The sequence below is a fragment of the Haloferax litoreum genome (assembly GCF_009674605.1).
Lineage (GTDB): Archaea > Halobacteriota > Halobacteria > Halobacteriales > Haloferacaceae > Haloferax > Haloferax litoreum.
Genome location: NZ_WKJO01000001.1, coordinates 668125 through 722281 on the forward strand (window position 1 = coordinate 668125; position 54157 = coordinate 722281).

Annotated in this window: 57 protein-coding genes and 3 tRNA genes (2 of these 60 running past the window's edge); 18 read left to right on the forward strand and 42 right to left on the reverse strand. The window is 63.1% G+C overall.

Annotation, left to right across the window (positions count from 1 at the left end; all coding sequences use genetic code 11):
- A protein-coding gene (locus GJR96_RS03475; RefSeq protein WP_151161656.1) for a COG1361 S-layer family protein crosses the window boundary here: on the forward strand, positions 1–1313 show its 3' portion. Its footprint begins 640 nt before the window's first position; only the last 1313 of its 1953 coding nucleotides appear in the window; its start codon lies beyond the left edge, outside the window; the stop codon is at positions 1311–1313.
- Between the two features lie 100 nt (positions 1314–1413).
- On the opposite strand, the gene uvrA is transcribed toward GJR96_RS03475, so the two are convergent.
- Complete coding sequence (gene uvrA / locus GJR96_RS03480) at positions 1414–4362, reverse strand: excinuclease ABC subunit UvrA (RefSeq protein WP_151161657.1); 2949 nt, start codon at positions 4360–4362, stop codon at positions 1414–1416.
- Between the two features lie 96 nt (positions 4363–4458).
- Positions 4459–4815 (reverse strand): cell division protein SepF, encoded by a 357-nt coding sequence (locus GJR96_RS03485; protein ID WP_151161658.1) that lies wholly within the window; start codon positions 4813–4815, stop codon positions 4459–4461.
- Between the two features lie 156 nt (positions 4816–4971).
- Here GJR96_RS03485 and GJR96_RS03490 point away from each other — a divergent pair, with 156 nt between their 5' ends.
- On the forward strand, positions 4972–5649 hold the full coding sequence (locus GJR96_RS03490) for a DUF1028 domain-containing protein (RefSeq protein WP_151161659.1): 678 nt from the start codon (positions 4972–4974) through the stop codon (positions 5647–5649).
- 28 nt (positions 5650–5677) lie between these two features.
- On the opposite strand, the gene GJR96_RS03495 is transcribed toward GJR96_RS03490, so the two are convergent.
- Positions 5678–6157: an RNA-binding protein gene (locus tag GJR96_RS03495; RefSeq protein ID WP_151161660.1), complete on the reverse strand. Its 480-nt coding sequence runs from the start codon at positions 6155–6157 to the stop codon at positions 5678–5680.
- Positions 6158–6357: 200 nt separating this feature from the next.
- Between GJR96_RS03495 and GJR96_RS03500 the strand changes: the two genes are divergently transcribed.
- The 3 genes from GJR96_RS03500 (at position 6358) to GJR96_RS03510 (ending at position 8358) form a co-directional block, all read left to right on the forward strand.
- Positions 6358–6660, forward strand: a complete 303-nt coding sequence (locus GJR96_RS03500; protein ID WP_151161661.1) for a DUF7562 family protein — start codon at positions 6358–6360, stop codon at positions 6658–6660.
- A gap of 105 nt (positions 6661–6765) precedes the next feature.
- Positions 6766–8085, forward strand: a complete 1320-nt coding sequence (locus GJR96_RS03505; RefSeq protein WP_151161662.1) for an RNB domain-containing ribonuclease — start codon at positions 6766–6768, stop codon at positions 8083–8085.
- Positions 8086–8139: 54 nt separating this feature from the next.
- Entirely contained in the window at positions 8140–8358 is a 219-nt protein-coding gene (locus GJR96_RS03510; protein ID WP_151161663.1) for a hypothetical protein, read from the forward strand.
- 77 nt (positions 8359–8435) lie between these two features.
- Here the strand turns inward: GJR96_RS03510 and GJR96_RS03515 are convergent, their stop codons facing one another.
- The 4 genes from GJR96_RS03515 to GJR96_RS03530 all read right to left on the reverse strand — a co-directional run bounded on the left by GJR96_RS03515 (position 8436) and on the right by GJR96_RS03530 (position 11065).
- Positions 8436–8669 carry a DUF7385 family protein gene (locus GJR96_RS03515; protein ID WP_058571306.1) on the reverse strand — a complete coding sequence of 78 codons (234 nt, stop codon included), beginning with the start codon at positions 8667–8669 and terminating at the stop codon, positions 8436–8438.
- A gap of 34 nt (positions 8670–8703) precedes the next feature.
- Positions 8704–9081: a hypothetical protein gene (locus tag GJR96_RS03520; protein WP_151161664.1), complete on the reverse strand. Its 378-nt coding sequence runs from the start codon at positions 9079–9081 to the stop codon at positions 8704–8706.
- Between the two features lie 85 nt (positions 9082–9166).
- Entirely contained in the window at positions 9167–9376 is a 210-nt protein-coding gene (locus tag GJR96_RS03525) for a hypothetical protein (protein ID WP_151161665.1), read from the reverse strand.
- An 84-nt stretch (positions 9377–9460) separates the two neighbouring features.
- Positions 9461–11065: a PAS domain-containing protein gene (locus GJR96_RS03530; protein ID WP_151161666.1), complete on the reverse strand. Its 1605-nt coding sequence runs from the start codon at positions 11063–11065 to the stop codon at positions 9461–9463.
- A 329-nt stretch (positions 11066–11394) separates the two neighbouring features.
- Between GJR96_RS03530 and GJR96_RS03535 the strand changes: the two genes are divergently transcribed.
- Positions 11395–11652, forward strand: coding sequence for a hypothetical protein (locus tag GJR96_RS03535; protein WP_151161667.1), 258 nt, complete (start codon positions 11395–11397; stop codon positions 11650–11652).
- Positions 11653–11809: 157 nt separating this feature from the next.
- Here GJR96_RS03535 and GJR96_RS03540 read toward each other — a convergent pair.
- The 6 genes from GJR96_RS03540 to GJR96_RS03565 form a co-directional block, all read right to left on the reverse strand.
- A tRNA-Ala gene (locus tag GJR96_RS03540) sits at positions 11810–11881 on the reverse strand.
- A 251-nt stretch (positions 11882–12132) separates the two neighbouring features.
- Positions 12133–12441 carry a 30S ribosomal protein S10 gene (gene rpsJ / locus GJR96_RS03545; protein ID WP_151161668.1) on the reverse strand — a complete coding sequence of 103 codons (309 nt, stop codon included), beginning with the start codon at positions 12439–12441 and terminating at the stop codon, positions 12133–12135.
- Positions 12442–12443: 2 nt separating this feature from the next.
- Positions 12444–13709 (reverse strand): translation elongation factor EF-1 subunit alpha, encoded by a 1266-nt coding sequence (gene tuf / locus GJR96_RS03550; protein WP_151161669.1) that lies wholly within the window; start codon positions 13707–13709, stop codon positions 12444–12446.
- 191 nt (positions 13710–13900) lie between these two features.
- The gene (locus tag GJR96_RS03555; protein WP_151161670.1) at positions 13901–14854 is read right to left on the reverse strand and encodes a homoserine dehydrogenase; all 954 of its coding nucleotides are present in this window, start codon (positions 14852–14854) and stop codon (positions 13901–13903) included.
- Positions 14851–15426, reverse strand: coding sequence for a hypothetical protein (locus GJR96_RS03560; protein ID WP_058571318.1), 576 nt, complete (start codon positions 15424–15426; stop codon positions 14851–14853). Before GJR96_RS03560 ends, GJR96_RS03555 begins: the two co-directional genes overlap by 4 nt.
- A 313-nt stretch (positions 15427–15739) precedes the next feature.
- Positions 15740–17923: an elongation factor EF-2 gene (locus GJR96_RS03565; protein ID WP_151161671.1), complete on the reverse strand. Its 2184-nt coding sequence runs from the start codon at positions 17921–17923 to the stop codon at positions 15740–15742.
- Positions 17924–18112: 189 nt separating this feature from the next.
- Between GJR96_RS03565 and GJR96_RS03570 the strand changes: the two genes are divergently transcribed.
- Positions 18113–18868: a DUF5781 family protein gene (locus GJR96_RS03570; protein WP_151161672.1), complete on the forward strand. Its 756-nt coding sequence runs from the start codon at positions 18113–18115 to the stop codon at positions 18866–18868.
- A gap of 58 nt (positions 18869–18926) precedes the next feature.
- Here GJR96_RS03570 and GJR96_RS03575 read toward each other — a convergent pair whose 3' ends face one another.
- From GJR96_RS03575 to GJR96_RS03615, 9 genes are all read right to left on the reverse strand, one after another.
- A complete protein-coding gene (locus GJR96_RS03575) occupies positions 18927–19541 on the reverse strand; it encodes a 30S ribosomal protein S7 (RefSeq protein WP_151161673.1) in 615 nt (204 codons plus the stop codon).
- Positions 19542–19543: 2 nt separating this feature from the next.
- Complete coding sequence (locus GJR96_RS03580) at positions 19544–19972, reverse strand: 30S ribosomal protein S12 (RefSeq protein WP_004058161.1); 429 nt, start codon at positions 19970–19972, stop codon at positions 19544–19546.
- A 187-nt stretch (positions 19973–20159) separates the two neighbouring features.
- Positions 20160–21071, reverse strand: a complete 912-nt coding sequence (locus GJR96_RS03585; protein ID WP_151161674.1) for a mechanosensitive ion channel family protein — start codon at positions 21069–21071, stop codon at positions 20160–20162.
- Between the two features lie 71 nt (positions 21072–21142).
- The gene (locus tag GJR96_RS03590) at positions 21143–21562 is read right to left on the reverse strand and encodes a NusA-like transcription termination signal-binding factor (RefSeq protein ID WP_151161675.1); all 420 of its coding nucleotides are present in this window, start codon (positions 21560–21562) and stop codon (positions 21143–21145) included.
- 2 nt (positions 21563–21564) lie between these two features.
- Positions 21565–22824, reverse strand: coding sequence for a DNA-directed RNA polymerase subunit A'' (gene rpoA2 / locus GJR96_RS03595; RefSeq protein WP_151161676.1), 1260 nt, complete (start codon positions 22822–22824; stop codon positions 21565–21567).
- Positions 22817–25741 carry a DNA-directed RNA polymerase subunit A' gene (locus GJR96_RS03600; RefSeq protein ID WP_151163892.1) on the reverse strand — a complete coding sequence of 975 codons (2925 nt, stop codon included), beginning with the start codon at positions 25739–25741 and terminating at the stop codon, positions 22817–22819. The genes rpoA2 and GJR96_RS03600 overlap by 8 nt, the downstream gene beginning before the upstream one ends.
- Positions 25742–25753: 12 nt before the next feature.
- Positions 25754–27583, reverse strand: a complete 1830-nt coding sequence (gene rpoB / locus GJR96_RS03605; protein ID WP_058571321.1) for a DNA-directed RNA polymerase subunit B — start codon at positions 27581–27583, stop codon at positions 25754–25756.
- Between the two features lies 1 nt (position 27584).
- Positions 27585–29150: a DNA-directed RNA polymerase subunit B'' gene (locus GJR96_RS03610; protein WP_151161677.1), complete on the reverse strand. Its 1566-nt coding sequence runs from the start codon at positions 29148–29150 to the stop codon at positions 27585–27587.
- Positions 29147–29374: a DNA-directed RNA polymerase subunit H gene (locus GJR96_RS03615; RefSeq protein WP_151161678.1), complete on the reverse strand. Its 228-nt coding sequence runs from the start codon at positions 29372–29374 to the stop codon at positions 29147–29149. The genes GJR96_RS03610 and GJR96_RS03615 overlap by 4 nt, the downstream gene beginning before the upstream one ends.
- A 267-nt stretch (positions 29375–29641) precedes the next feature.
- Between GJR96_RS03615 and GJR96_RS03620 the strand changes: the two genes are divergently transcribed.
- The 3 genes from GJR96_RS03620 (at position 29642) to GJR96_RS03630 (ending at position 30351) form a co-directional block, all read left to right on the forward strand.
- A tRNA-Asp gene (locus GJR96_RS03620) sits at positions 29642–29714 on the forward strand.
- A 30-nt stretch (positions 29715–29744) separates the two neighbouring features.
- Positions 29745–29817 (forward strand) — tRNA-Asp (locus GJR96_RS03625).
- Between the two features lie 177 nt (positions 29818–29994).
- Positions 29995–30351 (forward strand): DUF952 domain-containing protein, encoded by a 357-nt coding sequence (locus GJR96_RS03630; protein WP_151161679.1) that lies wholly within the window; start codon positions 29995–29997, stop codon positions 30349–30351.
- A 13-nt stretch (positions 30352–30364) separates the two neighbouring features.
- Here the strand turns inward: GJR96_RS03630 and GJR96_RS03635 are convergent, their stop codons facing one another.
- Genes GJR96_RS03635 through GJR96_RS03645 form a run of 3 tightly spaced genes read right to left on the reverse strand, consistent with a single transcriptional unit; the run spans position 30365 to position 32136 of the window.
- Positions 30365–30721: a fluoride efflux transporter FluC gene (locus tag GJR96_RS03635; RefSeq protein ID WP_151161680.1), complete on the reverse strand. Its 357-nt coding sequence runs from the start codon at positions 30719–30721 to the stop codon at positions 30365–30367.
- A complete protein-coding gene (locus tag GJR96_RS03640) occupies positions 30718–31056 on the reverse strand; it encodes a fluoride efflux transporter FluC (protein WP_151161681.1) in 339 nt (112 codons plus the stop codon). The genes GJR96_RS03635 and GJR96_RS03640 overlap by 4 nt, the downstream gene beginning before the upstream one ends.
- Positions 31057–31077: 21 nt before the next feature.
- On the reverse strand, positions 31078–32136 hold the full coding sequence (locus GJR96_RS03645; RefSeq protein WP_151161682.1) for an ATP-binding protein: 1059 nt from the start codon (positions 32134–32136) through the stop codon (positions 31078–31080).
- A gap of 75 nt (positions 32137–32211) precedes the next feature.
- Here GJR96_RS03645 and GJR96_RS03650 point away from each other — a divergent pair, with 75 nt between their 5' ends.
- Positions 32212–32661: a DUF7382 domain-containing protein gene (locus GJR96_RS03650; RefSeq protein WP_151161683.1), complete on the forward strand. Its 450-nt coding sequence runs from the start codon at positions 32212–32214 to the stop codon at positions 32659–32661.
- A gap of 42 nt (positions 32662–32703) precedes the next feature.
- Here the strand turns inward: GJR96_RS03650 and GJR96_RS03655 are convergent, their stop codons facing one another.
- A complete protein-coding gene (locus GJR96_RS03655; RefSeq protein WP_151161684.1) occupies positions 32704–33972 on the reverse strand; it encodes a tRNA(Ile)(2)-agmatinylcytidine synthase in 1269 nt (422 codons plus the stop codon).
- A 143-nt stretch (positions 33973–34115) separates the two neighbouring features.
- On the opposite strand from GJR96_RS03655, the gene GJR96_RS03660 reads away from it, so the two are divergent.
- Entirely contained in the window at positions 34116–35090 is a 975-nt protein-coding gene (locus GJR96_RS03660; protein ID WP_151161685.1) for a transcriptional regulator, read from the forward strand.
- 85 nt (positions 35091–35175) lie between these two features.
- Positions 35176–35526: an MmcQ/YjbR family DNA-binding protein gene (locus GJR96_RS03665; protein WP_151161686.1), complete on the forward strand. Its 351-nt coding sequence runs from the start codon at positions 35176–35178 to the stop codon at positions 35524–35526.
- Positions 35527–35615: 89 nt separating this feature from the next.
- Here the strand turns inward: GJR96_RS03665 and GJR96_RS03670 are convergent, their stop codons facing one another.
- From GJR96_RS03670 to GJR96_RS03700, 7 genes are all read right to left on the reverse strand, one after another.
- Positions 35616–35870, reverse strand: a complete 255-nt coding sequence (locus GJR96_RS03670) for a glutathione S-transferase N-terminal domain-containing protein (RefSeq protein ID WP_151161687.1) — start codon at positions 35868–35870, stop codon at positions 35616–35618.
- 112 nt (positions 35871–35982) lie between these two features.
- Positions 35983–37389, reverse strand: coding sequence for an NCS2 family permease (locus GJR96_RS03675; RefSeq protein ID WP_151161688.1), 1407 nt, complete (start codon positions 37387–37389; stop codon positions 35983–35985).
- Positions 37390–37559: 170 nt separating this feature from the next.
- Positions 37560–39047, reverse strand: a complete 1488-nt coding sequence (locus GJR96_RS03680; protein WP_151163894.1) for an NCS2 family permease — start codon at positions 39045–39047, stop codon at positions 37560–37562.
- 85 nt (positions 39048–39132) lie between these two features.
- A complete protein-coding gene (locus GJR96_RS03685; RefSeq protein WP_151161689.1) occupies positions 39133–39846 on the reverse strand; it encodes a phosphoribosyltransferase family protein in 714 nt (237 codons plus the stop codon).
- 90 nt (positions 39847–39936) lie between these two features.
- Positions 39937–40467, reverse strand: a complete 531-nt coding sequence (gene pyrE, locus GJR96_RS03690; RefSeq protein WP_151161690.1) for an orotate phosphoribosyltransferase — start codon at positions 40465–40467, stop codon at positions 39937–39939.
- A gap of 69 nt (positions 40468–40536) precedes the next feature.
- Complete coding sequence (locus GJR96_RS03695; protein ID WP_151161691.1) at positions 40537–40785, reverse strand: hypothetical protein; 249 nt, start codon at positions 40783–40785, stop codon at positions 40537–40539.
- 198 nt (positions 40786–40983) lie between these two features.
- The gene (locus GJR96_RS03700) at positions 40984–41535 is read right to left on the reverse strand and encodes a CDP-2,3-bis-(O-geranylgeranyl)-sn-glycerol synthase (protein ID WP_151161692.1); all 552 of its coding nucleotides are present in this window, start codon (positions 41533–41535) and stop codon (positions 40984–40986) included.
- Positions 41536–41661: 126 nt separating this feature from the next.
- On the opposite strand from GJR96_RS03700, the gene GJR96_RS03705 reads away from it, so the two are divergent.
- Together GJR96_RS03705 and GJR96_RS03710 are read left to right on the forward strand one after the other, a co-directional pair.
- Positions 41662–42501, forward strand: coding sequence for a proline dehydrogenase family protein (locus tag GJR96_RS03705; protein ID WP_151161693.1), 840 nt, complete (start codon positions 41662–41664; stop codon positions 42499–42501).
- Positions 42502–42614: 113 nt separating this feature from the next.
- Positions 42615–43256 carry a DUF502 domain-containing protein gene (locus tag GJR96_RS03710; protein ID WP_151161694.1) on the forward strand — a complete coding sequence of 214 codons (642 nt, stop codon included), beginning with the start codon at positions 42615–42617 and terminating at the stop codon, positions 43254–43256.
- Positions 43257–43307: 51 nt separating this feature from the next.
- On the opposite strand, the gene GJR96_RS03715 is transcribed toward GJR96_RS03710, so the two are convergent.
- Positions 43308–44246, reverse strand: coding sequence for a branched-chain amino acid transaminase (locus GJR96_RS03715; RefSeq protein ID WP_151161695.1), 939 nt, complete (start codon positions 44244–44246; stop codon positions 43308–43310).
- Positions 44247–44339: 93 nt separating this feature from the next.
- On the opposite strand from GJR96_RS03715, the gene GJR96_RS03720 reads away from it, so the two are divergent.
- A complete protein-coding gene (locus GJR96_RS03720) occupies positions 44340–45230 on the forward strand; it encodes an NAD-dependent epimerase/dehydratase family protein (RefSeq protein WP_151161696.1) in 891 nt (296 codons plus the stop codon).
- Positions 45231–45260: 30 nt separating this feature from the next.
- Here GJR96_RS03720 and ribB read toward each other — a convergent pair whose 3' ends face one another.
- From ribB to GJR96_RS18590, 3 genes are all read right to left on the reverse strand, one after another.
- A complete protein-coding gene (ribB, locus tag GJR96_RS03725; protein ID WP_151161697.1) occupies positions 45261–45944 on the reverse strand; it encodes a 3,4-dihydroxy-2-butanone-4-phosphate synthase in 684 nt (227 codons plus the stop codon).
- Positions 45941–46654, reverse strand: a complete 714-nt coding sequence (locus GJR96_RS03730) for a DUF120 domain-containing protein (RefSeq protein ID WP_151161698.1) — start codon at positions 46652–46654, stop codon at positions 45941–45943. Before GJR96_RS03730 ends, ribB begins: the two co-directional genes overlap by 4 nt.
- Before the next feature lie 308 nt (positions 46655–46962).
- Positions 46963–47115 carry a DUF7563 family protein gene (locus GJR96_RS18590; protein WP_449271776.1) on the reverse strand — a complete coding sequence of 51 codons (153 nt, stop codon included), beginning with the start codon at positions 47113–47115 and terminating at the stop codon, positions 46963–46965.
- Positions 47116–47331: 216 nt separating this feature from the next.
- On the opposite strand from GJR96_RS18590, the gene argS reads away from it, so the two are divergent.
- A complete protein-coding gene (gene argS, locus GJR96_RS03735) occupies positions 47332–49095 on the forward strand; it encodes an arginine--tRNA ligase (protein WP_151161699.1) in 1764 nt (587 codons plus the stop codon).
- A 27-nt stretch (positions 49096–49122) separates the two neighbouring features.
- Here argS and GJR96_RS18020 read toward each other — a convergent pair whose 3' ends face one another.
- Both GJR96_RS18020 and minD read right to left on the reverse strand, forming a co-directional pair.
- The gene (locus tag GJR96_RS18020; RefSeq protein ID WP_191965805.1) at positions 49123–49260 is read right to left on the reverse strand and encodes a hypothetical protein; all 138 of its coding nucleotides are present in this window, start codon (positions 49258–49260) and stop codon (positions 49123–49125) included.
- A 39-nt stretch (positions 49261–49299) separates the two neighbouring features.
- Positions 49300–51180: a cell division ATPase MinD gene (gene minD / locus GJR96_RS03740; RefSeq protein ID WP_151161700.1), complete on the reverse strand. Its 1881-nt coding sequence runs from the start codon at positions 51178–51180 to the stop codon at positions 49300–49302.
- A 152-nt stretch (positions 51181–51332) separates the two neighbouring features.
- Here minD and prf1 point away from each other — a divergent pair, with 152 nt between their 5' ends.
- On the forward strand, positions 51333–52577 hold the full coding sequence (gene prf1 / locus GJR96_RS03745; RefSeq protein WP_151161701.1) for a peptide chain release factor aRF-1: 1245 nt from the start codon (positions 51333–51335) through the stop codon (positions 52575–52577).
- Between the two features lie 51 nt (positions 52578–52628).
- Here prf1 and GJR96_RS03750 read toward each other — a convergent pair whose 3' ends face one another.
- The 3 genes from GJR96_RS03750 to GJR96_RS03760 all read right to left on the reverse strand — a co-directional run.
- Entirely contained in the window at positions 52629–53012 is a 384-nt protein-coding gene (locus GJR96_RS03750; protein ID WP_151161702.1) for a DUF6276 family protein, read from the reverse strand.
- A 72-nt stretch (positions 53013–53084) separates the two neighbouring features.
- On the reverse strand, positions 53085–53762 hold the full coding sequence (locus tag GJR96_RS03755; protein WP_151161703.1) for a V-type ATP synthase subunit D: 678 nt from the start codon (positions 53760–53762) through the stop codon (positions 53085–53087).
- Between the two features lie 143 nt (positions 53763–53905).
- Positions 53906–54157, reverse strand: partial view of a bacterio-opsin activator domain-containing protein gene (locus GJR96_RS03760; protein WP_151161704.1) — the final stretch only. It continues 1719 nt past the right edge of the window; 252 of the gene's 1971 nt are visible here — the last part of the coding sequence; its start codon lies off the right edge, out of view — the gene reads right to left on this strand; its stop codon occupies positions 53906–53908.

A 54157-nucleotide genomic window follows, 5' to 3' on the forward strand; every position in this document is an offset into this window, starting at 1 on the left:
CAGACCCCGAGGTTACCTTCGGTGACGGCGTGCCGTCCGCACAGAGTTTCGTCGGCGACTGGGACGCGGGTGCGACCGAACGCGTCGAGTTCCGAACGCGCGTCGCCGAGGACGCCATCGTCCGTAACTACTCGGTCGAGTTGACGGTGACCTACCGAGACCAAGACGGGCAGCAACGGACCTCGCGAACAATCGTCGCCGGTGTCCGTCCGACTCGCGGTGCCGCCTTCGAACTCGTCGACGTCGATTCGGCAGTCGCCGTCGGAGACACTGGGACGTTGACACTCGAACTCCAGAACGTCGGCGACGCGACGGCCTCCGGGACCACCGTCGCCCTCGAATCGACCGACTCCGAGATTACCTTCGGTGCGGGTGCACCTGCCGCGGAGGCGTACGTCGGCGCGTGGGAACCCGGTGAGACCAAACGGGTGAGTTTCCGAACGCGCGTCGCCGACGACGCCCTCGACCGACCGTACTCGCTCGACGTGGGCGTCACGTTCCGCAATCCCGGCGGTGGCCGAAAGACCGAGACACTCGTCGCTGGCCTCGACCCCGGTGCCGGCCCGGCGTTCAGCGTCTCCATCGAAGAGAGTACCCTTCGTGTCGGCGGGGTGGGCCGCGTGACCGGTACCGTCGAGAACGTCGGCGAGAGCGAGGCCCGCGACGTGGTGCTTCGCCTCGACGCCAACGGCACGGCGATGACGCCGACCGACCTCGAAGTTACAGTTGGGACGCTCGGACCCGGTGAATCCGCCGAGTTCGAGTACGCTATCGGCCTCGCCGAAGGGGCGACACCGGGTCCACGCCGACTGCCGTTCGTCGTCGAGTACCGGCCACCGGGCGACGAGATGCGAGCGTTCGACCGGACCGACGTCCTCGCGGAGGCGAGTGCACGCAACCCCACCATCACCGTCGAACCGCGGAACGCGACGTTCGAAGTCGACTCCACCGGGCGACTCGTCCTCGCGGTGACGAACACCGAGGACACGCCGCAGACCGACGTGACGGTTCGACTCGTCGCCGAAGAACCACTCTCCAGTGAGGACGCTGTGGCGTTCATCCCGCGACTGGAGGGAGGTGAGACGAGACTGGTCGTCTTCGACCTCGAAGTGAGCGACGACGCAGTTCCGAAGACGCAGGCCGTCGGGGTGGGTGTGAATTACACTGACGACGCCGGGCGACAACTGACGACTGGAACGCAGCAAGTAGCCGTCGAAGTGGTCGAACCGGCCACGTCGTTCCCCATCCTCCCGGCCGCCGTCGCCGTCCTCGCTCTCGCTGGCGTGGGATACTGGTGGTACCGGCGGCGGTGAAGAGGCACTGCCGTCGCTGCGGGAGTTCCGTCGGCGATAAAAGGAAATCCGAACCGAGACGACGGGCGATTCGAACGGTGTTCGAACGGCGCGTCCGGTCTCAGTCGTCGTTCGGGACTTTCGCCGGTTTGCGACGGTCCGAACGCGGCCCTTCTTTGTCCACGTCCGGCAGGTAGTCACGGAGGTACCGCCCGGTGTGCGAATCCGGGTTCGTCGCAACCTCCTCGGGCGTCCCGCTGGCGACGATGGTGCCGCCGTTCTCGCCACCTTCGGGACCGAGGTCGATGATGTGGTCGGCGTTCTTCACGAGGTCCAGTTCGTGTTCGACCACGAGGACCGTGTTCCCGTTGTCGACGAGGCGTTGGAGCACGTCGATGAGTTTCCGCTCGTCTTCTTTGTGGAGACCCGTCGTCGGTTCGTCCAGCAGGTAGAGCGTGTCGCCGGTCTGTTTCTTCCCGAGTTCTTCGGCGAGTTTGACGCGTTGGGCTTCACCGCCGGAGAGCGTCGTCGATGGCTGACCGAGTTGCATGTAGCCGAGGCCAACGTCGTGGAGCAGTTGGAGGCGGCGGCGAATCTGCGAGTTCGCCTCGAAGAACTCCAGTGCTTCGTCGACTTCCATCTGGAGCACGTCCGAGATGGTCTTGCCCTTGTAGCGAACGTCGAGCGTCTCGGCGTTGTAGCGCGCGCCGTTACACTCCTCACACGGGACGTACACGTCCGAGAGGAAGTTCATCTCGATTTTGACGTTTCCCTGTCCCTTACAGGCCGCACAGCGGCCGCCCTTGACGTTGAACGAGAAGCGACCCTTCTCGTAGCCGCGCTGTTTGGAGAGTTTCGTCGACGCGAACAGTTCGCGGACGTAGTCGAAGACGCCGGTGTACGTCGCGGGGTTCGACCGCGGGGTGCGCCCGATGGGTGACTGGTCGATGAGACGGACCGTCTCGATTTCGTCGTAGCCGTCGATGCCGTCGTGTTCGCCGGGGTCGACCGACGTGTTGTCGTTCATCCGGCGGGCGAGTCCCTTGTAGAGAATCTCGTGCATCAGCGTTGACTTGCCCGACCCGGAGACGCCGGTGATGGCCGTGAACGTCCCGAGCGGGATGGGCACGTCGAGGTCCTTGAGGTTGTGCTGGCGCGCGCCGCGGACGACGAGTTCGCCGTCGCCGTCGCGTCGTACCTCGGGCACGTCGATGTCCTTTCGCCCGGAGAGGTAGTCGGCGGTGATGGAGTTGTCCGCCGCGACGATATCGTCGAACGTACCCTGTGCGACGACTTCGCCGCCGCGTTTGCCCGGACCGGGGCCCATGTCGATAATCTCGTCTGCCCGGCGCATCGTCTCCTCGTCGTGTTCGACGACGATGAGCGTGTTCCCGAGGTCACGCAGGCCTTCGAGGGTGTTGAGGAGTTTGTCGTTGTCGCGCTGGTGGAGGCCGATGGAGGGTTCGTCGAGGACGTAGAGGACGCCCACGAGACCCGACCCGACCTGCGTGGCGAGGCGAATACGCTGTGACTCCCCGCCCGAGAGTGTCGCCGCCTCACGGTCCAAGGTGAGGTATTCGAGGCCGACTTCGGTCATGAACCCGAGACGGGCGCGAATCTCCTTGAGAATCTCCTGTGCGATAGTTCGCTCGCGGTCCGTGAGTTCGGTTTCGAGTCCCTCGAAGTGAGAGAGGGCGTCGGCGATACTGAGACGGTTGACCTCGGGGAGCGTCGTGCCGCCGACACGGACGTGGCGAGACTGCTCTTTGAGGCGTGACCCGTGGCAGTCGGGACACGTCGTGACAGCCATGTACTCCTCGATGTGGTCGCGCGTCCGGTCGGAGTCCGTCTCGACGTGCCGGCGTTCGAGGTTCTCCACGACGCCCTCGAAGGGGTGTTCCTTGTGGCGCGTGCCGTTCTTGGTCGTCCACTCGAACACCACGTCCTCGGTGGTGCCGAAGAGGAACGCGTGCTGAATTTCCTCGTCTAAGTCCTCGAAGGGCGTGTTCACGCTGACGCCGAAGTGGTCGGCGACGCAGTCGATTTGTCGGCGGTAGTAGGTCCGGTTGTAACTCCACGGTTCGAAGACGTGCTTCAGCGGTTTCGCGGGGTCGGTGACGACGAGGTCCGGGTCGACCTCTTTCGCCTTGCCGAGACCCTCACACTCCGGACAGGCCCCGTGGGGACTGTTGAACGAGAACGACCGCGTCTCGATTTCGGAGAAGCGGAACGAGGAGTTCGGGTTGCCGAGTTCCTCGGAGAACTCGACGACGAGTCGGTCGTCGCCGTCGCCCGCGAGCGACCCGGTGGAGCGCGTGTTGGACGCGAAGGGAAGGTCTTCCGGCGGGTCCGGGACGATGAGTTTGAGGACGCCCCCTGCCTCTTCGAGGGCCGTCTCGACGGAGTCGGCGATGCGGGACCGCGCGTCCGGTGAGACTTTCACCCGGTCGACGACCACGTCGATGGTGTGGTCGTAGTTCTTGTCGAGTTCCGGCGTCTCGAACGACAGGTCGTACTCCTCACCGTCGACTTCGACGCGGGCGTACCCGTCGGAGACGAGGTCCGAAAAGAGGTCTTTGAACTCGCCTTTCTGGTCGCGGACGACGGGGGCGACGACTTTCGCTTTCGTCCCCTCGGGGAGTTCGAGAATCTGTTCGACCATGTCCTGTGCGGACTGCTCGCCGACTTCCTCGCCCGTGATGGGGTCGTACTGCGTGCCGACCCGCGCGTACAGGAGACGGAGGTAGTCGTGGAGTTCGGTGACCGTTCCGACGGTCGAACGGGGGTTGTTCGCGCCGTTCTTCTGGTCGATGGAGATGGCCGGCGAGAGACCCTCGACGGCCTCGACTTTCGGCTTGTCCATCTGGCCGAGGAAGTTCCGGGCGTACGCCGACAGCGACTCGATGTAGCGGCGTTGGCCCTCCGCGTAGATGGTGTCGAACGCGAGGGAGGACTTGCCCGACCCCGACAGGCCGGTGACGACAGTGAACGTCTCGCGAGGGATGCGGACGTCGAGGTCCTTGAGGTTGTGCTCTTCGGCACCGCGAACCTCGATGTGGTCCTTGCTCATTCGGACGACTCTAGGCACGAGGGGACCGAATAGGCATCGGTTCGGGTCATCCGAACCGCATGTTGCGGGCCTCCCACCCGCGATAAAAGGGTCAGTTCAGGAGTTGAGTTTGCGACGCGCGACGGAGACGTTCGTCGGGGTGATGATAATCTGGTCGTCACCCTTCTGGACGATGTCGCCGTCGACTTCGCGCGCGACCTGTCGAAGGTCGTCGATGATGTGTTCCATCGTGCTGTCCTGCGTCGTGTGACGCGTGATGTCCGCGATGACCATGTCGCCATCGTAGACGGCGTCTTTGATGGCGATGACGTCCTGTTGGCCGCCGATATCCGCGATGTGGACCGAGATGCCGGCCTCCCCGCGGGCGGTATCGAAGTCGTCGAGGTCGAGTTCGACGTAGTCCTCGGTAGTTCTCGAGCCACCACCACCGAGAATCTTGCTCATGATGCCCATAGGACGTAGAGAGGCCACGACAGGGTTAGTTCTTACGTCAGACGACTATCAGGCATCAGATACGTTCTCGGTGATGAGACGGAGCACGCCCCCGGACAACCGGCGTCGTCGGCCGATTCCATCGGGTGTTTTACCCCAGTTATCCTCTGAAATACCATGACCTTCAGCATCTGCGTCCGCGAGGCGTACGTCGACGACGACGGAATCGACCAGCACCGCTTCGGCGTCGCGGTGACGACCCGACTACCCGGCGTGGGAGCGCTCTGCCCGTTCGCGAGCGAACACGGCGCGATTGCGACGCAGGCGTTGACGAACGTCGAACTCGGCCAAAAGGGGTTGTCGTACCTCGCGGATGGCCTCGCCGTCGACGACGCGCTTCAGGCGCTCTTGAACGCCGACGACGGGCGCGCACAGCGCCAACTCCACGGCGTCGATGCCGACGGGACGTTCGCGTTCACCGGCGACGAGTGCCACGAGTGGGCCGGGCACCGCGTGGGCGACGAGTACACCGTCGCGGGCAACTTACTCACGGGAGAGTCAGTCGTCGATGCCGTCGCCGAGTCGTACGAGAAGGGAGGCCGCGACGCCCCCTTGGCGAAACGCCTCATCGACGCACTGGGCGCTGGCCACGCCGCGGGCGGCGACAAGCGCGAAGACCTGCCGATTCAGAGTGCCGCAGTCGTCGTCAAGACGACCGAAGACCGGGAGATGGACCCGTACTACGACGACCTGCGCGTGGACGCGACGGAGACGCCGCTTCGGGACCTCCGCGAGACGTTCGCACTGGCGCGCGAGGGCTACGAAGCGGCCCTCGAAAAGTACGCCGAGGAGTGAGGGAGCGTGGCAGACGCCGACGCGTGAGTTAGACCGAGAAGTCGAACAGGTCGTCGCCGACGTGGTGGATGGACTCGACCACCTTTCCGGAGTCGCCGACGAGGTCCGACCCGTCTTCGAGTGCGCGCCCGATTGCGAGGATTTTGCCGTGGGTCTCTTCCGCGATAGCGACGAGGTCGCCCGCGTCGATGCTCTCGTCGGCCTCGGTGATACCGGGGCGCATCACGTCGGCACCGCTGGAGACGAACGAGACGGCACCCGCATCGACCGTGACGACGTTCTTCGTCGGTGGGAACTGGTTCGCACCCTTGACGGTCAGGAAGGGTTCGTCGTCGACGTACATGACGGCCGGTTCGCCGTCGACGAGGACGACTTCGTAGTCCGCGTCCGCGAACTCGACTGCCTCGAACGCGTCGCCGTCGATTTCGACGCCGAGGAGCGACTCGACGGACGATTTGACCGCTTGGATTTCGTCGTTGCGGAGATGGTGGCGAGACTTGACCTTCATATCGGGTCGTGGACGCTCACGGCCGATAAATCGACCGCTCCGCGACGAGCAACTGCGTCACGTCGTCGGGAAGACGCGCAGTCGGCCGCGGTGAGTGTGGCACCACGGCGAGCGACGGCAGATACAACAGCAGTAGTCGTGCGACGTCCGTCGGACGAACCGGAACAACAGATAAGTACGGTTGGGCCCACCTCACCCGTATGTGGCGCTCCCGGACCAACCGGGACCGGAAGACGGTCGTGTGCATCGCATGTGGCGATTCGGTACTCCGGTCGGCGGCGCGTGAGTACGACAAAGAGGGGAACCGCTGGGAACGGCACGGCAAGCGGTTCGAACACCTCTGTAAGGAGTGTTATCGAGAACTCTGTCACCAACCGCGCGAGGAACTCGAAGACCTCTTGGTCGACATCGAGGAACACGGCATCTCGTCAGACGAGTTCCTCACACGGTACTTCGCCGCCGTCACGGAACGGTACGAGTCGCCGGATGAACGCGGACAGTAAGGAAGACCCACGTCCCGTCGCGTCCGGGCGGCGAGTGACTTCGTTTTTCGATACCACCGCCTCGGCCCCGACACGCATTTCTCCCTGCCCCGTTTAGACGGGGCCATGTCAGACGACGCGCAGGCGTACGCCGGAACCGCCGAAGGGCAAGGCCCGGTCGAAATCGACGCCGAACTCGCGCGACACCTCCAGAACAAGCGCGAGGAACTGTTCGAGGAGTTCGAGATTCGCGACAAATTCCCGCCGGAAGTCCTCTCGGAGGCGCGCGCCCGCACCGAAGGCGTCCACGAGGAGATAGAAGACGAACTGGAACATCGTCAGGACCTCCGTGACCTAACGACGTGGACGACCGACCCCGTGGACGCGCAGGACTTCGACGACGCCATCAGCATCCGCGAGAACGAGGAGACGTACACGCTGTGGGTCCACATCGCCGACGTGACCCACTACGTCCACCCCGGGTCGGAGATGTGGGCCGAGGCCGTCAAGCGCGGGAACACCGTCTACCTTCCCGCCTACACGATTCACATGCTCCCACCGGTCCTCGCCGAGACGGTCTGTTCGCTCGTTCCGAACGAGGACCGCTTGGCGCACACCGTCGAGATGGAGATAAAGAAGGACACGCTCTCGTTCGAATCTATCGACATCTACAAGTCCGTCATCCACTCCGACGAACGCCTCACCTACACGCAGTGTGAGAACCGCCTCGACGACCCGGAACTCCCACTCCACGACGAGAACGCCCTCGTCTACGAACTCGCCGACCAACTCCACGAACAGCGCAAAGAAGACGGGTCGCTCGTCCTCAACCCGAGTCGTGACCGCGCGCACACCATCATCGAAGAGTGCATGCTGAAGGCCAACAAGGCCGTCACGCACGAACTCATGTGGAGTCGCGGCGTCGAGGCCATGTACCGCGTCCACCCGCAACCCACGCCCGACCAGTGGGACAAGGCGCTCCGCGAGATTACCGAACTCGACGGCGTGAGCATCAAGTCCACGTCGTGGGACGAACCTCGCAAGGCCGTCAACGACGCGCTCGAAAGTGCGAACTCCCGCACGCTCAACAAGATTCAGCGCGCCGTGCTGAAGGTCATGCCCCGCGCGAAGTACATGAACGACCCCTTCGGCGGCCACTACGCGCTCAACTTCGACATCTACGGGCACTTCACCTCGCCCATCCGCCGCCTGTCGGACCTCATCAACCACTGGATCGTCCACGAGAACGACGTTCCCGAGGACCTCGTCGAACTCTGTGACCGCGCGTCTGACCGCCAGAAAGACGCCGAGACGGCCGAACGACTCTACAAGCAGTTCCTCCAAGAAGTCGGCCTCGACCCCTACGCCGTGAACAATCGCGGCATCGTCACCGTCGACGACGAAGGCGAGGTCATCGACGAAAACGGCCTCCCGCCGCGCGAGTAACCGCTGACACCCACTCTCGATTACACTTTTTATCTCACGCTGCGTCGTGAACGTATGAACAGAACACAAACGACCGTCGTAGACGGCTTCTTCGCGTTCGTCGTCGGGTTCCTCGTCGGCACAGTCACCGGTGGATGGCGAGATGGCCTCCGCGCGGGTGTGACTGCCGCCGTCGTCTCGGCAGTCGTGACGTGGGTCGTCTACGGTGTCCTCGAAGTGGAGATGCTCGTCGAAGAGACGACTATCGACGCCGAACGCGTCGCCGCGGAGTAAGTGGCTCACCTCCCCGCGAGTGGTGTCGCCGTTGCTGTGAGTCGTGTCGCGACTGCCACGAGGCGTGTCGTGTCTGCTTACTGCTTGTGCGTGAACAGCAGCACGTCGTCGTCGTGCGTGGTCACACACAGGTCGAGCATCATGCTCAGTTCGAGACTGTTGTAGTCGTCTTCGCAGACGACCAGGTCGTCGAAGGGTTCCTGACAGGCAGGGCAGGCGATGGCGACCGTGTTCTGGTAGGTGGTGACGCCGCCACTGGATTCGTACGGCGTGAGCGACGACCGAAGTTCGTCGAGTTCCTCGTCGTTCATGAGAGTGTGGTGTGCAGGGCTGGCGTATAATTCTTCACGGTTGGACACCCCGCTCGTCCAGTCCGCACGCCCAGCGGAAGTGCGGGTGGACCCACGCGAGCACCGCCACGTTCGCTTCGACCCACGACGCCGGGTCGCTCAACTGCCGTGAGAGGACTTCGGCGTCGTCTTCGTGCGTCCCGTCGCGGTCGAACGGGACCGATTCGAGCGTCCGCGATGCGGGATTGAAGAAGACTGCTCGCTCGGTGTCCTCGTCGAGCGCGACCAAGCGCGAGCCGCGGGCGTCCTTCTGGAGGAGGGCTTGCGCCATTCGGTGCTGGTAGACCCCACGACGCGTCTCGCGGAGGGTGGAGACGACGTCTCGGAAGAGGGCGGTTGGGTCCGACGGCGGGGTTCCCTGTCCTGTTTCCATATCCCACCGGTCGGAGTACGGTGTAAAGAGGGTCCGCCAAGGGCGGAGTGAAAGTGGTTGGTTTAGCGGAAGTAGAACCGCCGGACTAGTCGGTCCCCGGAGCATATCGGCTGAAGAGTGGGACGAACGCCTCGACGAGGAGGAGTGCGACGGCGACGAAGACGTAGAGCGTCCACTTACCGGGCATCCCGAGTGCGCGAAGCGCGAGTGTGATGCCGAGCGTGAGGAGGACGTAGACCCAGAACACGGCGACGACTGGGACGTATCCGTGTGTAGAAGACGGGGTTTCGAACACACTCGCTCTTCGCGCCGAGTCGAAGAAGTCGTTTTGGGGCCGACAAGTAGACGACTACTCTGGCGTGTGTCGGGGGGTCAGTACTTACTCACGACGCTCGTCGCGGCCGTCGAGTTGCGTCAACTTCACCCGCGCGTGGTCGACGAGGAGTTCTGCGAACTCCTGGTCGTACTCGTCGAACGCTCCGACTTCGCTGAACACCGCCTGGAACGTGCCGAACGTCCCGATGGGGACGGTCATCGCCGACCGATAGTCGGAATCGGCCGGAGTGGTGTCGGCCTCTCTGAGGTCGTCGACGATGATGGTCTCTTGACGGTTGTACGCCCGGACCGCGAACGTGTCGTTCGAGTCGAGTGAGGTTCGCGGGAAGTACCCGCTCTCGTCGCCGCGGAGTTCCCACGCTTCTTGGACGAGGTAGCCGTCCTGTTCGACGTCGACTGCGACGAGGTCGAAGTCCAGTACGTTCTCGGCCGTCTCGACGAGCGTCTCGTAGACCGTCTGCGCGTCGTCGGACTGCTCTATCGTCTGGGCGGCGCTGTGGAGCGCGGTCAGCGTGCGCTCTCGTTCTTTGCGTGCAGTGATGTCGACTGCGGCCCCGGCCGTCGCGAATATGTCGCCATCGTCGTCGAACAGCGGTGTAATCCGCGAGAGGTACACTCTCGTTCCACGGGTCGTCTCGAGTTCTTCTTCGATTTCGACGGGCTTGCCGGCGGACAACACCTGTCTGTCGTTCGCCCTGAACTGGTCGGCGAGTTCCGGGTCGAAGAGGTCGTCGAGGGGTTTCCCAACCACGTCGGCGTCGTGGTCGATACCGAGGAGCTCCCGGTAGTTCTGGTTCATCAGCGTGAACTGGTGGTCCGTGTCCCGCATCCAGAGTGCCGCCTGCACACTGTCGAGGATGCCCTGGAGTTGCCGTGTTTGCGTCTGGAGTTGCTGTTCCCGTCGTTTCCGCTCAGTGATGTCTGTGAAGTAGACGTAGATGTTCTCGTCGGTCTTCGACGGGAAGATTCGTTCTTCTATCCAGCGGTCCGGGTTGATGTCAGACTGGCCCACGATTCGGCGCGGTTCGCCCGTTTCGAGTACGTCGTTGTATCCCTCGATAGATGCGTCGGAGTCGCCTTCGACGACGAGTTCCCGGTAGTTCATCCCGACGAGTTCCTCGCGGGGCAGGCCGCTCAGTTCGACCGTCTGCTCGTTCACGTCCGTGACCGTGAGGTCGGCGTCCATCTCGACGAATCCGTCGGTGATTCGAGTGAGCGTCTGGCGACGCCGGCGGTTGGCGCGTTCCGAGTGGCGGCGCGCGCGGTGTTGTCCGACGGTGTTCGTGATTCGGTTGGCGAGAACGGTGTACTGACTGGTCCCGGTCTCTTTCTGGATGTAATCGGTCGCACCGGCCGAAATCGCGTCGGCGGCGACTTCCTCTGACCCCTTGCCAGTGAAGAGGATGAACGGGAGTTCGGGGTACTCCTCGCGAACCGCCTTCAGGAAGTCGATGCCTGTCTGGCCGGGCATGTCGTAGTCGCTGACGATACAGTCGACGGCACCCTCGTCGAGGCGCGTGAGGCCGTGGTCGGCACTGCTCGCCCACACGACGTCGAGTCGTGCGTTCTCCCGTTCGAGGAACGTCGCCGTCAAGTCCGCGAACCCTGGGTCGTCGTCGACGTGCAACACCCGTATCGGACCAGCCATCTACCCCTCTCTTCAGAGGAGGTTACTATAGTAATTCTGCTCTCACTGCTCGAAGTGTCTCACACCCGGTATCCACCGTAATCAGGTCTCTCCCAGTAGATTTTCGTAGAAGATGACGTGATCCACAACGAATATAATATCTAAGTGACACAAGTTTCGTGAGTATGCCCTCCAACTGGCCTGCCCTCATTGCCGTCTGTCTCGTCTTCCTCGCAGGTGTGCGGGCCGTGGGTCGGGTCCGACGACACCGACGATGCGTTCACCGCCTGCGACGACAGCGAGTGTGACTCCGACGGCGACGGAGATGACAACGATTGGGAATGGTGGTGATGCACCGGTATGGGACCGAGTTCGTTTCCGTGTCGCCACTGGAGAATCAGAGTCGGGACACCGAGTGGCCAGACAACCAGTCAGTCCACTTCGAGAATCTGTCGCAGTCGCAGCAGGCGGTGTTTCTGGATGCGCTCGATAAACAGGTGGAGGTTGGACCCGACGAGGAGAACCCGTTTGTGTTCAACGACGAGACACGACCGCAGGTTGTTCGGTACGAGGGGACGTGGTACTTCGTTCGGGTCGCGATCGTGTGAGATGTGTGTCAGGGAGGTTTGAACTCACTCGCAACCATTCGGGTTGCTCCCTGCTCAAATCCCCCCTCGAACAGGCACTACATTACGCGCCGCTGTAGGTACTCGTCGGACTCCTGACGGAGTCACGACTCGTTGGGTAGCGTCGCGAAAATGGTAGTGGACTCGCGGGGATTTGAACCCCGGGCCTCTTCCTTGCGAAGGAAGCGATCTGCCACTGATCTACGAGCCCTCACTCCCACGGAGTCGTGGGATACACTTATACCCTATGTTTCTGCGGTCGTCGGATATGCGTTAGCATCCCGAGCCGTCGGGCGATTGCGTTGTCACGTCTGTCGGGCGTGTCGAATCGAAGTGAGATGACACGCGCCTTAGCGCTGAGACCAGCTCGGAGGCAGTCCTCCGGGACGCGCGCCTCGACAGCCGCGAAACGTGACGAAGTGCGTCACGAACGGTGTGTCCGAAGTGGACGGACCGTGTGGCTTAGTCTTCGAGGACGATCTCGATGCTGACGTCGTTAGGAACCTGGACGCGCATCAGCTGGCGCAGCGCGCGTTCGTCAGCGTCGAGGTCGATCAGACGCTTGTGGACGCGCATCTCCCAGTGCTCCCACGTCGCCGTTCCCTCGCCGTCAGGCGATTTGCGGGAGGGAACTTCGAGCGTCTTCGTGGGCAGCGGGATCGGCCCGCTGAGGTTGACGCCCGTCTTGTTCGCAATCTCGCGGACGTCGTCGCAGATTTCGTCGAGGTCTTCCGGACTCGTGCCGGCGAGCCGAACGCGTGCCTGTTGCATCGTTATCGCTCGTTGACTTCGAGCACCTTGCCGGCCGCGATGGTCTGACCCATGTCACGGACAGCGAAGCTGCCGAGTTCCGGAATCTCGGAGGACGGCTCGATGCTGAGCGGCTTCTGCGGACGGACCGTCACGATTGCAGCGTCGCCGGACTTGATGAAGTCCGGGTTCTCCTCAGCGACCTCACCCGACGCGGGGTCGAGCTTCTGGTCGATGGACTCGATGGTACACGCGACCTGCGCCGTGTGGGCGTGGAAGACCGGCGTGTAGCCAGCGGTGATGACCGAGGGGTGCTGCATGACGACGACCTGCGCCTTGAACGTCTCGGCGACCTTCGGCGGGTCGTCAGCCGGGCCACAGACGTCGCCGCGGCGGATGTCGTCCTTGCCGACGCCACGAACGTTGAAACCAACGTTGTCGCCAGGACCAGCCTGGGCGACTTCTTCGTGGTGCATCTCGACAGTCTTGACCTCGCCGCCAACGTCAGACGGCTGGAAGCTGACGTTGTCGCCAGCGCTCATCGTACCGGTCTCGATACGTCCGACAGGGACGGTACCGATGCCCGAGATGGTGTAGACGTCCTGGATGGGCAGGCGCAGCGGCGCGTCCGTCGGCGGCTGCGGTGCCGGCAGGTTGTTGAGGGCCTCGAGGAGGATGTCGCCATCGTACCAGGAGGTGTTGTCGGAGCGCTCTGCGATGTTGTCGCCCTCGAATGCCGAGATGGGGACGAACGTCGCGTTGTCGGCGTCGAAGCGGACCTGCTTGAGGAGGTTGCCGACCTGCTCTTTGACTTCCTTGTACGAGTCTTCGCTGTAGTCGACGACGTCCATCTTGTTGACCGCGATGATGAGTTCGCCGATACCGAGCGTACGTGCGAGGAAGACGTGCTCGCGGGTCTGAGGTGCGACACCGTCGTCAGCAGCGACGACGAGGACCGCGTTGTCAGCCTGCGAGGCACCGGTGATCATGTTCTTGACGAAGTCGCGGTGGCCAGGACAGTCGACGATGGTGAAGTAGTATTCGTCCGTGTCGAATTCCTGGTGGGCGATGTCGATCGTTACACCGCGCTCACGCTCTTCTGCGAGGTTGTCCATGACGTAGGCGAATTCGAATCCGCCCTTGCCTTTCTCCTCGGCCTCTTCTCGGTGCTGCTCGATGACGTGTTCCGGGACGGAACCGGTTTCGAACAGGAGTCGGCCGACGAGCGTACTCTTACCGTGGTCGACGTGGCCGATGATGGCCAGATTCTGGTGGGGTTTGTCGCTCATTGGTGTATTCACGCGCTAAGGCGCTCTGTGGGGAGTGTTTTTGTTGAAACCCCTAAAACGATTTCGATACGGTCTACGGGCCGTCTAAGCGCCGTACTGCGATTTGCGGAACCATACCACAGTCACAGATGGGTGAATATCTCTCATCGGGTGAAATGCCGCTGAGTGGCCCATTCGGGCCTGAAAGCGGGTTATTCGAGACGCGAAACGTCGGACAGGACCGCCGTCGCAGTCTCTGGACCACCCGCACCGCGGCCACTAACATTCAGCTGACCAGCATGTTCTGTCTCCAACTGGACGATGTTCTGCGTGCCCGTGACCGCCAGCGCGGCCCCCTGTGGGACCAACCGCGGTGCCACGCGCACACCGTCGGCAGTCGCCTCACCGATGAGACGAACGGTGCGTCCGTCTTCCGCCGCGAGGTCGAGTGCCGTACCGGGGACGTTTCTGATTCCCTCGACGTCCGCGTCGTCGAGTCGGTACTCGGCGTCACCGTCGCTCAGGACGTTCGCGAGGATGACGAACTTCAGCGCGGCGTCGATGCCGTCCACGTCGAACGTCGGGTCCGCCTCGGCCACACCGAGGTCCTGCGCCTCCGCGAGGACGTGCTCGTAGTCGAGTCCTTCCGCGGCCATGCGCGAGAGGATGAAGTTAGCGGTGCCGTTGAGGACGCCGCGCGCAGCAGTCACGTGCTCAGCCCCGAGGTCCGAGATGGTCGAGAGGACCGGAATCGCACCACCGACGGTCGCTTCGAACTGGACGCGCCCCGCACTCTCTGCTTCGAGTGCGCGTAACTCGGCGTAGCGTTCGGCGACCGGCCCCTTGTTCGCGAGGACGACGTGTTTGTCGTCGGCCAGCGCGCGTTCGACGTGCGAGAAGCCCGGTTCGGCGTCGCCGAGTGTGGTCGGCGTCGCCTCCACGAGCACGTCGTAGTCGGCGTCGAACAGTGCCTCGGGGTCGTCGTCGCCGACGACGCCTTCGCGCTCTTTTCGGTCGTGGACCACTGCCGGGTCGAGACCTGCGTTGTCCGTGACCGACGACGACGAGTCGGCGAACGCGACGACTTCGTGGCCGTACTCACCGGCGAGGTCCAAGACGGACCCGCCGACTGCACCCGCGCCGAGGACAGCGAGTCGAAGCGTCATGCTGCGTCCTCCGTGAGCGGTTCGATGACGTGCAAGTCTTTCTCCGCCGCGATGTCACGGACGACGGTGAGTGCCTCGTCGGCTTTGCCTGCTCGTGCAGCGAGCCTGAGGCGCGCGCTGGACGATTCTTGCGTCCCGTCGGGGGCAGACAACGAGAGGTCCTTCACCGTCGCGTCAGCGGACGCCTCGACTCTGTGGAGCGTGTCCGAGAGGTCGGAGTCGACGAGGTCGCCGACGAGGATGAGCGTCACCTCTTCGCCGAAGTGCTCGGCACCGGCGCGGATGACGTTGACACCGGCCTCGCGGAGGGCCTCGACGATGCCCTCGAACCGGTCCGGCGGACATTCGAGGTCTACTTCGACCGGGATGTGTCCGCGGGGCGTGAGGTTCCCGCGTTCGTGGAAGATGGAGAGCAGGTTCCCGCCGTTTTCGGCGATGGGTTGGAGCGCGGCGAGGAGTTGACCGGGTTCGTCGACGAGTTCCAGCCGAACCGTGTGTGGTTTCGGCATCTGACCGCCGCCGTCGGTCTCTGCGTCGGCATCGGCGTCGCTGTCGACGTCTTGTGCGCTCATCGCCCCACCTCCGTGGGCCGTCCCGACGATGTTGTCGGCGACGCGTGGCTCAGCCGTGGTTCCGCGTCGACGCGACAGGAGTCGGGAGACGTACCCGTACGCATATGTGTTCGTGATTCGGCCACGAGGTATAAGCCTTCGCAGGTGACACGGCTTGCCGATATCGCCCGCGTGGTGGCACGTGACACGGAGAGACGGGAGATGAGTGACTGCGACGACGAGAGGGAGATGGCCGCGCAGCAAACAGACGACGGCGCATCCGAGCACTGTCGCTGGTGGGCCGATAAACGAAAGAAGGCGCTGAGGTGCGCGCTTAGATGTAGTCGATAGCCTGCGAGAGTTCGAGCTTCATGCCCTTGCGCTCGCGAATCTCCATAATCTTCTCGCGCTGGAGGTTGTCCGAGAGGACGCGGAAGCCAGCGTTCTCCGTGTTCCAGGAGGCGCGGCCTTCCGTCGCGGAGCGAACGTCCGAGGAGAAGCCAATCATCTCTTCGACGGGTGCGATACCCTCGATGACCATGAGGTCACCTTCCTGGTACATGTCGTCGACGCGGCCACGGCGACCCTGAATCTCGCCGGATGCCGAGCCCATGTAGTCGGACGGAACGTCGATGCGGACGTTCTGGATGGGTTCGAGGAGCTTCACCTGACCCGCGATGAGCGAGCGGTGGACCGCGTCACGGACTGCAGGGATGACCTGCGCGGGACCACGGTGGATGGTGTCCTCGTGGAGCTTCGCGTCGTGGAGACGGAGGAGCGTACCCTGAACGGGTTCCGCAGCGAGCGGACCGTCGTCGAGTGCCTCTTCGAGACCCTCGATGACGAGTTCCATCGTCTCGTTGAGGTGCTGGATACCCTTCGTGTCGTCGATGAGGATGTTCGTCCCGTGGATGTGTTCGACGTTCTGGGACGTGTCCTTGTCCATGCCGGCTTCCTGCAGTGCCTCACGGCGCTCCAGTTCGGGCATGTCCATCGAGATTTCGCCGAGCTTGATGTCGTCGACGATGTCCTGCGAGAGGGGTTCCGCCGTGATGTAGAACTTGTTGTGGCGGTTCGGGGAGACACCCTCGACTTCGTGGGATTCGCCCTGGACCTGCTCGCGGTAGACGACAATCGGCTCACCGGTGCGGACCGGGATGCCCTGGTTGTCGCGGATACGCTGCGTGATGACTTCGAGGTGGAGTTCACCCTGACCGGAGATGAGGTGCTCGCCCGTGTCCTCGTTAATCTCGATGCGGATGGTCGGGTCTTCCTTCGCGACCTGCTGGAGCGTCTCGATGAGCTTCGGCAGGTCGTCCATGCGCTCTGCCTCGACAGACTTCGTGATGACAGGCTCGGAGATGTGTTCGATGGACTCGAACGGCGTCATCTCGACGGAAGAGACGGTAGAACCGGCGATGGCGTCACGGAGACCCGTGACGGCCGCGATGTTCCCTGCGGGGACGCCGCGGTCGAGTTCCTCGCGTTCGCCACCCATGAAGACACCGACGGACTGGACGCGGTTCTTGCCCGCGGTACCGGAGACGTAGAGCTCCTGACCCTTGCGGATGGTACCGGAGAAGAGGCGGCCCGTCGCGATTTCGCCCGCGTGGGGGTCCATCGAGATGTCCGTCGCCATGAAGACGACTTCGCCGTCGTCGTCGACTTCGCGCATCTGGCGCGCGAGTTCGGACTCGGAGTCACCACGCCAGACCGTCGGGATACGACGGGGCTGGGCTTCGAGCGGGTTGGGGAAGTGCTCCGCAACCATGTCGAGGACGACGTCCGAAAGCGGCGTGCGCTCGTGGAGTTCCTGGCGGTCGCCAGCGCGTTCGAGTTCCATGATGTCGCCGAAGGAGATACCGGTCTCTTCCATCGACGGCATGGAGACACCCCACTTGTAGAGGGCAGACCCGAAGGCGACGGTCCCGTCTTCGACGGAGACAGTCCAGTCGTAGTCCTTCTCTTCGGTCATCCCGCGGATGAGTTCGTTGACGTCGGTGATGACGTCGACGAGACGCTGCTGCATCTCCTCGGGACCTTCCTGCAGTTCGTTGATGAGGCGGTCGACCTTGTTGATGAACAGGGCCGGCTTGACGCCCTCACGGAGTGCCTGACGCAGAACCGTCTCGGTCTGCGGCATGGCACCTTCGACGGCGTCGACGACGACGAGCGCACCGTCGACGGCACGCATCGCACGCGTCACGTCGCCACCGAAGTCGACGTGGCCCGGCGTGTCGATGAGGTTGATGAGGTGGTTCTGGTCGTTCCACTCGTGGGTCATCGAGACGTTTGCCGCGTCGATGGTGATACCGCGTTCCTGTTCGTCTTCTTTCGTGTCCATCGCGAGTTGCTGACCAGCAGTCTCGTCAGAGATCATGCCGGCACCCGCGAGGAGGTTGTCCGAAAGGGTCGTCTTCCCGTGGTCGACGTGAGCTGCGATGGCGATGTTCCGGATCTGCTCCGGCTTGTCCATCAGTTTCTCACATTCCTGGACGATTTTCTTTCGTCGGCCCATTATACAGAGGTCTACCGGAAGGAGGGTCAAAAGAGTAGTGTTTTTGCCGAGCGGATTTGCCCTCGTCAGCCTCCCTACTGCCGGGGTATGAGCATTTTTGTCACGATAGCATGAGTGTCATTCACACTGTCTCGTCGCTGGTCACCCGGCGGAAGAGTCATGTCGGTTGATAACATTACACACATACGAATGGACCTCCGTGTGCTCGGAGGCGCACCAGCAGACCCGTTCTTGAGCGCCGCCGACCTGTTCGAAACCGAGTTCGACCTCGAATATCCAGTCTTCGTGCACGTGCGCGACGACCCAGACTCCCGCACCTGGGCCGCCCACTATCAGGACCACCACGTCCTCAACATCTCGCGGCAGGTGGCGACGAGTGCGATGAGTCGTGAACTCGCATTGCACGAACTGTCCCACATGGCCCGCAACGAGGAAGGCCACGCCTCGCACTACCAGTCGACCGAAGAAGCGGTCTTCCTCGCACTCACCGGCCGGACGGTCGAACGGCGAAAACTCTCCCATTGCTACCAGATTGCGAATCACTGCAAGGACATCTACGCCGACGACCTGACACTCGCCGTCGCGCCCGCGGACAAACTCGTCCAGTTCCTCGAATCGCAACTCGCTGCCGCTCTCGCCGACCGGCCACAACCGGTGGCGCGGCCGGGGTCACAACTCGTCACGACTGGGTCGGACCCAGAGATAACGGCCGTCAACGCGGCGTTCGCACTCGCACTCGCAGAGCGACACGACCTCATCACTCCCGACCACCGGCTCTACGACCTGGCGCACGCCGCCGCAGACGACGCCCCGTCCGTCTCACTGGAGACGTTCAAAGAACACTTCCGTACCCTCGCGGCAGACCCCTCGAAGAGCGAGTACCGGCGCACGCTCGTGGACGTGGTGAAGAACTACGTCGTCGGGTCGAACGTCGCCGCCGACTGAGACGAATCGAGACAGCACGACCGCTCAGGAGGGGTGAAAAACGAAGAGAGAGGGTAGATTATCGGGCTGCTTCTGCGACGCGCTCTTTTTCTTCCTTCTGGGAGATAGCGTACGCCTGCACGTCGTAGTCGGCGGCACCGATGAGTTGCTGCGCGAGTGCCTCGGCGGCGCTCGTCTTGGTCTTGTAGGAGCCCTTGAGGGTGCCCTGTGCGATGAACTTCAGCGCTTCGTCGACACGGCGCTGGGGTGCAACGTCGACGGCCTGCGGGACGGAGATGCCACCGTACTTGAGACGGACAGTCTCCTCGCGGGGGCCGGCGTTCTCGACGGCACGGATGAGGACCTGAACAGGGTTCTCTTCGGTGCGCTCGTTGACGATTTCGAGCGCTTCCTTGACGATTTTACTCGTCTTCTGCTTGTGGCCCGTGTTGTCCTCCGTCTGCATCAGACGGTTGATGAGACGCTCGACGATGCTAATTTCGCTCTTCTTGAACTGCTTCGAGGCGTGACGACCCATCGTGTGGGCGATGGGCGTCGCCTTGATGTAGCGGCTCATGCTGGGGTCGGTGTACTCCATCTCGGAGACGTCCCAGACGCCGAACAGAAGCGCGTTCTGGTTCGCTTCGTCGCTGCTGGCGGGAGACTCGGGTTCGGGGGATTCGCTCTCCGACATGGTTAGCGCACCGGCTTCTCAGCGTTTCCACGGACGAGTTCGATCATCGAGACGCCGTTGACCTTCTCGACCTTGTAGTTGACACCCGAAAGGTCACCCATCGCGCGACCCTTCGCACCACCGATACCGGCGATGGTGACTTCGTCGTGCTCGTCGATGAACGAGATTGCACCGTCACCGGGACAGAAGGCGGTGACCTGCTTTCCGTTCTTGATGAGCTGAACACGGACACACTTCCGGATTGCCGAGTTCGGCTGCTTTGCTTCGATACCAACCTTCTCGAGGACGATGCCACGACCCTGCGGGGCACCCTCGAGCGGGTCGGACTTCTTGCCGAGGCCGCGCTCACGGCGCGCGTACTCAGAGTCGGACCAGCGTCGCTTCTGCCGGTCCTTCTTGAGCTTGCGCGCGGCGTATTTGCCGTTCGCCATAGTGAACATGAGTTCCAGATGGAGCTACTTAAGCCTCCCCTTTCGAATCCGACGAGACGGCCTCAGATTCCTCCTTAGGGGTCGCTAATCGGAGCTGAACCCGTTTCGGGAGGATTCCGAACGACGGCCGCTCGTACGCGAAGAGGGACTAAAGTGCCCGGAGAGTGTGTCGTTCGGGGTGGGCATGTCATTCACCAACGAGGTCCGGCGTCGAACCCCGCCCATCCGCGAGGTCCACGTTCAACGACCCGCTGACCTCGCGGCCCGAAGGCGGGCCGAGCGTCAGTCCGACCTCGTCGAAGCGAAGTTTCACTCGCCGTCTGAACTGCGACCGTAGGTCGATGAGGTTCACGTCCATCGGCGATTCGACCCAGAACTCGGCTTTGAGTCCCACAGAACTCCCCGCGAACTCGACGATACGCGAGGTCGGTTCGGGGTCTTCTAACACGCGGTCGTCTCCACGAGTCACTTCGACCAGTTCGCGGAGCGCGAGTTCCACGTCGTCGCTGTAGGCGACGTCGACTCGTTCCGTGACTCGGTACCGTTCTCTCCCGTACGGGCGAACGAGGACGTTCGTGGTGAGTTCGGTGTTCGGGACGGTCACGGTTTCGTTGTTCAACGTGCGCACGCGGGTGACGCGGAAGTCGACCGCTTCGACCACCCCCTCGCCGTTGGGCCACGAAATCCAGTCACCGACGTTGAAGTCCGGGTCGGCGACGAGAAAGAGACCGCTGATGAGTGCACCGATGACTTCCTGTCCAGCGACGCCGAGGACGAGCGTCAGTGCCGCGATGATGAGTGCTGTGTCGGTCAACAACGACCCGTATCCTGCACCGACGAGTCCCGCGAGCCCGGCAGCGAGGACGACGAACGCGTGTGTGTAGGTCCGCGTCGCCGTCTCTAACGTCGGGTTGTTCTCGTTGCGGGAGCTGACGACGCGTGTGACTCCGGGGACGAGGGCGAGTCGGCCAAAGAGGTAGACGACGAGTGCTCCGACCACGAATCCCGCAGCAGCACCCGCAGCGTCCTCGTACACCCCGAATTGCCCGGGGTCGATTTGTGCGAGGACAGCGACGACTACTGGTCGAAACGGCAACATGAATACCCCGCCGCACGCGGCGGACAAAAACGTGTGGTCGAGGGATGTCGCAGACGACCCAGCGTCGCCGACTACGTCAACTGGATGTCGTCGATGTCGTAGTGACGACGGGCCAGTTCACGGGCGGTGTCGATGGTCTTCCCCTGTGCACCGATAGCGACCCCGCGGTCTTCTTCGGCGACTTCGACGTAGGCGACGGTGTCGTTCTGGCGTGAAATCGTCACGTGTCGAACGGCGGCCGGTGCGAGTGCGCTCGCGACGAACGCTTCCGGCGTGTCGGCGTCTTCGACCAACTCGACGGAGCGACCGATGCGTCGTTCGACCGACTGGACCGTCCGCCCGCCGGGACCGATTGCCGTCGCCATCTCCCCCGCCGAGACGAGGAAGACGACCCGGTCGTCGAAGACGAGACAGTCGTTCGCCGTCGCGCCGGTTTCGTCCTCGAAGAGGGCGATGTACCGGCGTGCCGTATCCGACAGCGTGACTTTCATCGTCAGTCGTCCGACGGTTCGGGCGCAGCGTTGGCCTCGGCGTCGTCGACGTCGAGCGACCCCATCCGCAGGTCCACGTCACCGGTGCCGATTGCAATCGGCTTGCCGACGATGACGTTCTCGATGACGCCGTCGAGGTCGTCTTCTTCGCCGTGGATGGCCGCGTCGAGCAGGTGGTTGACCGTAACCTCGAATGCCGCACGGGCGAGGACGGAGTCCTTCGACCCAGAGATACCGTGGCGACCGATGGACTCGATGGTCCCGTCGTTCGTCATGATGTCCGCGACGAGCATCAGGTGACGGATGTTCACGTCGTCGAGACCCTGCTCTTTGAGCGTGTTCATCGTCTCGTTGATGATAGCCTCGCGAGCGGCCTCGATACCGAGTTGCTTGTGCACCTCGTGGATGTTGTTCGAGGTGGTTCGAGAGGCGTCGACGCCCTCGATAGAGAGTACGTCGCCGAAGGCGGACCCCTCGGTGTAGAGGACGAACTCTTCTTCGTCCGTCTCGTCGTTCTGCTCCTTGCGGATGACGACGCGAGAGACCTCCTCGATACCCTTGAACACGATGTCGCGCAGTTCCTCGACGAGTTGGAGGAGGCGGCGGTAACTCGGGCTCTCGGGACCGAACTCGATGAGCGTCCCCTCACGGCGAGTCTTGACACCGAGGGCGTCCTCGATGGTGTCTGCAATCTCGCTGGCGACGACGCCTTCGTCGTCGTAGGTCGGCCACCGTTCGAGCAGTGTCTCGTCGTTGAGGTTGATCTGAACGACCATGTCGGCGACGTTGGTCGAGATGTCACCGAGTGCGAGAATCTTCGTGGACTCGATGTCCCAGACGACTTGGTGAGCGAGGTCACGGTTCTCGGCGTACTCGTCGTCGAGGTAGACCGTCATCATCGGCGTGTCCGGCGTCTTCCGCGCGTCCACGAGTTCGATGAGTCGGGGGAGCCCCTGCGTGACGTCGATCTCTGCGACACCCGCGTAGTGGAACGTGTTCATCGTCATCTGCGTTCCGGGCTCACCGATAGACTGCGCCGACACCGTCCCGACGGGGTCGAGTGGGTCGACACGCGTGTCGGTGTAGCGCGTCGCGACAGCCTGCGCGATTTCGCGGGCCTGGTCGGACGAGACGCCCTCGCGGTCTTCGATAGTCTGGTAGATGCGGTCCTTCAGGCGTCGGGGCAAGTCTTTGGCCTCGACGACGTCGGCGATGGTCTCGTCGACGAATTCGTACTGGGAGAGGTCAACGTTCTCAGTCATCGGATTCTACCTCCGCACGGGAACTGATGCGCGGTTCGGCGTGTTCGGAGAGGTTGGTCGGCGGTGCACGTTCCCCGAGGAAGCGCTCTTTCTCCGCTTCGGACTTGAACTCGGATTCGAGGACGCGGTCGGCGATGGCGTCGACGTCGATAGGCGTGTCCTCGCTCGACGACACCTTCACCGGACTCGTCCCGTCCTCACCGAACTCGAACTGGACGATAGTGCCCGACGTGTCGCGGACGGACCCGTCGTACTGCGCTTCGAGTTCGGACAGTGCGTTGATGAGACGACGCTGCAGGTACCCGGACTTCGAGGTACGGACTGCAGTGTCGACAAGCCCCTCGCGGCCACCCATCGCGTGGAAGAAGAACTCACGCGGGGTGAGGCCGGCGCGGTAGGAGTTCTCGACGAACCCGTGGGCGTCGGCGGAGAGGTCACCCTTCTGGTAGTGGCTCAGGGTGCGGCCTTCGTAGCCGCGGTTGATTCGCTCGCCCCGAACTGCCTGCTGACCGACACACCCGGCCATCTGCGTCAGGTTGAGCATGGACGCACGCGCACCGGACTTGGACATCACGACTGCCGGGTTGTCCTCTGCGAAGTGGTCTTCGGCGATTTCACCGGCAGAGTCGCGTGCCTTGCCGAGGCGCTGCATAATCTTCATCTCGAGCGTCTCGTCGACCGAACGACCCGGGAGCGACTCGAGTTCGCCGTTCTCGTAGATTTCGATGAGTTCCTGAATCTTCTCGTAGGCGGACTCGATGGCCTCGTCGACCTGCGCGTTCGCCTCTTCCGGGATGGACTCGTCGTCGATACCGATAGAGAGACCGAAGTGCATGATGGCGCGCATCGCCAGCGACGCAATCTCGTTGATGAAGATGCGCGAACGCGTCTTCGAGTAGTCCTTGGCGAGGACGTCGACGATTTCGCCACCGAACGCACCGACGGCGTCTTCGTCGATAGTCCCCTCGACGAGTTGGCCGTCTTCGATGCGGACCGTGTCGCCAACCTTCGAGGTGAACTCCATGTCGAGGTCGTCGGGCAGGAGTTCGGAGAAGATTTGCTGGCCCGTCCAGTACGGGCGACCGTCTTCGTCTTCGCCCGCGGGTTCTGGGAGCGTGTCCACGCGCGTCGCGCGGAGCAGGTCGAGTGCCTGCGTCTCGACGAAGTGCGGGTTGTCGTGGGTCAGCAGGTACGTTCCCGAAATGTGGTCCTGAATGGCGCCGATGATGTTCTCACCGAAGCGCGGCGAGAGAATCTGCTCTTGGACGCGCATGAGGACGCGCGCCTCGGCACGGGCCTCCTCGTTCTGGAGGGCGTGCATGTTCATCTCGTCGCCGTCGAAGTCTGCGTTGTACGGCGGGCAGACGACAGTGTTCAGGCGGAACGTCTTGTACGGCATCACGACGACTTCGTGCGCCATGATGGACATCCGGTGCAGCGATGGCTGTCGGTTGAAGATGACGATGTCACCGTCGACGAGGTGTCGGTTGACTTCCCAACCGAGTTCGACCTTCTCTGCGAGTTCTTCGCAGTTCTTCTCGGTGACCTTCAGGCGACGGCCGTCGGGACGACGGACGTAGTTCGCACCGGGGTGTTTCTCGGGGCCGTTGCGGACGTACTGCTGGGCCTCCTCGATGTTTCGCTCGGTGACGTTCATCGTCTGGGTCATCTCGGTGGCGACGCGGTCCGGGACACCGACTTCGTTGAGCGAGAGCGTCGGGTCCGGCGAGATGACGGTACGCGCGGAGAAGTTGACACGCTTCCCGGACAGGGAACCGCGGAAGCGACCTTCCTTGCCTTTCAGACGCTGACTGAGCGTCTTGAGGGGGCGGCCGGAGCGGTGGCGCGCCGGCGGCGTGCCCGAAATCTCGTTGTCGATGAACGTGGTGACGTGGTACTGGAGCAGTTCCCACAGGTCCTCGATAATCAGTTGCGGCGCACCGGCCTCGCGGTTCTCCATGAACCGCTGGTTGATGCGGATGATGTCGACGAGTTTGTGGGTCAGGTCGTCCTCTGAGCGCTGGCCGTTGTCGAGCGTAATCGACGGCCGTGCCGTGACCGGCGGGACGGGGAGGACGGTCAGAATCATCCACTCGGGACGCGACCGGTCGGGGTCGATGCCGAGCGTGACGAGGTCTTCGTCCGGGATGTCCTCGAACCAGTCGCGGATGTCCGAGGGCATCAGTTTGTTCATGTCCTCTTCGGTCAGGTCGATACCGAGGGCCTTCTCCAGTGCCTTCCGGTCGTCGCCGACGGGGCGGAACTCACCGGCCAGCACCTGATTGATGCGGTCGGCCGGGAGGTCTGCTTTCTCCGCGAGGTCGACCGGCGAGATGCCTTCGTCGTCCTCGTCGTCGGGGTCCGGTTGCATCGCGGACGCGATGCGCTCGGAGAAGTCGCCGGCGAGCACGTTCTGGACCTCGTAGTAGGTCGTCGGCTTCTCGTGTTTGATGTCGTGCTGTGGGGAGCCACAGTGGGGACAGCGGTGGGCCTTACGGGCCTGCCGGACTGCCGCCTTCATCACGTCGCTCCAGTCGTCGCCGAGTTCCTTCGTACGCTTGAGGTTGCCGCGGTACTCGTCTGCTTCTTCCTGCGTGAGCGCGAGGCGACCGCACTCGCGACAGGTCGAACGGAGGAGGCGACGGATGAGTTTCGTGAAGCCGACGTGGATGACGGGTGCGGCCAGTTCGATGTGGCCGAAGTGCCCGTTACACGACCCGGAGTGCTGGCCGCAGGTGCGGCACTGCAGACCGGGGTCGATGACGCCCAGACGCGGGTCCATGAGACCCATGTCGATTGGGTAGCCGTCGTCGTCGTAGGTGTCCGCGGTGATGACCTTCGTCGCGGACATGTCTCGGTACGTCTCCGGGTCCATCAACCCGAACTGAATACTGCCGATTTCTTTGGGTGTCTGCATTGACATGTGTGATTAGACCGCGTCCTTGAGCTCGATTCGCGGGCGAACGCCGAGTGCGACCATCTCGTCTAAGAGCAACTTGAACGCGTAGCTGATGTCGATTTCGTGGATGTTGTCCTCGTCGCCGGTGACGGGGTCGTAGATACGGCGCTGGTCGCGGTCCTCGACGGCGACCATGCCAGTGTCGGCGGAGATGTAGACTTTCTCCTTGTCGGAGGAGTCGAGCAGACGCTCTTGCAGCACCATCGCCGCGCCGTGCCCGATGACGGTGTCACGCTCCATCTCCCCGAGACGGAGACCACCCTCGCGGGCGCGACCTTCCGTCGGTTGACGGGTGAGAACCTGCACGGGACCGCGCGAACGGGCGTGCAGTTTGTTGCTCACCATGTGGTACAACTTGTGGTAGAAGATGATGCCGACGAAGATTTCGGCCTCAATCTTCTCGCCGGTGACGCCGGAGTACATGACCTCCTTGCCGGAGGACATGAAGCCGCGCTCTTCCAGTGCCGAGCGAAGTTCGTGTTCGTCTTCGCCCTGGAAGGCGGTCCCGTCGACGCGGCGACCTTCGAGCGCGCCGACTTTGCCACCGAGCATCTCCAGCACGTGACCGACCGTCATACGCGACGGCAGTGCGTGCGGGTTGAGGACGAGGTCAGGGACGACGCCGTCTGCGGTAAAGGGCATGTCTTCTTGCGGCGCAAGGTGGCCGATGACACCCTTCTGTCCGTGCCGGGACGCGAACTTGTCTCCGAGTTCCGGAACGCGCTGGTCACGGACGGAGACCTTGGCGAGTTTCGACCCGTCTTCACCCTCCATGAGGGTGACGGTGTCGACGACACCGGACTCGCCCGAGCGCATCGTGACGGACGTTTCACGGCGCTTCTGCGGCGAGAGACCGGCCATGTCGTCGGGTTCTTCGAGGAACCGCGGCGGCGAAGTCTTGCCGAGGAGGACGGAGTTCTCGTCGACGACGGTCTCTGGGTTGACGAGGCCGTCTTCGTCGAGGTGCGAGTACGCGTCTTCACCGCGCGCACCGCGCACGTCCTGCGACGGAATCTCGAAGCGGTCTTCCTGTCCACCGGGGTAGCGGCGCTCTTCGCCCTCGTAGGTACGGAAGAAGTGCGAACGGGCGAGTGCGCGCTCGACCGACCCCTTGTTCATGACGAGTGCGTCCTCGATGTTGAACCCCTCGTAGGACATCACGGCGACGACGAAGTTCTGTGCCGCCGGGCGCTCGTCGAACCCAATCTGCTCCGTGGTCTGGGTCTTGACCATCGAGAGCTGTGGGTAGTGCATGAGGTGCTGGCGGGTGTCCGGGCGGATACGGTAGTTCGCGGCCGGAATCCCCAGCGACTGCTTCATCATCCCTGCACCCATCGTAATACGCGGCGAGGCGTTGTGTTCCGGGTACGGAATCATCCCGGCACCGATACCGAAGATGAGTTGCGGGTCGATTTCGAGGTGCGTGTGGTCTTCGTTGAGTTCGTCTTCGTCGACCGAGACGTAGATGTCCTCTTCTTCTTCGGCGTCGATGAACTCGACGAGTCCTCGCTCGACGAGGTCCTCGAAGTCGAGTTCGTCGTTCTCGAGTGCTTCGACGTGTTCGTCTGTGAGCAGCGGTTCACCGTCTTCGACGACGATGAGAGGACGACGGGCACGCCCGGCGTCTGCGTTGATGATTACTTCGCGGGTGCGCTCCTTGACGGAGACGTTCACCATCTGGCTGACGTCGCCGCGGCGACGCGCCTCGCGAATCTGCGCTGCGAGTTGGTTGGGGTCGGGGTGCGTCCCGACGAGACTACCGTTGACGTATACTTTCGCTTCTCGCTGTGCCTGAGCCATGTTAGTCGTCTGCGGGTGTGGCGTCGATGCTGTCGATGCCGGGGATACCCTCGACACCCATCGACGCGAGTTCTCGTTTCAGTGCCTGTTCGTCTTCGACGTTCTGGGAGAGCTCCATCGCCTGCGCGAAGTTCTTCACCAGTCCACAGTTCGGCCCTTCCGGGGTCTCCGAGGGGCAGATGCGACCCCACTGGGTCGCGTGCAGGTCGCGCGCCTCGAAGTGAGGCTGGGAGCGCGACAGCGGACTGCGAAGGCGGCGCAGGTGAGACAGCACACCCATGTAGTCGGTGCGGTCGACGAGTTGGGAGACGCCGGAGCGGCCACCAACCCAGTTCCCCGTCGCGATGGGGTGTTCGAGGCGCTCCGTGAGCACGTCGGACCGAACCACGGTGTTGACCGTGAGGTTGCGGTTACGCATGTTCGCGCGCTCGAGCTGGTACTTCACGTCACGTGCGAGTTTGTTGAGCGCCGTCCGGAAGAGGTCCTTCATCAGGTCGCCGGAGACCTTGAGGCGCTTGTTGGCGTAGTGGTCTTTGTCGTCGGACTCGCGGCGCTGGAGTGCGAGTTCGAAACACGCCTCGGCCATGCGGCAGAGGTAGTACGCCTTGTTCATGCGGACTTCCTCTTCTTCGGCACCTTCTTCGTGGAGGTGCGGAAGGAGGTAGCGGTCGATGACGTAGTTGGCGCGCTTCAGCTGGTAGTTCTTACCCTGCCCGCCGGCGACGCGCTTCCCGAGTGCCTCGATGGCCTGTTCTTGGGTCTGAACGTCGGCCTCTTCGAGGTTTTCGAGCATGAACTTCACAATCTCCGGGTCGTCGGAGACGCGGTGGACGATTTCCTCGTCGGATTCGAGTCCGAGTGCGCGAACGAGCGTGACGAAGTTGACGCTCCCGGAGACAGACGGGAACGACACTTCGAGGAGTCCTTCGCGGTTGCGCTCACAGAGAACGAGGGCGCGGTAGCCGCGGCGCTGGCTGAAGGTCTTTGCGACCTGAATCTCGTCGCCGTACTTCGTGTCGTACTCGGCGAGAATCTTGTTGGGTGCCAGGTCCTCCGAGGTCATGAGCACGCGCTCGGACCCGTTGACGATGAAGTAGCCGCCGGGGTCGACGGGGTCTTCACCGATTTCGACGAGGTCCTCGTCGGAGAGTTCGGCGATGTTACACTTCGAGGAGCCGACCATGATGGGCATCCGACCGACCTTCGTCTCGGCGGTGTCGACGACGACTTCCTCTTCTTCTTCGCCGCCGCGGACGATGGACATCTCCATGAACACGGGGGCGGAGTAGGTGATGTTGCGCAGGCGCGCTTCCTGCGGGAAGAGCAGTTCCTCGGAACCGTCGGCCTCGCGGACGCGGGGCGTCTCCACGCGGACGCCACCGAGTTCGACGTAGACCGGCTCTTCGCCCTCTTTGTCACCGATGTCGGTCTCGATGGTTGCCTTCTCCTCGACGACTTCGGACATGCCGCGTTCGAGGAAGGCGTTGAAAGAGCGGAAGTGGTGTTCTGCGAGCCGTTCTTCTGAGAAGTACTTACGAGAGACTTCGCGTCGTGCTTGTCGGTTCATTCGATCACCAGTCGATATACGACTGCTTTGTCGGTCGTTCGCGAATTCCGGACGATCTTGATGACGTCACCGGGCTCTGCGTCGTCGGGGAGCGCCGGGTCTTTCCGCTTGATCTTCGGGAGATTCGTCTTCACGACGTTGTACTCCTGTAACACACTCTCGACTTCCTCGTCGTCGAGAACCGTGTGTTCTGGAACCAGTGTGTGTTGGCTTACGTCTACCATGTATGGTGCTGCTGGGTGCTGGAAGAAGCTGTCACGGGATACTACGGCAGATTTTGGCAGCCATCCATTTAACACTTGTTAACTGCGTCGAAGAAAGGCGAGGCTATCGGAGGTCACGCACCGGAGATGCGCGAATCGTCACGTATTGGCATGGGGTATCTCGATATAAATGTCTTCGGGGCAAGAATCGCGGTACCGCGGGCCATGGGCAAATCAGATGGTAAGTCTTATCTATAAACCTCGGCTACGAATGAGTGCAGACGGAGGGCCCGGGTGGTGTAGTGGCCCATCATACGACCCTGTCACGGTCGTGACGCGGGTTCAAATCCCGCCTCGGGCGCTCTCCGTATCCGACAACTCACTTCAGTAAGCCCGGGTGGTGTAGTGGCCCATCATACGACCCTGTCACGGTCGTGACGCGGGTTCAAATCCCGCCTCGGGCGCTTTTCCGAACGTTACAGGCCAAGCGATGCGTCTCGTCGCGTCGTGCCCCTACGTGCTGTAAACGCCCAGACAAAGGGATTTGAACCAGCGAGCAACGCGAAGCGTTGCGAGTGAGGTCACGCGAGCGAAGCGAGCGTGGGCGGGGAAACTAGTACTCACCAATCGGCAGATGATGCATGGCCCACATCGTCCACATGCTCTCCCCGTCGGACTGGGACACCTTCGAACAGACGGGAGAGTATCGACCCAACTCACTCAGCGAACAAGGGTTCGTCCACTGTTCGAAACCGGGGCAAATCGTCGTCGTCGCCGACGTGGCCCACGCACACCGCGACGAGTGGGTGCTCCTGTTACTGGACGAATCACGTTTAGAATCACCCGTCCGGTACGAAACAAACGAAGACGGTGGAAGCGCGTTTCCGCACGTCTACGGCCCGCTGACGCTCGGTGCAGTCGTCGATTCGTTCGAATTCGTCCGAGACGAGACCGGCTTTCGCCTTCCAGATGGGATGCTAAACTACGAGTCGCGGTGAAGGGCTGACTGCCTCACCCAACAATCCCGCCCATCGCCCCACCAATCGCTACTCCAACCAACGCCGCCAGCAACGTGCCGAAGGCGTACCGTGCCGCCGTCCGATAGTCACCCACGTCGAGGAGTTCAGCGACACCCACCGCGAACGACGAGAACGTCGTAAATGCGCCGCAGAATCCCGTTCCAGCGAGCGTCGCCGTCGCGTCACCCACTGGCGCAGTCACGACGAACCCAAGCGCGATGCTCCCGAGGACGTTGACCGTAAAGGTGCTCCACTTACCGACGATTTGTTGGTCCACGACGTGCCGGGAGAGTGCGCCGAGCATGCCGCCGACGCCGACGAGCACCACGGACGAAAACGAGAGAGTCACAGTTTCTTCCCTCCGACGAAGAGACCCAGTGCTGCGGCGCTAAATCCGAGGACGTAGTTCGCGCCGACGTTGAGCAGTCCGCCCGTCATCGTCAGTTCGGCCGTCTGAACAGCGAAGGTACTGTAGGTGGTAAACGACGAGAGCAGACCCGTCCCGAAGAGCAACTGCACCCGGCGTGAGGAGACGGTGGTGACGAACGTCCCGAGGACGAAACTCCCGAGGACGTTCACGACGAGTGTCCCGCCGGTTCCGGGGATGCCGACGGCGACGAGAAAGCGCAACGTCGCCCCGAAGAAGCCACCAACGGCGACCAACGCCAGTTCCGAACGGTCCATACCGTCCCTCACCCGGAGAGGTTACTCTATGGTTTCGGAAGCGACGCGCGACGAGGCGGCCGTCGGGCTTGCACCCCCGTCTGACGTCTCACGCGAGCGCACGCGAACGTCGTGAACCGACTCCGTCGTGTCGTCGACGACGAGTGCACACCCGCGCTCGGTGGGGAGTCGAGACGCCACCGACTCGGCGAAGTACGTCGGGTCGGCGGCGGCCATCGCCGACACGTCGGGGCCGGCGGTGAGTCGGTGGACGATTCGAAGGTCGGCCTGCGAGAGTGCCACGTCGGGGAGCGCGGAGGGTCGCTGGGTCGCCAGCACGATGCCGACGCCCGGTGCGCGCCCACGCGTGAGAAGTGTCCGAAGCGCAGGTTCGGCGGTGTTGCCGACGAACGCGTGGGCTTCGTCCACCAGTACCCACGGAATCCGACCGACTGACGCCGTGAGACGGGCGTCGTACAGTCCACGAGCGACGACCCGGACCACGGCGCTCGCGGGTATCGAGTCCATCTCCGAGAGGTCGAGGACGTCCGGTTCAGGGCCACAGAGGTCAGTGGGGTCCAGTCCGTCGGGGTCGAACACGTCCCACGAGTCGGCGAGTGAGAGATGGTTCGTCGCCGCACGTCTCGTTGCTTCCGACGCGTCGGCGTCTGCCACTGCGTCGCGCATCCCCGCGAGTGAGTCCTCGCTGGCGGCGAGTTGCCAGACGAGCGACCCCACCGGTCCTGTCGGGTCGAGGCCGAGAAGGTTGGGCCACGCACTCGGTGGGAGTGCGTCGGCACGAACCAACGGCGAACGGTGGACCGTCGCCCCGACAGGTGCATCTTCGAGGCCGGTGAAGACGCCCATCGGGTCAACGACGACTGGTGCGACGCCGTCAGCGTGGGCCAATCCTTCGGCGACGACGCCGAGTGTGTGTGACTTTCCGCTCCCGCGTTTGCCGACGACGATAGCCGCGTGCGGGTGATTGACGTCGAGTTCGACGGGTGCGCCATCACTCCCGTCGCGTGCGCGGTAGAACCCGAACCGACAGGCTGGGCCCGTTGGTTCGTCCGAATCAGTGGTGCGGCCGATGACGTGCATGGCGACTGGTGGCCGCGGAATGTAACTTGAACCTCGGGACGAGAGTTTATATACGAAACCGCGGCCAGACGGGCTATGCTCGAAGTGTTCCGCTCGGATACGCGCGCCATCGAAGGTCTGCCAGTTCGTCTCGTCGTCGCACTCGTCGTCGGCGTCGCCAGCATGAGTGTCATGCTCAACATGCTCTCTGGCGTGCAGGGTCTCGCCACCTCAGAACTCGACGTGAAACCGTCGCCCGATGTCGTCGAACCGGGCGAACGGGACCTGACGTTCACCGTCGTCGACCACGAGGGCAACCCGGTCGAAGGCGCGACAGTCATCGTGAAATCCGGCACCGCCGAACTCGGTGACGACGGTATTCCGAGGGCGGAGACTGACGACGGGGGGACGGCGACGATTTCGCTCGACCCTGACCTCGCTGCCAATCGCGAAGACGGCACACTCGTCGTCGACGTGAAACCACCCGCAGGAAGTTCGTTCGTGGACCGTCGCGAGAACACGAACATCCTCGTCGTGCAGGGGTGAGGTGCTGGCCCATTGAGTCGTGAACCGACCGCGTGTGCGTCCTCAGCGCTCGGGGTGCGTCGGTGCGTCGAACCCACCGCGAACGAGCGGTTTCGCGATGTGCCGGCGGGCACACGGCGGTACTTCGTACCACCCGGTTTCGAGGTCACGTTCGACCGGACGCTCGACCTTTCCGGGCGCGTCGGTGCCACAATCGCGACACCGGTAGCCTTGGTTGCGACCTGCGCTCTTCATCGTGCGACCACAGTCGGGACAGACGGGTGTCGCAGGTTCTGTCCGAACGAGGTCACGGACCGCGAACTTCTCCAGTTTGAGCGTTCCCTCGGTTACCTCGCCACAGACCGTGAGGCGGTCACCGACGCGGAGTGACCGAACCCGATTCCGGAAGCGCTTCGTCGGTTCGAACGCGGCCATCGTGACTTCTGAGTCGTCTGCTTCGAGGTCGAAGAAGACGTGGCCACCAGTCCGAGTTTCAGGGGCCGAGGCGACAGTTCCTGTCGTCCGATACGCTCGGCCGTCTCGGAGGGCCGAGAGCGACCCCTCGCGTAAGTGCGCGTCGCTGCCCTGATTCGTGAGGAACGTCGCCGACCGGTCGACGGGTTCGGACTCGATTGCCTCGGCAACCTCGCGGACCACGTCCGGGTCGTCGCCGCGGATACCGTGGAGAATCGGACCGGGGGCGTTGGGAACGCAGACTGCTTCGCCCTCGCCGTGGTCGACCGTGTCCCACGCCGCCGGGTACGCGGCATCGGCCGCCTCGAAGACGGAGTCGATATCCACCTCACGCGAGGTTCCGCAGCGGTGGAACTCCCGGTAGGAGATGTGTTCGTACGTCCACTCGTCGAAGGCCGCCCACGCGCCGACGGCGGCGAGTGCACCGATTCGGCCACGACCACCGTGCCACCCCTCGCTCAGGAACCCCGACACGGAGGCCAGCGTTTCTGCGTCGTCCACGTCGTGGAAGTCGCGGATGGCGTCGCGTGCGAAGTCGGCCACGGCAGTCGAGACGGTGTCGGGCGACCCCGGTGCGACGACGAGGCCCGGACTGGTCCGGTCGTCGTCCGCAATCGCCCACCGGTCGAGTTCGGCGCTCGCTACGTCGAAAGCCGTTCCCGCCGGGAGGTCGGTGTGGATAGCCAAGGCGGCGTTTCCGCGCGTCTTGTGCTCCACAGCGGGGTTCAATCGGACGAGGAGTCGTCGTTCGACGGTCCCACCGTGCGCCTCGATACTCTCGGCGACCAGCGTCGCGAGGTAGGTCGTACACATCCCGAGAGTACGGGAGTCGGTGTCGTCGAGGCCGATGACCGTCATCGCCGGAGATAGCCGAAGGGTGAAGTAACGCCTTTCGGGTCGGTGACGACTATATAAATGCGTGCGAAGAAAGGGAGACGAGTCCGCGAGGGCGGCGATATCCGGGGAAAACGCTTTATGGGCCGAATCACTTATTGCCCCCTATGTCCCGGTCAGCGCTGGTTGGTAACGTCGCCGCGATGCTCCAAGACGCGGGCTTCGTCGTGAGCGACCGTATCGCCATCCGGCCGAAGAGCTTCGACCTCGCCGCCCGGAGGGGTGAGGACCTGTTGCTCCTCAAGATACTGGGGAACATCGACGCGTTCGACGGCGTCACCGGCGCAGAGATGCGCCGACTCGGGTCGTACCTCGACGCGACGCCCCTCGTCGTCGGCCTTCGCACCCGCGACGAGGACCTCAAACCCGGCGTCGTCTACTTCCGTCACGGCGTGCCGGTGTTGAACCCCGACTCCGCGATGGATATGTTCGTCGAGGGCGTCCCACCGCTCATCTACGCCGCGCCCGGTGGCCTCTACGTGAGCATCGACGGCGACATCCTCGCCGAGGAACGCAAAGAACGCGGCTGGAGCCTCGGCCGCCTCGCGACCGAACTCGGCGTCTCTCGCCGGACCGTCTCGAAGTACGAAAGCGGGATGAACGCGAGTATCGAAGTCGCGATTCAACTCGAAGAGTTGTTCGACCGACCCTTCTCGAACCCGGTCGACGTGCTGGAAGGTGCCGAAGACGTGCGCGACGCCGAACCGACGCCGGACGACCCGGCGGCAGACCCGGACGACGAACACGTCGTCTCGGTCCTCACGCAGGCGGGATTTACCGTCCATCCAACGTCCCGCGCACCGTTCAAAGCCGTGAGCGAAGACGCCGGGCGGCGCAAGAAGACGAACGTCCTCACCGGCCACTCGCCGTTCACCCGGAGTGCCGAGAAGCGCGCACAGATTATGTCGTCACTGGGTGAGATTACGCGCACGCGCTCTGTGTACTTCGTCGAAGAGAATCAAAAGCGCGAGTCGGTCGATGGGACCGGCATCGTCAGTTGCGAGGAACTCGCCGACATCAACGACCCCGACGAGATTCGCGACCTGATTCGAGAACGCGCCCGCGACCCGGCCGAAATCTGACGGCGGGTATCGCACGCGGCGACACCCTCGCACACGACGTCCCTCGGCGCGCAGAATTATCGTGACTCCCAGCGTAGCCACCGGTATGGCGAAGTCGAGAGAGGCGTCGCGGGCGGAAGTGGAGTCACTCGCCGCAGCAGTCCTGCGAGTCGTCGAGTCGTGGCCGGACGTAGAGCGGACGACGATGTTCGGAAAGCCATCGTTCCGGGCGAACGGGACGCTGTTTGCCGTGGTATCCGAGCAAGGGCTTTCGTTCACGTCGCTCCCGGACGACGCCCGCGTCGCCGTCGCAGAGCACCATCGAATCCTCCCGTTCGAGGCGAACGGCCGACTCGTCGGGTCGTGGGCGACAGTCGACATCGAACCGAATCGGGTTCGTGAACTTACCGACGCGCTTCGGGCGAGTTACGAGACGGCACACCGCAGAAAAGCGTAGGTGCGTCGAACAGCGGAAAAGAGAGCGTCACTGGCGTCGTTCGTGGCGGGAAGTGCGGTACCACTGGGCCGCACTTCGTTCGAGCGAGATTACGCTGCCGACCCGTAGGTCTCTTCGAGGTACTGGACGATATCGCTGCTCTCGGGCATTCCCTCGACGTCGTTTTCTTCGTCGACGAGCACGGGCACACCGGTTTGCCCGCTAATCTCTTTGACTTCGGTCCGTTCGTGGTGGGCGCGAGGAACCATCCGCGACTCGTACTCCAAGTCGAGTTCGGCGAGTTTGTTTCTGACCTTGATACAGAACGGACAGCCCGATACCTCGTAGAGGATGAGGTTTGACATCAGCCGTTGGTATGGAAGCCGAAATGAAAAGGGCGACGGAGCTGTGTGTCGGCGATGCAATGCGAAGAGGCGCTGAAGCGGCCGAACTGAGAGACCGCGAGCGCTTGCCGCCTCAGACCTGCGCTTGCAGCATGCCGGAGGTCCGGACGACGAAGTAGATAAAGAACGCGACGGCGAGGGCCCACTGGCCCGCGCTGATGTCGTCGTACTCGCCGGAGGCGACTTTCACGAGGGGGTACGAGACGATGCCCGCCGCGATGCCGTAGGCGATGGAGTAGGTGAACGGCATGATGAGGATGGTCATACCGGCCGGAATCGTGTGAGAGAGGTTGTCCCACTCGATGTCGACGACGTTGCGGAGCATCACGACGCCGATGACGACGAGCGCGATGTGCGACGCGTAGAGGGGAACTGCGGTCGCGAGGGGGATGAGCGCGAGCGACGCGAGGAACAAGAGTGCGACGACGAGTGCCGTCAGGCCGGTGCGGCCGCCCTCTTCGACACCCGTCGCGGACTCGATGTAGGTCGTGACCGTGGAGGTACCGAGCATGGCACCCACGGTGGTTCCGACTGCGTCGGCCATGAGCGGCTTGTCGATGTCAGGGAGGTTGCCGTCTTCGTCGAGGAAGTCAGCGGCCTGCCCGACACCGACGAGGGTGCCCGCGGTGTCGAAGAAGTCCACGAAGAAGAACGTGAAGACGATGAGGGCGAAACTGAACGCCTCGATGCCGCCAAAGCCGGAGATGAACGCACCGGCGAGGGGCGTGATGTCGTAGGTTGCGGCCGAAGAGCCAGCGACGAGGCCGGCCTCGGGAGAGACGACACCGAACGTGGTGAGCGCCCACCCGAGAATCGAGGTGCCGGCGATGCCGATGATGATCGACCCGGGGATACCCGCGGCGTAGAGGCCGAACGTGAGGAACAGGCCGACGACCGAGACGATTGCGACCGGGTTGGACGCGAGGTTACCGAGCGTGAGCAGGGTCGCCGGGTCGTTGACGACGATGCCCATCGCTTGCAGGCCGATGATGGTCAAGAACAGGCCGATACCGGTCCCGACAGCCATCTTGACCGGTTGCGGGAACACCTTGATGATGGCTTCACGCGCGCCGACAGCGGTGAGGGCGATGAAGACGAGACCCTCGACGAAGACGGCGGCGAGTGCCGTCTGCCACGAGACGCCGAGCGCACCGACGACGGTGAACGCGAAGAAGGCGTTCAGCCCGAGACCGGGCGCTTGCGCGAACGGTCGATTGGCGTAGAACGCCATCACGAGTGTGGCGACGACGGCAGCGAGGATGGTTACGACCGCGAGCATCGACTGGACCTGCCCCGGACCGAATCCGGAGATGATGACGCCCGGTTTCGCGTCCGGGATACCCGTCATGATGGCAGGGTTGACGACGACGATGTAGGACATCGTCAGGAACGTCGTGATGCCGGCGATGATTTCGGTCCCGACCGAGGACCCGTGTTTATGCACGTCGAAGTAATTTGCGAGGGTTTCAGAGAGCCCCATGATGCACGACTAAGCATACCCACGATTGCACACATAAGCATTACCATCTCCAGAGAAAATATATACAAGTTCGTGCATTAACGCGTGGGTTTGAGCAAGGCTACCAACACGCCCGTGACTACTTACGGTCGGGATAGGCCTGGAAAAAGGACAGTCTTGTTAGTGCACTATCACGAGAGACCACCGGAACGGACGACGAAGTAGGCGACGAACGCCGCCGCGAGGGCCCAATGGCCGGGTCGGAGGTCTTCGGCGTCGCCGACGGCCACCTTCACGAGTGGGTACGAGACGATGCCCGCGGCGATGCCGTAGGCGATAGAGTACGTAAAGGGCATCACGAGCATGGTGAGTCCCGCCGGAACGAGCGACGCGGTGTCGTCGAAGTCGATATCGACCACGTTCTGGAGCATCACGACGCCGATGACGACGACGGCGATGTGCGAGGCAAAGAGCGGAATCGCCGCCACGAGCGGGACGAGTGGAATCGCCACGAGGAACAAGAGTGCGACGACGAGCGCAGTCATCCCGGTTCGGCCACCCTCCTGAACACCGGTTGCCGACTCGATGTAGGTCGTCACGGGCGACGTGCCGAGTGCGCCGCCGGCGGTGGTCGCCACGGCGTCGGCCATGAGTGGTTTCTCCACCTCGGGCAGGTCGCCATCGTCGTCGAGGAACCCGGCGGCCTGTCCGACGCCGGTCAGTGCGCCGGCGGTGTTGAAGAAGTCCACGAAGAACAGGACGAAGACGACGAGGGCGAACGAGACGGGGTCGATTCGCGAGAATCCGCCGACGAACGACCCGGCGATGGGCGAGATATCGTACGTCGCGCCCGCGGCAGCACCGGGGACGACGAGGTCGAACGTCCCCACGACGGGGAGCGAGACGGGGGTGGTCGCGGCGGCGACGACGAGTCCTGTGTTGACTCCGACGAGGCCGAGTTGCGTCACGACCCACCCGAGTGCCGTCGTACCGAGGATACCGAGGACGATTGCACCGCGGGTGCCGCGCGCGTAGAGGCCGAACGTGAGGAACAGTCCGACGACCGAGAGGATAGCAATCGGGTCCGAGGCGACGTTGCCGAGGCCCACCAGTGTCGCCGGGTCGTCGACGACGACGCGCATCTCTTGGAGTCCGATGATAGCCAAGAAGAGGCCCAGACCGGTCCCGACGGAGAGTTTGACCGGTTCTGGGAAGAGTCGGAGAATGTACTTCCGTGCGCCGAGTGCCGTGAGGGCCACGAAGAGCACCCCTTCCACGAAGACGGCGGCGAGCGCTGTCTGCCACGGAATCCCGAGTGCACCCACTGCGGTGAAGGCGAACACCGCGTTGATACCCATCCCCGGTGCCTGTGCGAACGGTCGCTTCGCGTAGAGTGCCATGACGAGCGTTCCGATTGCGGCCGAGAGGATGGTGACGACGGCCAGCATCTGCTGGACCGTTCCTACCTCGTACCCCGGAAGCACGATGCCCGGTTTCGCGCCCGCGACACCCGCGAGGATGGCCGGGTTGGCAACGACGATGTAGGACATCGTCAGGAACGTCGTGAGACCCGCCAGCACTTCGGTTCGAAGCGTCGTGTCGTGCGCCTCGAAGTCGAAGTACGACCCGAGGGAGTCGGCCACGCCGGCGAGGCCGACGCTCTCGTCTACGTGCTGCATCCAATCCATATCGTAACCCGTCGGGTCGATGCGAAACTGGGTGAAAAGGATACTGAAATCCCCGGCCGCGTGGGGTGTGTCGCCGTTACTCGAAGATGCTGAGTGCGCCGACCGGCGCGTCCGTGAGTTCACGGGCACGGCTGGTTCCTTCGTCGCCGACGGCGATGAGGGCGAAGACGCCGGCGATGTTCGCGTCGGCTTGCAGGGCGATATCTAAGAGGAGTTCCTGCGTCTCACCGGAGCGGATGAGGTCATCCACGACGAGGACGCGTTCGCCGGCGTCGATGGCGCTGGCGGGGAGGTAGTACGTCAGTTCGATACCGGAGGCGAGGCGCTGACGGGACTCGATGAATTCCTCGACGGCGGTCTCTTTGGACTTCTTCGCGTACGCGAGACGGGCACCGAAGTAACTCGCCATCGCGGCACCGAGGGTGATGCCGTCGGTCGCGGCGGTCAAGACCACGTCAGGGCGTTCGAACCCGAGCGTGTTCGCCGCGACGGGGGCCACAAGGTCGAGGAACGACTGGTCGAAGACGACGTCCGAGTTGTCGACGTACCCTTCGTCGTCGAAGCGAACGCGGGCCTCCAGTTCGTCCGCGAGTGCGTCGCGTCCGACTCCTTCGACGACCTCACGGGCGCGTTCGACACCGGGCAAGACGTGCCCGTTGACGTAGCGGTTGAGGTCGCCGGCCGGCAACCCAGTCAACTCGGCGAGTTCGTCGTACGTCCGGGTCTCTTTGAGCATCCGGAGTACGGAGACTGCCTGTAACTGGAGTGCGGCCTTCTCTGCTCTGTTCATGCCTTCGCGTTCGTGCTTGCACAAAAATGAATACTTCGATTGCTTTCTGTGCGTGAATTAGTCACAGGCGTGTATTAGGCACGAACGTGCTTAGCTGTCGGCGTCGGCGAGTAGGTCCTCGGCGGTGAGGAGCGACTGGAGTTCGATATCGTGCTCGGCGAGCAGTTCGTCTGCACCCTCTTGGCGGTCGACGACGACGACGACGCGGTCCACGACGGCACCCGCCTCACGGAGTGCCTCGACGGCGTCCACGGCGCTCTGGCCGGTCGTCGCGATGTCTTCGAGGACGACGACGTGTTCGCCTTCCTCCAGCGCACCTTCGATGCGCTTGGCCGTGCCGTACTCCTTGGCCTTCTTCCGGGCGATGACGTAGGGCTTGCCCGTCTCGACGGACGTTGCGGCCACGAGCGGGACTGCACCGAGGGCGACACCCGCCAGTTTGTCGTCGTCTGCGACGACCTCGGCGAACGCCTCGGCGATGAGTTTCAGACACCGGGGGTCGGTCTCGAAGAGGTACTTGTCGACGTAGTAGCTGGACGTGCCGCCGTGGGAGAGTTCGAATTCACCGAACTGGACCGCGTCGGCGTCGCGAAGCGCCGCGATGAGTTCTGAGTTCGCCATCTTGTTTCGAGAGGTATCACAGAGGCGCTTAAGCGGGACGGTTCGGGTGGGCGGACCCACGCGTTCGACTCAGCGGTAGCGGAGTTCTGCGTACACCCCGTAGACGACTGCGAGGAGGCCAACGACCGCACCGACCCACCGAAGGGGCGAGGTGGCCGTCCAGACCAGTGCCGCGGAGACGACGACGATACTCGCTACGGCGAGTCGGGCGACCCACAGTTGCCGCTTTGCCGTCTTCTGGTCCAGTGCCTCGTCGATGACGAAGATTTCGATGGCACCGGTGAAGAGAGACCCCAAGAGTTCCAAGAGTAGACTCATCGTGTGTTCGTCGTGACACAACCGGGCATTGTGGGTGTGTCGGTTCGAGACGTGGGGCAAGAAGACACCGGCACTGTACCGCAAGACGAGCGAAGCGAGTTCTTGCGGCTCTTCTCTTTGGTCCAGCTTTCTTCCGGGGGTTTGAGGCGACGGCGGAGCCGTCGCCGATGACCCCCGAAAAGAAAGGCGGAGTGCCGACTACCAGGGCTCGTTCTTCAACCCAAGCAGGTACGCACCGACGTTGGTGACGACGTGGAGAATTGGCGTTATCACGAGGACGACGACGAGGACGGGGAGCGTGAACGTCGCCGTGAACCACGCGGGCGCGGCGACGAACGCGAAGACGAGTGCGCCGACGACGAAGTCGAGTTGGTCGAGGCCGGGGAAGGCGGCACCGCGTTCGCGACCCGAGCGTCGCTTCAGGAACGACGCGCCGATGTCGCCGAGCATCGCGCCGAGTGCGAGACCGAACCCGGCAGTGAGCGGGAACGTCGGCAGGTCGATTCCGACGAGTCCAGACACACTCGGTTCGAGGACGTTGAGGACGACGGCGAGCACCATCCCCGCGAGCGTTCCAGCAGCAGTCCCACGCCACGTCTTTCCATCGCCGAGGATGCGCCGTCCACCCCACGTCCGACCGCCGTCGATGGGGCGGCCCCCGCCAGCGAGGACGGCGGCGTTGTTCGGAACGTACGCAGGCAACATCACCCAGAAGGCGGTGACGACGAGTGCGGCGAGAGAGACGGCCATACCGGTACGTCAAACGGGAGGACTGTAAGTTCCGACGATTCGTTCGAGCCAGTGGCGTCGGTGTCACGCGATTAGCGGAGACAGCGGATGAGAAGTCTGATTACCAGACGGTCGTAATCTTTCGATATGATTCCGCCCATCGCGAGCAAGTTCGTCGCGGGTGAGTCCGCGGCGGCAGCGCTCGACCACGCGCGACAGATGAACGACGACGGCGTGGCGGTCATCTTGAATCTGCTCGGCGAGCACTACCACGAACGCGGACCCGCCGACGAGGACGCCGACGTGTACGTCGAGTTAGTCGAAGACATCGCCTCGACAGGTCTCGACGCGTGCGTCTCGGTCAAGCCCTCCCAAATCGGCCTCGACGTGGGCGACGAGGTGTTCGAAGAGAACTACCGCCGCATCGCCGAGGCGGCGGACGAACACGACGTGTTCCTCTGGTGCGACATGGAAGACCACGAGACGACGGACGTGACGCTCGACGCCTTCGAGGAACTCGCCCGCGAGTTCGACGGCGGCATGGGCCTGTGCGTGCAGGCGAACCTGAAACGCACGCCCGACGACCTGGAGCGCTTGGCGGACGTTCCCGGCAAGATTCGACTCGTGAAGGGCGCGTACGACGAACCCGCGGCCATCGCGCACAAGAAGAAGTCGAAGGTGGACGAGGTGTACACGGAACTGCTCGAGTTCCTCTTCGACGAGTACGTCGGTGGCATCGCCGTCGGCAGTCACGACCCGAAGATGATAGCCGCCGCGCGCGAACTCGCCGCCGAGTACGACCGAGACTACGAGGTACAGATGCTCATGGGCGTCCGCGAGGATGCACAGCGCGAACTCGCCGCCGAGGGCGTTCGCGTGTGGCAGTACGCACCCTACGGCGGCAAGTGGTTCCAGTACTTCTATCGTCGCGTGCGCGAGCGTAAGGAGAACGCGCTCTTCGCCCTGCGAGCAGTCGTCGGTATCTGAGAGCGTCGGGTTTTCGCCTCGCCGGGCGGTTTCTGGAGCGTTGCACCGAGTATCGGCAGGACGAACCGTACTAGAAATCCCCTTAAGCCCACAGGTTCACACTTCGCGTATCAATGTCCTCGTGGAGACGTGACTTCGCAAGCGGACTCGTGGTCCTCGTTCCGCTTCTCGTCATCCTGTACGTCCTGTCTATCTTGTACAATAGTATCGTCAAGCTCCCGATAATCGAGAACATCCAACCACCCTACGGCTTCTTCATCGCTATCATCGTGTTCTTGATGCTCGTCCTCTCGGTGGGCTACCTGATGCGGACGACTGTCGGCCGGTTGCTCGAATCCGGACTCGACACGATGATGAACAAAGTCCCACTCGTCCGAATCGTCTACAACGCTTCTAAACTCGCCGTCGAAACCGCACTCACCGGTACCGAAGACCTCCAGAAACCGGTCCGTCTGGAGACGTGGCCGGGCATCCGGATGACCGCGTTCAAGACCGGGAAGAAGACCGCAGACGGCAGGGAAATCATCTTCATGCCGACTGCACCGAACATCACCACCGGCTTCGTGATGGAAGTCGACCCCGACGACATCGAAGAGACCGGCGAGAAAGTCGAAGAAGCGCTCACGCGTGTCCTCTCTGCCGGGTTCGCCGAACAGGACCACATCAACGAGTACAGCATCGAAGTGACCGAAGAGTCGACCGATGGAACGACGAACGACGGAACGACGAACGACGGGCCAGTCGTCAACGAGTAGGGACTCTGCGCGAGTCGCGACGGGCAAAAATGAAGATACAGTGGTCGTCGTCTACTGTTCGTCGACGTAGGTGAACCACTCTTCGTGGTCGTCGGTGCGACGCTCCACGAGGTCGAAGAAGGCGGTCTGGAGTTCCTCGGTGACTGGACCGCGCGTCCCCTCGCCGATGACGACGTTGTCCACCTTCCGGATGGGCGTGACTTCTGCGGCGCTACCGGTGAAGAACAGTTCGTCGGCCGTGTGGAGTTCGCCACGGCTGATGACGGCGCTGTCGTCGACTTCGTAGCCACGTTCGCGGGCGAGCGTGATGACGGTGTCGCGGGTGATGCCGTCGAGGATGCTCTGGGAGAGACCGGGCGTGAGGATTTTGCCGTCACGGACCATGAAGAGGTTCTCACCGGGGCCTTCGGCGACGTTGCCTTCCTTGTTCAGGACGATTGCTTCGACGTAGCCGTTGCGGCGGGCCTCTTCTCCGGCGAGAAGGGAGTTCACGTAGAGACCGGTCGTCTTCGCGTTCGTCGGAATCTGGCTGGAGGCGTGCTTGCGCCACGACGAGACCATCACGTCGACGCCGTTTTCGAGGGCGTCTTCGCCGAGGTAGGTTCCCCACGGCCACGCCGCGATGGCGATATCGGTCGGGTTGTCCTGGGGACTCACGCCGAGCGAATCGTAGCCGTAGTAGGCGATGGGGCGGATGTAACACCCGTCGAGGTCGTTGCGCTTGATGACCTCGATGGTCGCCTCGGTGAGTTCCTCGGGCGTGTAGTCGATGTCCATGTTGTACGGCTTCGCGGAGTTGTAGAGGCGCTCGAGGTGTTCTTCCCAGCGGAAGATAGCCGGGCCGCGGTCGGTGTCGTAGGCGCGAACACCCTCGAAGATACCCGTGCCGTAGTGAAGTCCGTGCGAGAGGACGTGAATCTGCGCGTCGTCCCAGTCCACGTATTCGCCGTTCATCCAAATCGTGGACACGTCCATGTCGTCAAATCCCATGTAAGGCCCTTCGGTGGCCCCCCTCTAAAATCATGACGAACCGGCCACCGCGTCCCCCGGGAATCTATGGTTACCTGTCAGTATTTCCATAGTATGTCACTCGAATCTGTCGCCGTCACCGGCGGTACGGGAAGACTCGGACCAACTGTCGTCAGCCACCTCCAGGCCCACGGGTACACAGTGACCAACCTCAGTCGGAGCGGTGGGTCGGACCGCGCAGACAACGACGTCCGCGTGAGTGCGACCGACCCCGGTGACCTCGTCGCGGCACTCGCGTCCGTCGAGGCCGACGCCATCGTCCACCTCGGGACCATCTCGACGCCCGACCACGACCCCGGCCACCGCGTCTTCGAGAGTAACGTCCAATCGACCTACGTCGTCCTCGAAGCGGCGGCGGCCCTCGACATCGAGAACGTCGCCATCGCGTCGAGCATGAGCGCAAACGGCGGGTCGTTCGAACCTGACCCCGCGCGAATCGATTATCTTCCCATCGACGAGTCACACCGCGCAACCCCGTCGAATCCGTACGGACTGGGAAAGTACATCGCTGAAGAGACGGCGACGGGGTTCGCCCGCCGCAGCGACGCGCCGACGACAATCGCGAGTCTCCGCTTCCCGTGGATGCCGAGTACAGCGGAGGCACGAGAGGCGTTCGCCGAACGCGACCGGACGCTCGCCGGACTCCGCGACGACGGTGTCTTCCACACGGCCAGAAACACCCTGTTTGCCTACCTCGGCCGGGAGGATGCCGCGAGACTGGTCCGTCGGGCTATCGAGGCAGACTTCGAAGGACACGAAGTGTTCTGGGCGGCAGCAGACGACACGTCGACGACAGTCGAGTCGGCGAAGATTGCTCAGGAGGTGTATCCAGACGCCGGGGTTCGGACACCTCTCTCGGGACACCAGTCACTCGTCTCGACAGAGAAAGCACAGGAGATGCTCGGGTGGGTACCCGAGTGGTCGTGGCGCGACGAACGCGTCTGAAGAAAAGTCGGGAGTCCGAGATGGGTCGAGTCAGCGAAGCGCGTCGACCAGTCGTTCGCCGTCGACGAACGCCAAGTCGTGTCGGGTCGCGTAGTCGCGCGCAGTGGCCTTCGGGAGTGCCGCACCGCTCTCGTCGTCGAGCATCTCACAGACGACGACGGCGGGTGGGACGTCCGCCTCGTCGGCGAGGGCTAATCCGAGTTCGGTGTGGCCCTGTCGGTCGTCGAGGAGGTTCGGCGCGCCGCGGAGCAAGTGGACGTGGCCGGGTGCGCGAAACTCGGTCCCGAAGTCGTCGGCGTCGTAGTCACCGAGGCGCGTCGACTCGGCGACGGGCGCGAGACGAGAGATAGTCATCGCGCGGTCCCGGTCGGTGATGCCAGTGAAGGAGTCACGGTGGTTCACCGTGAACGAGAACGACGACCGAGAGTCGTATCCGAGGTCGTGGGAACTCGCGGCGGGGTGGTTCAGCACGTCGTCCATGAAGGGTAACGAGAGCGTCTCGGCCACGTCGTCCGGGAGGGCGACGCAGACGAGACCACCGGCGTCGTTGCGCATGCGCGCGACATCGGCGGGGGTGACGGCACCAGCGGGATAGACGAGGTCGACCTCGCCTTCCCGGTCGTCGAAGTCGTGAATGAGAACCGGTTCGCCCGCGCGGAACGCGTCGAGGACGCGTTCGACGCTGTCGTAGTCGCTCTCGGCGGAACGACTCATTCGAACTCGGCCTCCTCGACGCAGACGGTGATGCTGTCGCCATCTTCGAGGTCCAGTACGTCACGGAGTTTGTCCGGCGCGATAATCTCCAGTTGCGACTCGTCGTGGTGGGTTCGCTCGGGCACGATGATGTGGACCGGGTCGTAGGTGTCGCCGTCCACGTCGATGGCGGCGGCGTAGCACGTCGCCGGACCGAAGGTTCGCTCGTCGTCTTCCCACCCGTCGATGGGAACCGCGTCGAGGGCAGACATGCCCGCACGAGAACGGACCGCGTCGTCGTCGAGACGGACGTTCAGCGTCCCCGGGAACGGTTCGTAACCTAGTCGCTCTGTGAACTGTTCCATGTACCCCAGAAGCGAGATGTAGTGGCGACCCTCGCCCATCCCGCCCGTGACTTCGCCGTCAAGGACGACGACAGAAGGCGTCTCGAAGATTCGCTGGTAGTCGGCGTACTCGCGTCGGAGGGCGGACTCACCGTCGTCGGTGACGGTGACCCACTGTCCGTCCGAGACGACTTCGCGGTCGACGAAGGCGGCCTCTTCGAGACGTTGGAGACGACGTGACGCCGTCTGATTGGAGACACCCAGTCTGTCTGCGAGACCCGAACAGGAGACTTTGACTGGGCCGGAGCGGCCACCGTCGAGGGCGACGAGTTTCAGTGTGGCCAACTCGTCGTACCCGACCGTGGCAGCAACTACCGATTCTGACATACGTCAGCGTTCGAGCGCGCGTCCCATAAGCGTATCGTAAATGAGATGCATTCCAGAAATGAGATGGTGCCAGACAGAGGCACCGAACACTTCGTACGTGGTGACTATCGGGGCACCGGTGGTAAGTCCGTCGGTCAGTCTACCGAATCGAGAAGGTGCCGACCGAAGCCTCTCTCGACACAGAAGTTAAGAGTGGAAAATCGGGGAGTGGGATGGGCAAGGAGAGCCGGGCACAGCGGAGCAGGTGCTGTTTTCGGAACGGTCGGTCCAGGGCTACGCGTCGAGGGTCGTCCAGTCGTGCTGGTGAATCAGGATTCTGCTGCCCTGCGCTCGGCACTTATTTGGGAGATGCCGGCGTTCGCCGAACACCTCGGGCACGCGTAGACACGGCCATCGTCGTCACCGAACACGCGGACGAAGTTCCTCGACACGAACGCATCGCAGTGGTTGCATTGACTCATAGTGGGGGTGGTGGCAGTGGGGTTCTGCCTCGACAGATACGTGGAGCGCACAGGATATACCGCTACTACCTAACTGGTAAGGTGTCTCTGTGCGGTGCCGTCTCATCGACGATGGAGAGCGCTGAGACGATAGTCCTCCACCGAGAGCGACGAGAGGGACGGCCGTGCTCGGACGGTTCGGAAAGGCCTTTAGCCGCCTGCCGAGAATCCGCGTACATGTTCAGACAGTTCCGTGAGGAGGTCGAGGCGGCGCTCTCTGCGGCGCTCTCGTCGCTCGACCTCCCCACCGACGACCTCGGGGTCGAGGAACCACCGGAGGACGTACCTGCAACCCTCGCCTCCAGCGTCGCGTTCCGACTGGCCGGCGTCGTCGGTGCCGCACCGCCGAGCGTCGCTGCCGACATCGCCGACGAGATATCCGTCGAGGGCTACGACTACCTCGCCGCGGTCGATACGCAAGGGCCGTACGTGAACTTCCACGTGACCGATGCCTACTACGACGACACGCTCGATTCGGCCGCCACCGACACCGAGTACGGTCGGCTTCCGTCGACCGGCGACAGCGTCGTCGTCGAACACACGAGCGCGAACCCGACGGGACCGGTTCACGTCGGCCGTACTCGAAACCCCGTCATCGGTGACGCCGTCGCCAACTTGCTCGACTTCGCCGGCAACGACGTGGAGCGGCACTACTACGTGAACGATGCCGGCCGCCAGATGGCCGTCTTCACGTGGGCCTACGAGACGTTCGACGAGGAGGACCTCGACAGCGAACCCGCCCGTGACCGCATCGAATACGACCTCGTCCGGTACTACCAGAAGGGCAACGCCTACCTCGAAGACGCGGACGCCGCGGACGCCGAGGCCGCCGAAGAAGAGATTACGGCGATTCTCCAGGGCATCGAAGAAGGCGACGAAGAGACCTACGCGCGCGTCGAAGAAGTCGTCGACCAAGTTCTCGGCGGCATGCGCGAGTGCCTCGAACGCCTCCCCGCCGAGTTCGACGAGTTCGTCAAAGAGACGCGCTTCATGTTCGACGGGAGCACCCGTGACCTCGCCGACCGCCTCAAAGAGACCGAGTACGCGGTCTACGAGGAAGACGCGTGGCAACTCGAACTCGACGACTACGGGTTCGAGAAGAACCTCGTGTTCCTCCGCTCTGACGACACGTCGCTGTACACGACGCGTGACCTCGCCCACCACGAGTGGAAGTTCGACAACTACGACCGCGCCGTGACCGTCCTCGGTGAGGACCACAAACTGCAGGCCGGCCAACTCCGTGCCGCCCTCGACATCCTCGGCAACGACGTGGACAAACTCGAGAACGTCATCTACTCGTGGGTCAACCTCCCCGGCGGCGAGACGATGTCCACCCGGAAGGGAACCGGCGTCATGCTCGACGACCTGCTCGACGAGTCAGTCTCGCGCGCCCGCGACGAAGTCGAAAAACGCCTCGAAGGCCGCGTCCGCGACGACGACTTGGACGACGACGACATCGACCGCATCGCCCGGCAGGTCGGTATCGGCGCTGTCCGCTACGACATCGTCTCGAAGCAACCGACGAAGACCATCACGTTCGAGTGGGACCAAGCGCTCAACTTCGAGGCCCAATCCGCACCGTACATCCAGTACGTCCACGCACGCTGCTGCGGCATCGTCGACGAGGCGGCCAACGCCGGCCTCGACGACACCAACGTCGACCCGTCTGTCCTCACGACCGAGGCCGAACGTGACCTCGTCCGTACGATTGCACGGTTCCCCGCCGTCGTCGAAGCGGCGGCCGACGACCTCGAACCTCACGCAGTCGCCACTTACGCCCGCGAACTCGCGGAAGTGTTCAACACCTTCTACCGCGAGTGCCCGGTACTCGACGCCGACGAAGGTGTCGGTGCCGCCCGCCTCGCACTCGTCAAAGCCGCGCGGAACGCCGTGGCTAACGCACTCGCTATCGTCGGCGTGGAAGCACCCGAGTCGATGTGAACACGGGCTGAAACGACTTTTTCTGACTTAGAACAAGAACGGAAGTGCGACTACCGCGGAGACGAGCGACCCGCCGAGCGCGAGGACCGTCACGGCACCGCCGCCGAGTGCCAGCAGTAGGAACAGCACTATCCACCAGAAGGGAACTGACTCAGAGTCTGCCATAGGGGCCTTTCAGCGGACCCGAGTAAAAGAACTTCCCGTTTAGCCGAGGAAGCGACTGAAGAAGCCTTTCTTCTTCTCCTCGTCGTCGTCGTCGAGCGATTCGACCTCTTCGACGAGTGAGGTGGTGTAGACGCCCTCTTCGTCGTCGTCTTCGTCTTCGTCGCGGTCGACGACTTCTGTCGACTGCTGGGTTGCATCCGGTTCTGCCTCGGCGACGAGGGGTTCGTCCGCCGATTCCGACGATGCGTCCTCGACGACCGCGGATGCATCGTCAGAGCGGTCCGTGGCGTCGTCAGAGCTGGACGGGTCCGTAGCATCGTCAGAGTCGGTCAGTGCTGCGTCATCATCAGCGTCTTCCGTGGGTGGGAGGTGGTCGGCGTCGGCCGTCTGTGTGTCTGCGCCCTCCGCGACGCCGGGTCCACTCGTCGGTTCGACGACGTCGTCTCCAGCGAGTGGGTCTGCGCCCATCGAGTCAGCCGCGTCGAGATTGGCGGTGACTGGGTCTTCGACAGAGACGACGTCCTCGGGAGGTTCCTCGTCGGCAGTGGTGTCGGTTCCGTCACCAGCGAGGGGGTCGTCGTCTACCGACTCGGAGGACTCGTTGCCCTCGGACCCGAACGGAATTGCGGCGTCGAGCGCTGCTTCGGCCTCGTCTTCGAGTGTCGTCGTAGTCGACGCCGATTGGTCTGTGGCAGTCTCGTCGGGCGATGGTGGTTCCGTGTCGGCAGGCGACTCCTGAACGGGGTCTGGGTCAGCAGGCGGTTCCTGAACAGGGTCGAGAGATGGGTCGGGGTTCGAGTCGGACTCAGGTTCGGGGGGCAGGTCCAGTTCGGGTTCGGGTTCGGGTTCGGGTTCAGGTTCAGGCTCAGATGCCTGGTCCCGGAACGACTTCGGCGTCGATTCGGGTTCCGGGTCCGATTCGGGTTCCGGGTCCGATTCGGGTTCCGGGTCCGGGTCCGGCGTCGATTGTTGGTCCAAGTCGGTGTCGAGGGCCGGTTCGGGAGCGGCCTCGTCGATGGCGGTCTCGGTGGTGGGTGCGTCACCTGCGACGGGGTCCGAGCCAGAGTCGTCGTCGGTTTCGACGACGGTCACGTCGTCGGCATCGTCGTCTGCTGTGTCTGAGGAGTCGACAACACCCTCAGTGTCAGCAGAAGTCGGCCCTGTCGGGTCACTCGTCTGGTCCACGTCGTCGTCCGAGGGTGCATCGGGTATCGGAACTGGGTTGCCAGTGAGTGCCTCTGCGAGGGCACGGTACCCGGCGGCAGCGATACTCTTCGGCGCGCGCGCGACGACTGGGACCTGAGTACTGAGTGCCTCGCGAATCGCCGAGTCTTCGGGAACGACGGCGATGACGCCCGTGTCGAGGAGGGATGCGACCTCGTCGGCGTTCGGATTCGACTGGTTGACGCGAGTGAGGACGACGCCGACGACGTCCGCACCGATTCGTTCGCCGAGTTGGCGCGTCTTCTCGGTGTCGCCGAGTGCTTCTCGTTCCGTCGTCGAAACCAAGAGCACCTCGTCGGCGAGTTTCAGCGGGACGAAGGTGTCGTCACTGAGGCCCGCGCCGGTGTCGACGAGGACGATGTCGTATCGTTCTTTGAGTTCTTCGATGACCGGGTGGAGTTCCTTCGCGTTCGCACTGGCGAAGGCCTCCAACGCCGTCGACCCGGGGAGGACAGAGAGACCCTCTGGTCCCTCGTAGGTGGCCGATTCGACCGTCGTCTCGCCTGTCAGCACGTCGTGGAGGGTCTCTCCGTCGGGGTCAACACCGAGAGCGCCGGCGAGATTCGGCATCCCGAGGTCACCGTCGACGACGACGACGTCCTGCCCGGCCATCGAGAGGACGGTTCCGAGGTTGGCTGTCGTCGTGGTCTTTCCAACCCCACCTTTTGCGCTGGCGATTGCGTACACCCGTGCCATAATTCCAACTGTCGAAGTCCACCCGTGACAGCAACATAAATGTTCTCCGACCGGTGCCGTGATTATCCCGTCCGTTCGGTGACGTGTGGGTCGGTACCGCGAGGCGTAGCCAGTCAAAGGTTACTTAGCCGCTGGATGGACTAGGAAGAGTGATGAGTAGCGACGCCGAGGAGGCGAGCGAAGACCGCCGAAAGTACGAATTCAAGAAGGTCATCGAGGACCTCAAAGAGTACGAAGGCTCCGGTACCCAGCTCGTCACCATCTACATCCCCGAAGATAAGCAGATTTCTGACGTCGTCGAGCACGTCATTACAGAGCATAGTGAAGCGTCTAACATCAAGTCGAAGCAGACGCGAACGAACGTGCAGGACGCCCTGACGAGTATCAAAGACCGCCTTCGGTACTACGACACGTTCCCGCCAGAGCGCGGCATCGTCATGTTCTCCGGCGCGGTCAACTCCGGCGGCGGCCAGACGAACATGGTCACGAAAGTCTTAGACAGCCCACCGGAACCGATTCAGTCGTTCCGCTACCACTGTGACTCGAACTTCCTCACCGGCCCACTCGAGGACATGCTCATGGACAAGGGCCTCTTTGGCCTCGTCGTCCTCGACCGCCGCGAGGCGAACGTCGGGTGGCTGAAAGGCAAGCGCGTCGAACCCGTCAAGAGCGCCTCGTCACTCGTTCCGGGCAAGCAGCGCAAAGGTGGCCAGTCCGCCCAGCGTTTCGCCCGCCTCCGTCTCGAAGCAATCGACAACTTCTATCAGGAAGTCGCCGGGATGGCGAACGACCTGTTCGTCCCCAAGCGCCACGACATGGACGGCATCCTCGTGGGCGGTCCCTCCCCGACGAAAGACGAGTTCCTCGACGGGGACTACCTCCACCACGAACTTCAGGACCTCGTCGTCGGGAAGTTCGACGTCGCGTACACCGACGAGTCGGGCCTCTACGACCTCGTCGACGCCGCACAGGACGTGTTGGCCGACCAGGAGGTCATGAAAGACAAAAAGGAGATGGAAGAGTTCTTCGAGAAACTCCACCGCGGCAACGAGTCCACGTACGGGTTCGAAGCGACCCGGAAGAACCTCGTCATGGGCTCTGTCGACCGCCTCCTCATCTCCGAGGACCTGCGGAAAGACGTCGCCGTCTACGACTGTGGCGGCCAAGAGGAGTTCGAACTCGTCGACCACCGCCACAACACCCCCTCGCACGACTGCGAGGACGGCAGTGAGGCCGAACTCAAGGAACGCGAGGACGTCATCGAGTACCTGATGGACCTCGCCGACCAGCGCGGGACCGAGACGAAGTTCATCAGCACCGACTTCGAGAAAGGCGAACAACTCTACGACGCGTTCGGTGGCATCGCCGGCATCCTCCGGTACTCCACCGGCATCTAAGCGACTCCTCCTCGGCGTCTTTCGTGTGCGCGAGCGCTCACAGACCGTACTCTAAAGAAACGTCTCTAACTGCGTGTGCCGACGCCCCACGTCGAAGTGTGGGTCGGAGACCGACTGTTCGAGTCTGTCGAGCGTGAGGTGTACGTCCACTCCCTCGCGTTCGGCGTACTCGGCGGACTCGACGATAGCCTCGCGGTTCAGCGCCAACGAATCGAGAAAGCCGACGAGCAACGCGAACGCGGCCCCACCCTCTCCATCGGGGATGACATCACCGAGTGGTCGCGCATCGCCATCGGTCACTCGTTCGTCACTCGGATGGACGCGGAGGCAGTCGGCACAGAGACCAATCGTCACCGCACCCTGTGGTGCGTACTCTTCGAGTGGTTCGGGGACGGCGAAGACGGCCTCGTCACCCCCACAGTTGGGACACGGCATACGCACTGCTACGCAGTGGAAGCGTGAAAATTGGTCGGTGAGACGACCGTGGGTGGTGGCGAATCGACGTGGTTACGCGGCGGCCGCTTCGGCCTCTTCGGCGGCTTTCCGCTCTTCTTTCTCTTCTTCTTCCTTCTTCGCCTTGATCTTCTTCAGACGGAAAATCTCTTCGCGCTCTTGTTCTTCGAGTTTCTGCTCGATGTACTCTTTGTTCTCGTAGAGTTCGGGGAGCAGTTTGAATTCGAGTGCGTTGACACGGCGCTTCGTCGTCTCGATTTCTTCGAGCATCTTCTTCATCGCCGTCTCGACTTCCGCCGCGAGGATGATAGATTCGAGAAGTTCCTCGTACGCGTCGGCGGCCTCGTCGATGCGGGCGGACGACCCGAGAAGCCCGTAGCCACGCTGGTCGAGGCTCTTCTTCACGCGCGAGGACTCGATCTGCGGGACGACGACGCCCATGATGTTCTTCGACTGCGTCGTGATTTCGGGGTACTCCTTCAGCGCTGCTGCTGCGCCCCGAACCGCGACGTCGCCTTCCATGGCGCGCGCCATGTTGATGGTGCGCTGTGCGCGTTCGTAGTCCGCGTTGAGGTTCGCACGCACGTCCTGTGCCTGGTCGAGGATGTCCATGAACTCCATGATGAGACCGTCACGCTTCTGTTCGAGCGTGTCGTGGCCCCGCTCCGAGAGTTCGATGCGATCCTCGATCGCCATCAAGTTCTTGCGGGTCGGCTTGACGTCTTCGGCCATCTTTGGCGAGGGTTGTTCGTCAGGGGTGTTAATCTTTTACTGTCTGGCCCGTCAGACCGGGTGAAATTCGTCACTGAGTGGGGAAGACGAGTGGTGAGCGACCACGGCAAGTCACCTAGTGCGACCGAATTGGCCCGGCCCGACTAGTTCGACCCCACTTCGAAGAACTGTGTGACGAGTTTTCGCTCGGCCGCACGAAGGTGCTGGTGGAACGTCGCCCGCGACACGTCCATCGCCTCGGCGAGTTCGTCGCCCGTGACGCCGTGCGGCCACTCGAAGAACCCGCCCAAGTACGCGAGTTGGAGTGCCGTGTGTTGTCTATCGGTGAGGTCCGCGCCGACGCTCCCGACGAACTCACGGGGCGTCTGCGGTGGTTCCGACCGGTCTCTGACGGC

What these genes read in the sequence shown, in the direction of transcription:
- GJR96_RS03570 (WP_151161672.1), top strand. Translation starts at nt 18,113, where the DNA reads ATGGACCTCCGTGTGCTCGGAGGCGCACCAGCAGACCCGTTCTTGAGC.
- GJR96_RS03720 (WP_151161696.1), top strand. Translation starts at nt 44,340, where the DNA reads ATGTCACTCGAATCTGTCGCCGTCACCGGCGGTACGGGAAGACTCGGA.
- GJR96_RS03590 (WP_151161675.1), bottom strand. Translation starts at nt 21,562, where the DNA reads ATGAAAGTCACGCTGTCGGATACGGCACGCCGGTACATCGCCCTCTTC.
- GJR96_RS03615 (WP_151161678.1), bottom strand. Translation starts at nt 29,374, where the DNA reads ATGGTAGACGTAAGCCAACACACACTGGTTCCAGAACACACGGTTCTC.
- GJR96_RS03630 (WP_151161679.1), top strand. Translation starts at nt 29,995, where the DNA reads ATGGCCCACATCGTCCACATGCTCTCCCCGTCGGACTGGGACACCTTC.
- GJR96_RS03750 (WP_151161702.1), bottom strand. Translation starts at nt 53,012, where the DNA reads ATGCCGTGTCCCAACTGTGGGGGTGACGAGGCCGTCTTCGCCGTCCCC.
- GJR96_RS03655 (WP_151161684.1), bottom strand. Translation starts at nt 33,972, where the DNA reads ATGACGGTCATCGGCCTCGACGACACCGACTCCCGTACTCTCGGGATG.
- GJR96_RS18590 (WP_449271776.1), bottom strand. Translation starts at nt 47,115, where the DNA reads ATGAGTCAATGCAACCACTGCGATGCGTTCGTGTCGAGGAACTTCGTC.
- GJR96_RS03670 (WP_151161687.1), bottom strand. Translation starts at nt 35,870, where the DNA reads ATGTCAAACCTCATCCTCTACGAGGTATCGGGCTGTCCGTTCTGTATC.
- rpoB (WP_058571321.1), bottom strand. Translation starts at nt 27,583, where the DNA reads ATGGCTCAGGCACAGCGAGAAGCGAAAGTATACGTCAACGGTAGTCTC.
- GJR96_RS03515 (WP_058571306.1), bottom strand. Translation starts at nt 8,669, where the DNA reads ATGAACGACGAGGAACTCGACGAACTTCGGTCGTCGCTCACGCCGTAC.
- GJR96_RS03520 (WP_151161664.1), bottom strand. Translation starts at nt 9,081, where the DNA reads ATGGAAACAGGACAGGGAACCCCGCCGTCGGACCCAACCGCCCTCTTC.
- GJR96_RS03650 (WP_151161683.1), top strand. Translation starts at nt 32,212, where the DNA reads ATGCTCGAAGTGTTCCGCTCGGATACGCGCGCCATCGAAGGTCTGCCA.
- GJR96_RS03490 (WP_151161659.1), top strand. Translation starts at nt 4,972, where the DNA reads ATGACCTTCAGCATCTGCGTCCGCGAGGCGTACGTCGACGACGACGGA.
- GJR96_RS03660 (WP_151161685.1), top strand. Translation starts at nt 34,116, where the DNA reads ATGTCCCGGTCAGCGCTGGTTGGTAACGTCGCCGCGATGCTCCAAGAC.
- GJR96_RS03510 (WP_151161663.1), top strand. Translation starts at nt 8,140, where the DNA reads ATGAACAGAACACAAACGACCGTCGTAGACGGCTTCTTCGCGTTCGTC.
- GJR96_RS03585 (WP_151161674.1), bottom strand. Translation starts at nt 21,071, where the DNA reads ATGTTGCCGTTTCGACCAGTAGTCGTCGCTGTCCTCGCACAAATCGAC.
- rpsJ (WP_151161668.1), bottom strand. Translation starts at nt 12,441, where the DNA reads ATGCAACAGGCACGCGTTCGGCTCGCCGGCACGAGTCCGGAAGACCTC.
- GJR96_RS03665 (WP_151161686.1), top strand. Translation starts at nt 35,176, where the DNA reads ATGGCGAAGTCGAGAGAGGCGTCGCGGGCGGAAGTGGAGTCACTCGCC.
- GJR96_RS03495 (WP_151161660.1), bottom strand. Translation starts at nt 6,157, where the DNA reads ATGAAGGTCAAGTCTCGCCACCATCTCCGCAACGACGAAATCCAAGCG.
- rpoA2 (WP_151161676.1), bottom strand. Translation starts at nt 22,824, where the DNA reads ATGACTGAGAACGTTGACCTCTCCCAGTACGAATTCGTCGACGAGACC.
- GJR96_RS03685 (WP_151161689.1), bottom strand. Translation starts at nt 39,846, where the DNA reads ATGAACAGAGCAGAGAAGGCCGCACTCCAGTTACAGGCAGTCTCCGTA.
- GJR96_RS03530 (WP_151161666.1), bottom strand. Translation starts at nt 11,065, where the DNA reads ATGGCTGGTCCGATACGGGTGTTGCACGTCGACGACGACCCAGGGTTC.
- GJR96_RS03700 (WP_151161692.1), bottom strand. Translation starts at nt 41,535, where the DNA reads ATGGCCGTCTCTCTCGCCGCACTCGTCGTCACCGCCTTCTGGGTGATG.
- GJR96_RS03755 (WP_151161703.1), bottom strand. Translation starts at nt 53,762, where the DNA reads ATGGCCGAAGACGTCAAGCCGACCCGCAAGAACTTGATGGCGATCGAG.
- GJR96_RS03715 (WP_151161695.1), bottom strand. Translation starts at nt 44,246, where the DNA reads ATGGGATTTGACGACATGGACGTGTCCACGATTTGGATGAACGGCGAA.
- GJR96_RS03610 (WP_151161677.1), bottom strand. Translation starts at nt 29,150, where the DNA reads ATGAACCGACAAGCACGACGCGAAGTCTCTCGTAAGTACTTCTCAGAA.
- minD (WP_151161700.1), bottom strand. Translation starts at nt 51,180, where the DNA reads ATGGCACGGGTGTACGCAATCGCCAGCGCAAAAGGTGGGGTTGGAAAG.
- uvrA (WP_151161657.1), bottom strand. Translation starts at nt 4,362, where the DNA reads ATGAGCAAGGACCACATCGAGGTTCGCGGTGCCGAAGAGCACAACCTC.
- tuf (WP_151161669.1), bottom strand. Translation starts at nt 13,709, where the DNA reads ATGAGCGACAAACCCCACCAGAATCTGGCCATCATCGGCCACGTCGAC.
- GJR96_RS03600 (WP_151163892.1), bottom strand. Translation starts at nt 25,741, where the DNA reads ATGCAGACACCCAAAGAAATCGGCAGTATTCAGTTCGGGTTGATGGAC.
- GJR96_RS03560 (WP_058571318.1), bottom strand. Translation starts at nt 15,426, where the DNA reads ATGAGCGCACAAGACGTCGACAGCGACGCCGATGCCGACGCAGAGACC.
- GJR96_RS03575 (WP_151161673.1), bottom strand. Translation starts at nt 19,541, where the DNA reads ATGTCGGAGAGCGAATCCCCCGAACCCGAGTCTCCCGCCAGCAGCGAC.
- GJR96_RS03695 (WP_151161691.1), bottom strand. Translation starts at nt 40,785, where the DNA reads ATGAGTCTACTCTTGGAACTCTTGGGGTCTCTCTTCACCGGTGCCATC.
- GJR96_RS03580 (WP_004058161.1), bottom strand. Translation starts at nt 19,972, where the DNA reads ATGGCGAACGGCAAATACGCCGCGCGCAAGCTCAAGAAGGACCGGCAG.
- GJR96_RS03505 (WP_151161662.1), top strand. Translation starts at nt 6,766, where the DNA reads ATGTCAGACGACGCGCAGGCGTACGCCGGAACCGCCGAAGGGCAAGGC.
- GJR96_RS03485 (WP_151161658.1), bottom strand. Translation starts at nt 4,815, where the DNA reads ATGGGCATCATGAGCAAGATTCTCGGTGGTGGTGGCTCGAGAACTACC.
- GJR96_RS03675 (WP_151161688.1), bottom strand. Translation starts at nt 37,389, where the DNA reads ATGGGGCTCTCTGAAACCCTCGCAAATTACTTCGACGTGCATAAACAC.
- prf1 (WP_151161701.1), top strand. Translation starts at nt 51,333, where the DNA reads ATGAGTAGCGACGCCGAGGAGGCGAGCGAAGACCGCCGAAAGTACGAA.
- GJR96_RS03710 (WP_151161694.1), top strand. Translation starts at nt 42,615, where the DNA reads ATGTCCTCGTGGAGACGTGACTTCGCAAGCGGACTCGTGGTCCTCGTT.
- GJR96_RS03555 (WP_151161670.1), bottom strand. Translation starts at nt 14,854, where the DNA reads ATGACGCTTCGACTCGCTGTCCTCGGCGCGGGTGCAGTCGGCGGGTCC.
- GJR96_RS03640 (WP_151161681.1), bottom strand. Translation starts at nt 31,056, where the DNA reads ATGGACCGTTCGGAACTGGCGTTGGTCGCCGTTGGTGGCTTCTTCGGG.
- ribB (WP_151161697.1), bottom strand. Translation starts at nt 45,944, where the DNA reads ATGAGTCGTTCCGCCGAGAGCGACTACGACAGCGTCGAACGCGTCCTC.
- GJR96_RS03645 (WP_151161682.1), bottom strand. Translation starts at nt 32,136, where the DNA reads ATGCACGTCATCGGCCGCACCACTGATTCGGACGAACCAACGGGCCCA.
- argS (WP_151161699.1), top strand. Translation starts at nt 47,332, where the DNA reads ATGTTCAGACAGTTCCGTGAGGAGGTCGAGGCGGCGCTCTCTGCGGCG.
- pyrE (WP_151161690.1), bottom strand. Translation starts at nt 40,467, where the DNA reads ATGGCGAACTCAGAACTCATCGCGGCGCTTCGCGACGCCGACGCGGTC.
- GJR96_RS03500 (WP_151161661.1), top strand. Translation starts at nt 6,358, where the DNA reads ATGTGGCGCTCCCGGACCAACCGGGACCGGAAGACGGTCGTGTGCATC.
- GJR96_RS03565 (WP_151161671.1), bottom strand. Translation starts at nt 17,923, where the DNA reads ATGGGCCGACGAAAGAAAATCGTCCAGGAATGTGAGAAACTGATGGAC.
- GJR96_RS03730 (WP_151161698.1), bottom strand. Translation starts at nt 46,654, where the DNA reads ATGTCAGAATCGGTAGTTGCTGCCACGGTCGGGTACGACGAGTTGGCC.
- GJR96_RS18020 (WP_191965805.1), bottom strand. Translation starts at nt 49,260, where the DNA reads ATGGCAGACTCTGAGTCAGTTCCCTTCTGGTGGATAGTGCTGTTCCTA.
- GJR96_RS03705 (WP_151161693.1), top strand. Translation starts at nt 41,662, where the DNA reads ATGATTCCGCCCATCGCGAGCAAGTTCGTCGCGGGTGAGTCCGCGGCG.
- GJR96_RS03535 (WP_151161667.1), top strand. Translation starts at nt 11,395, where the DNA reads ATGCACCGGTATGGGACCGAGTTCGTTTCCGTGTCGCCACTGGAGAAT.
- GJR96_RS03680 (WP_151163894.1), bottom strand. Translation starts at nt 39,047, where the DNA reads ATGCAGCACGTAGACGAGAGCGTCGGCCTCGCCGGCGTGGCCGACTCC.